This is a genomic window from Nonomuraea sp. NPDC049725, from assembly GCF_040674795.1.
GTDB lineage: Bacteria > Actinomycetota > Actinomycetes > Streptosporangiales > Streptosporangiaceae > Nonomuraea > Nonomuraea ceibae.
The window spans coordinates 1-57,671 of sequence record NZ_JBFANJ010000008.1 but is presented as its reverse complement, the minus strand read 5'-3'; the positions used below and the strand labels follow the sequence as shown (position 1 = coordinate 57,671).

General features: G+C 72.8%; 46 protein-coding genes (1 of these 46 running past the window's edge). 28 read left to right on the top strand and 18 right to left on the bottom strand.

What is annotated here, in order from left to right; translation table 11 throughout:
- The 5 genes from AB0J53_RS21680 to AB0J53_RS21660 all read left to right on the top strand — a co-directional run.
- On the top strand, positions 1–225 hold the end of the coding sequence (locus AB0J53_RS21680; protein WP_364174946.1) for an ABC transporter permease. The gene continues 429 nt to the left of window position 1, outside the view; 225 of the gene's 654 nt are visible here — the last part of the coding sequence; its start codon lies off the left edge, out of view; it ends in the stop codon at positions 223–225.
- The gene (locus AB0J53_RS21675) at positions 212–1,222 is read left to right on the top strand and encodes an ATP-binding cassette domain-containing protein (protein WP_364174943.1); all 1,011 of its coding nucleotides are present in this window, start codon (positions 212–214) and stop codon (positions 1,220–1,222) included. Before AB0J53_RS21680 ends, AB0J53_RS21675 begins: the two co-directional genes overlap by 14 nt.
- A complete protein-coding gene (locus AB0J53_RS21670) occupies positions 1,212–1,979 on the top strand; it encodes an ABC transporter permease (RefSeq protein ID WP_219508026.1) in 768 nt (255 codons plus the stop codon). Before AB0J53_RS21675 ends, AB0J53_RS21670 begins: the two co-directional genes overlap by 11 nt.
- Before the next feature lie 47 nt (positions 1,980–2,026).
- A complete protein-coding gene (locus tag AB0J53_RS21665) occupies positions 2,027–2,995 on the top strand; it encodes a glycine betaine ABC transporter substrate-binding protein (RefSeq protein ID WP_364174940.1) in 969 nt (322 codons plus the stop codon).
- A gap of 187 nt (positions 2,996–3,182) precedes the next feature.
- Positions 3,183–6,584: a M28 family peptidase gene (locus tag AB0J53_RS21660; protein ID WP_364174937.1), complete on the top strand. Its 3,402-nt coding sequence runs from the start codon at positions 3,183–3,185 to the stop codon at positions 6,582–6,584.
- Positions 6,585–6,645: 61 nt separating this feature from the next.
- On the opposite strand, the gene AB0J53_RS21655 is transcribed toward AB0J53_RS21660, so the two are convergent.
- From AB0J53_RS21655 to AB0J53_RS21635, 5 genes are all read right to left on the bottom strand, one after another.
- Positions 6,646–9,477: an AAA family ATPase gene (locus AB0J53_RS21655; RefSeq protein ID WP_364174934.1), complete on the bottom strand. Its 2,832-nt coding sequence runs from the start codon at positions 9,475–9,477 to the stop codon at positions 6,646–6,648.
- A 120-nt stretch (positions 9,478–9,597) separates the two neighbouring features.
- Positions 9,598–10,026 carry a hypothetical protein gene (locus AB0J53_RS21650; RefSeq protein ID WP_219508019.1) on the bottom strand — a complete coding sequence of 143 codons (429 nt, stop codon included), beginning with the start codon at positions 10,024–10,026 and terminating at the stop codon, positions 9,598–9,600.
- A gap of 17 nt (positions 10,027–10,043) precedes the next feature.
- Positions 10,044–10,847 (bottom strand): glycerophosphodiester phosphodiesterase family protein, encoded by an 804-nt coding sequence (locus tag AB0J53_RS21645; protein ID WP_364174932.1) that lies wholly within the window; start codon positions 10,845–10,847, stop codon positions 10,044–10,046.
- An 88-nt stretch (positions 10,848–10,935) separates the two neighbouring features.
- A complete protein-coding gene (locus AB0J53_RS21640; RefSeq protein WP_219508015.1) occupies positions 10,936–12,075 on the bottom strand; it encodes a phospholipase D-like domain-containing protein in 1,140 nt (379 codons plus the stop codon).
- Between the two features lie 132 nt (positions 12,076–12,207).
- A complete protein-coding gene (locus tag AB0J53_RS21635; RefSeq protein ID WP_364174929.1) occupies positions 12,208–13,224 on the bottom strand; it encodes a hydroxyacid dehydrogenase in 1,017 nt (338 codons plus the stop codon).
- Between the two features lie 125 nt (positions 13,225–13,349).
- Here AB0J53_RS21635 and AB0J53_RS21630 point away from each other — a divergent pair, with 125 nt between their 5' ends.
- Genes AB0J53_RS21630 through AB0J53_RS21620 form a run of 3 tightly spaced genes read left to right on the top strand, consistent with a single transcriptional unit; the run spans position 13,350 to position 15,312 of the window.
- Positions 13,350–14,063 (top strand): polysaccharide deacetylase family protein, encoded by a 714-nt coding sequence (locus tag AB0J53_RS21630; protein WP_364174926.1) that lies wholly within the window; start codon positions 13,350–13,352, stop codon positions 14,061–14,063.
- Between the two features lie 36 nt (positions 14,064–14,099).
- Entirely contained in the window at positions 14,100–14,930 is an 831-nt protein-coding gene (locus AB0J53_RS21625) for an NAD-dependent protein deacetylase (protein ID WP_364174923.1), read from the top strand.
- 4 nt (positions 14,931–14,934) lie between these two features.
- Positions 14,935–15,312 (top strand): YchJ family metal-binding protein, encoded by a 378-nt coding sequence (locus AB0J53_RS21620; RefSeq protein WP_357591985.1) that lies wholly within the window; start codon positions 14,935–14,937, stop codon positions 15,310–15,312.
- A gap of 4 nt (positions 15,313–15,316) precedes the next feature.
- Here AB0J53_RS21620 and AB0J53_RS21615 read toward each other — a convergent pair whose 3' ends face one another.
- Together AB0J53_RS21615 and AB0J53_RS21610 are read right to left on the bottom strand one after the other, a co-directional pair.
- Entirely contained in the window at positions 15,317–15,649 is a 333-nt protein-coding gene (locus tag AB0J53_RS21615) for a hypothetical protein (protein WP_364174919.1), read from the bottom strand.
- A gap of 9 nt (positions 15,650–15,658) precedes the next feature.
- Entirely contained in the window at positions 15,659–17,380 is a 1,722-nt protein-coding gene (locus AB0J53_RS21610) for a hypothetical protein (RefSeq protein WP_364174916.1), read from the bottom strand.
- A 316-nt stretch (positions 17,381–17,696) separates the two neighbouring features.
- On the opposite strand from AB0J53_RS21610, the gene AB0J53_RS21605 reads away from it, so the two are divergent.
- Positions 17,697–19,154, top strand: a complete 1,458-nt coding sequence (locus tag AB0J53_RS21605; RefSeq protein WP_364174913.1) for an RICIN domain-containing protein — start codon at positions 17,697–17,699, stop codon at positions 19,152–19,154.
- Between the two features lie 61 nt (positions 19,155–19,215).
- Here the strand turns inward: AB0J53_RS21605 and AB0J53_RS21600 are convergent, their stop codons facing one another.
- The 3 genes from AB0J53_RS21600 to AB0J53_RS21590 form a co-directional block, all read right to left on the bottom strand.
- The gene (locus AB0J53_RS21600; RefSeq protein ID WP_364174911.1) at positions 19,216–19,719 is read right to left on the bottom strand and encodes a hypothetical protein; all 504 of its coding nucleotides are present in this window, start codon (positions 19,717–19,719) and stop codon (positions 19,216–19,218) included.
- Positions 19,720–19,927: 208 nt separating this feature from the next.
- Entirely contained in the window at positions 19,928–21,010 is a 1,083-nt protein-coding gene (locus AB0J53_RS21595; RefSeq protein WP_364174909.1) for a cellulose binding domain-containing protein, read from the bottom strand.
- 667 nt (positions 21,011–21,677) lie between these two features.
- A complete protein-coding gene (locus AB0J53_RS21590; RefSeq protein ID WP_364174907.1) occupies positions 21,678–22,574 on the bottom strand; it encodes a helix-turn-helix domain-containing protein in 897 nt (298 codons plus the stop codon).
- Between the two features lie 197 nt (positions 22,575–22,771).
- On the opposite strand from AB0J53_RS21590, the gene AB0J53_RS21585 reads away from it, so the two are divergent.
- The gene (locus AB0J53_RS21585; RefSeq protein WP_219507999.1) at positions 22,772–22,996 is read left to right on the top strand and encodes an antitoxin; all 225 of its coding nucleotides are present in this window, start codon (positions 22,772–22,774) and stop codon (positions 22,994–22,996) included.
- On the opposite strand, the gene AB0J53_RS21580 is transcribed toward AB0J53_RS21585, so the two are convergent.
- Positions 22,993–23,895 (bottom strand): LLM class F420-dependent oxidoreductase, encoded by a 903-nt coding sequence (locus tag AB0J53_RS21580; protein ID WP_364174903.1) that lies wholly within the window; start codon positions 23,893–23,895, stop codon positions 22,993–22,995. The genes AB0J53_RS21585 and AB0J53_RS21580 overlap by 4 nt on opposite strands.
- 216 nt (positions 23,896–24,111) lie before the next feature.
- Here AB0J53_RS21580 and AB0J53_RS21575 point away from each other — a divergent pair, with 216 nt between their 5' ends.
- Positions 24,112–24,588 carry a hypothetical protein gene (locus AB0J53_RS21575; RefSeq protein ID WP_364174900.1) on the top strand — a complete coding sequence of 159 codons (477 nt, stop codon included), beginning with the start codon at positions 24,112–24,114 and terminating at the stop codon, positions 24,586–24,588.
- Here AB0J53_RS21575 and AB0J53_RS21570 read toward each other — a convergent pair.
- The 6 genes from AB0J53_RS21570 to AB0J53_RS21545 form a co-directional block, all read right to left on the bottom strand.
- Positions 24,534–25,118: a DUF2254 family protein gene (locus AB0J53_RS21570; protein WP_364174897.1), complete on the bottom strand. Its 585-nt coding sequence runs from the start codon at positions 25,116–25,118 to the stop codon at positions 24,534–24,536. The genes AB0J53_RS21575 and AB0J53_RS21570 overlap by 55 nt on opposite strands.
- 48 nt (positions 25,119–25,166) lie before the next feature.
- Positions 25,167–26,627, bottom strand: coding sequence for a serine/threonine-protein kinase (locus AB0J53_RS21565; RefSeq protein WP_364174894.1), 1,461 nt, complete (start codon positions 26,625–26,627; stop codon positions 25,167–25,169).
- Positions 26,628–26,792: 165 nt separating this feature from the next.
- Positions 26,793–28,238 carry an argininosuccinate synthase gene (argG, locus tag AB0J53_RS21560; protein ID WP_364174891.1) on the bottom strand — a complete coding sequence of 482 codons (1,446 nt, stop codon included), beginning with the start codon at positions 28,236–28,238 and terminating at the stop codon, positions 26,793–26,795.
- Between the two features lie 48 nt (positions 28,239–28,286).
- On the bottom strand, positions 28,287–28,805 hold the full coding sequence (locus AB0J53_RS21555; RefSeq protein ID WP_219507990.1) for a carboxymuconolactone decarboxylase family protein: 519 nt from the start codon (positions 28,803–28,805) through the stop codon (positions 28,287–28,289).
- Positions 28,806–28,896: 91 nt separating this feature from the next.
- The gene (locus tag AB0J53_RS21550) at positions 28,897–31,989 is read right to left on the bottom strand and encodes a BTAD domain-containing putative transcriptional regulator (RefSeq protein WP_364174887.1); all 3,093 of its coding nucleotides are present in this window, start codon (positions 31,987–31,989) and stop codon (positions 28,897–28,899) included.
- A 300-nt stretch (positions 31,990–32,289) separates the two neighbouring features.
- Positions 32,290–32,475: a hypothetical protein gene (locus tag AB0J53_RS21545; protein WP_364174884.1), complete on the bottom strand. Its 186-nt coding sequence runs from the start codon at positions 32,473–32,475 to the stop codon at positions 32,290–32,292.
- Between the two features lie 431 nt (positions 32,476–32,906).
- On the opposite strand from AB0J53_RS21545, the gene AB0J53_RS21540 reads away from it, so the two are divergent.
- From AB0J53_RS21540 to AB0J53_RS21485, 12 genes are all read left to right on the top strand, one after another.
- Positions 32,907–33,245 (top strand): hydroxyisourate hydrolase, encoded by a 339-nt coding sequence (locus AB0J53_RS21540; protein ID WP_219507983.1) that lies wholly within the window; start codon positions 32,907–32,909, stop codon positions 33,243–33,245.
- Positions 33,246–33,257: 12 nt separating this feature from the next.
- Positions 33,258–35,003: a 2-isopropylmalate synthase gene (locus AB0J53_RS21535; protein ID WP_219507981.1), complete on the top strand. Its 1,746-nt coding sequence runs from the start codon at positions 33,258–33,260 to the stop codon at positions 35,001–35,003.
- 190 nt (positions 35,004–35,193) lie between these two features.
- Positions 35,194–37,968 carry an AAA family ATPase gene (locus tag AB0J53_RS21530; RefSeq protein WP_364174880.1) on the top strand — a complete coding sequence of 925 codons (2,775 nt, stop codon included), beginning with the start codon at positions 35,194–35,196 and terminating at the stop codon, positions 37,966–37,968.
- A gap of 53 nt (positions 37,969–38,021) precedes the next feature.
- The gene (locus tag AB0J53_RS21525) at positions 38,022–38,231 is read left to right on the top strand and encodes an acyl-CoA carboxylase epsilon subunit (RefSeq protein ID WP_364174877.1); all 210 of its coding nucleotides are present in this window, start codon (positions 38,022–38,024) and stop codon (positions 38,229–38,231) included.
- Positions 38,232–38,374: 143 nt separating this feature from the next.
- Positions 38,375–39,376, top strand: a complete 1,002-nt coding sequence (locus tag AB0J53_RS21520) for a DUF1702 family protein (protein WP_364174874.1) — start codon at positions 38,375–38,377, stop codon at positions 39,374–39,376.
- 101 nt (positions 39,377–39,477) lie between these two features.
- Complete coding sequence (locus AB0J53_RS21515) at positions 39,478–40,455, top strand: DUF1702 family protein (protein ID WP_364174871.1); 978 nt, start codon at positions 39,478–39,480, stop codon at positions 40,453–40,455.
- Positions 40,452–42,386, top strand: coding sequence for a CRTAC1 family protein (locus tag AB0J53_RS21510; RefSeq protein ID WP_364174868.1), 1,935 nt, complete (start codon positions 40,452–40,454; stop codon positions 42,384–42,386). The genes AB0J53_RS21515 and AB0J53_RS21510 overlap by 4 nt, the downstream gene beginning before the upstream one ends.
- 4 nt (positions 42,387–42,390) lie before the next feature.
- The gene (locus tag AB0J53_RS21505; protein WP_364174865.1) at positions 42,391–43,395 is read left to right on the top strand and encodes an enediyne biosynthesis protein; all 1,005 of its coding nucleotides are present in this window, start codon (positions 42,391–42,393) and stop codon (positions 43,393–43,395) included.
- Complete coding sequence (locus AB0J53_RS21500; protein ID WP_364174862.1) at positions 43,392–49,139, top strand: type I polyketide synthase; 5,748 nt, start codon at positions 43,392–43,394, stop codon at positions 49,137–49,139. Before AB0J53_RS21505 ends, AB0J53_RS21500 begins: the two co-directional genes overlap by 4 nt.
- On the top strand, positions 49,136–49,564 hold the full coding sequence (locus AB0J53_RS21495; protein ID WP_049565857.1) for an acyl-CoA thioesterase: 429 nt from the start codon (positions 49,136–49,138) through the stop codon (positions 49,562–49,564). The genes AB0J53_RS21500 and AB0J53_RS21495 overlap by 4 nt, the downstream gene beginning before the upstream one ends.
- A gap of 22 nt (positions 49,565–49,586) precedes the next feature.
- A complete protein-coding gene (locus AB0J53_RS21490; RefSeq protein WP_219507965.1) occupies positions 49,587–50,120 on the top strand; it encodes a flavin reductase family protein in 534 nt (177 codons plus the stop codon).
- Positions 50,117–51,499 carry a cytochrome P450 gene (locus AB0J53_RS21485; protein WP_364174857.1) on the top strand — a complete coding sequence of 461 codons (1,383 nt, stop codon included), beginning with the start codon at positions 50,117–50,119 and terminating at the stop codon, positions 51,497–51,499. Before AB0J53_RS21490 ends, AB0J53_RS21485 begins: the two co-directional genes overlap by 4 nt.
- Positions 51,500–51,574: 75 nt before the next feature.
- Here the strand turns inward: AB0J53_RS21485 and AB0J53_RS21480 are convergent, their stop codons facing one another.
- On the bottom strand, positions 51,575–52,339 hold the full coding sequence (locus AB0J53_RS21480; protein WP_364174854.1) for an AraC family transcriptional regulator: 765 nt from the start codon (positions 52,337–52,339) through the stop codon (positions 51,575–51,577).
- Positions 52,340–52,899: 560 nt separating this feature from the next.
- Here AB0J53_RS21480 and AB0J53_RS21475 point away from each other — a divergent pair.
- Genes AB0J53_RS21475 through AB0J53_RS21455 form a run of 5 tightly spaced genes read left to right on the top strand, consistent with a single transcriptional unit; the run spans position 52,900 to position 57,514 of the window.
- The gene (locus tag AB0J53_RS21475) at positions 52,900–53,421 is read left to right on the top strand and encodes a SigE family RNA polymerase sigma factor (RefSeq protein ID WP_364174851.1); all 522 of its coding nucleotides are present in this window, start codon (positions 52,900–52,902) and stop codon (positions 53,419–53,421) included.
- A gap of 13 nt (positions 53,422–53,434) precedes the next feature.
- Positions 53,435–54,004 carry a DUF5987 family protein gene (locus AB0J53_RS21470; RefSeq protein WP_364174848.1) on the top strand — a complete coding sequence of 190 codons (570 nt, stop codon included), beginning with the start codon at positions 53,435–53,437 and terminating at the stop codon, positions 54,002–54,004.
- On the top strand, positions 54,001–55,647 hold the full coding sequence (locus AB0J53_RS21465; RefSeq protein ID WP_219507956.1) for a GMC family oxidoreductase: 1,647 nt from the start codon (positions 54,001–54,003) through the stop codon (positions 55,645–55,647). Before AB0J53_RS21470 ends, AB0J53_RS21465 begins: the two co-directional genes overlap by 4 nt.
- A gap of 2 nt (positions 55,648–55,649) precedes the next feature.
- Positions 55,650–56,714, top strand: a complete 1,065-nt coding sequence (locus AB0J53_RS21460) for a carboxymuconolactone decarboxylase family protein (protein WP_364174844.1) — start codon at positions 55,650–55,652, stop codon at positions 56,712–56,714.
- Entirely contained in the window at positions 56,711–57,514 is an 804-nt protein-coding gene (locus AB0J53_RS21455; RefSeq protein ID WP_364174841.1) for a TIGR03084 family metal-binding protein, read from the top strand. Before AB0J53_RS21460 ends, AB0J53_RS21455 begins: the two co-directional genes overlap by 4 nt.
- Positions 57,515–57,671: the final 157 nt, after the last annotated feature.

The following is a 57,671-nucleotide window of genomic DNA, read 5'->3' as shown; positions in this document are numbered from 1 at the left end:
TCCACGCAGATGCTCATCGGCATCGCCGCCATCGCGGCCTACGTCGACGGCCCCGGACTGGGCAACCAGATCTTCGAAGGGCTGGCACGGCTGGGATCGGTCAACTCGCTCAACGCGACGCTCGCGGGCACGCTCGGCATCGTGGTGATCGCGGTGCTGTTCGACGCCGGCTTCTCCGCCGTCCGCCTTCTGACCACCCCGAGGGGGCTTCGTGTTCGACCGTGATCCCGCAGGCGTCCGCATCGAGCTACGGGAGCTGACCAAGCACTACCCGGGGCAGCCCGCCCCAGCGGTCGACAACGTCAGCCTCGACATCCCGGCGGGCGAGCTCGTCGTCTTCGTCGGCCCGTCGGGCTGCGGCAAGACCACCACCATGAAGATGATCAACCGGCTGGTCGAGCCCACGTCCGGCCAGATCCGCATCGGCGGCCAGGACGTCCTCGGCCTGCACCCCGACGAGCTGCGCCGGCACATCGGCTACGCGATCCAGCAGGTCGGCCTGTTCCCGCACCTGACCGTCGGGCAGAACGTGGCGATGGTGCCCAAGCTGCTCGGCTGGCCGGCCGCCAAGGTGGCCGCCCGCGTCGAGGAGCTGCTGGAGCTGGTGAGCCTGGACCCCGGCACGTTCCGCGACCGCTACCCGCGCCAGCTCTCCGGCGGCCAGCAGCAGCGCGTCGGCGTCGCCCGCGCGCTGGCCGCGGACCCGCCGGTCATGCTCATGGACGAGCCGTTCGGCGCGACCGACCCGATCACCCGCGAGCACCTGCAGAACGAGTTCGCCAAGCTTCAGAAGCAGCTCCGCAAGACGATCATCTTCGTCACGCACGACTTCGAGGAGGCGATCCGGCTGGGCGACCGCATCGCGGTGCTGCGCGAGCGCTCGCACATCGCCCAGTACGACACGCCGGCCAACATCCTGGCGGCCCCGGCCGACGACTACGTGGCGGGGTTCATCGGCCAGGACGCCACGCTCAAGCGCCTGGCGCTGCTCAGGGTCGAGGACGTGCCGTACGAGAGCCCGCTGCCGGACCCGGCGCTGCCCGCGGTGGCGGCCGGCGCGACGCTGCGCGAGGCGCTGGACACGATGGTCGCGCACGCGGCGGACCGGTGCTCCACGCCGTCCGGCGTGATCACGTACGCCGCGCTGTGCGGCGCGGTGGGCACGGCCCCGGAGCGGGCGATGAGCGCGACCCCGGAGGAAGTGACGGCCGGTGACCGCTGAGACCCTCGCCGTCGGCACGGCCCGCACCCCCGCCCGCCCCTCCGGCCTGCGCCACCTGATCGCGCCCGCCGCCATCGCGGCGGCCCTGGTCACCCTGTACGCGTGGGTGAGCACGCTGGAGCTGGACTCGATCGAGCGGCGCAGCCTCAACCAGGCGGTGCTCGTCGACAAGACCGTCGAGCACCTGCAGATGACGGTCGCCGCCACCGCCCTGGTCGTGGTGATCGCGATCCCGCTCGGCATCGTCGCCTCGCGCTCCAGGAACCGGTTCGTGACCCCGCTCATCCTCACCGCGGGCAACCTCGGCCAGGCGGTGCCGTGCATCGGGCTGCTGGTGCTGGCCACGTTCGTGCTGGGCGTCGGCTTCCAGACCGCGCTGGTCGGGCTCGTCGTCTACGCGGTGCTGCCGGTGCTGCGCAACACCATGGTCGGGGTGCAGCAGATCGACCCGGCCCTCATCGAGGCGGCCCGCGGCATGGGCATGACCAAGGGGCAGATCCTGCGCCGGGTCGAGCTCAAGCTGGCCGTCCCCGCCATCCTCGCCGGGCTGCGCACCGCCCTGGTGCTCACGGTCGGCGTCGCCACGCTGGGCGCCTTCGTGGCCGCCGGCGGCCTGGGCGAGCTGATCATCAACGGGCTCAAGCTGAACCGCATGCCCGTGACCATCGTCGGCGCCGTGCTCACCGCGTGCATCGCGTTCTTCATCGACTGGCTCGGCGGGCTCGCCGAGAACCTGCTCAAGCCACGCGGCATCTGACCTGTCCGCCGATTTCGCCTGATTCACCAAGCAAGAGGTGTCTTTGCATGCTTTCCCGTCCCCTTCGCCAGACGTTCGCCCTGCTCGCCGCCGCAGCCCTGACCGTGACCGCCGCGGGCTGCGGCTCCACTGACGCCGTCGAGGCGTCCAGCGCGGGCGACGAACTGGAGGGCGCGACGTTCGTCGTCGGGTCCAAGGACTTCACCGAGAACATCATGCTCGGCAACATCGCCGTGCAACTGCTGAAGGCGCACGGCGCCGAGGTCGTCGACAAGGTCAACCTGGGCGGCACCGTCACCAACCGCAAGGCCCTCATGGCCGGCGAGATCGACCTGTACTGGGAGTACTCCGGCACCGGCTGGATCGAGCACCTGAAGAACACCACCCCGATCCAGGACCCGGCCGAGCAGTTCAAGGCCACCGCCGGCGCCGACCTGGAGAAGAACGGCGTCCGCTGGATCGGGCCCACCCCGCTGAACAACACCTACGCCCTGGCCATCCGCACCGAGAAGGCCCAGGAGCTCGGCGTCAAGACCGTCTCGGACGTGGCCGAGCTGGCCAGGACCAAGCCGGAGGAGGTCACGATCTGCATCGAGACCGAGTTCTCCACCCGCGACGACGGCCTGCCCGGCCTGTCCAAGGCGTACGACATGAAGATCCCCAAGGACCGGATCGCGCTGCTCGACACCGGCGTCGTCTACACCGAGACGGACAAGGGCGAGACCTGCAACTTCGGCGAGGTCTTCACCACCGACGGGCGCATCGCCGCGCTCGGCCTGACGGTGCTGGAGGACGACAAGAAGTTCTTCCCCGTCTACAACGCCGCCGTCACGATCAAGGACGACCTCTACAAGAAGCACCCGGCGCTGGAGAAGGTGCTGCAGCCGGTGATCGCCAAGCTGGACGACGCCACGATGCAGAAGCTCAACGCCCGCGTGGACGTCGACGGCGAGCAGCCGAAGAAGGTCTCGGCCGACTGGCTGGAGCAGAACGGCTTCCTCGGCGCGACCTCCTGACCAGCGCTGATCGAAACATCGGTATACGTACGGAGGCACATACGTATTTCCCCGCCTCCGGGTAACGCCTAGCGTCACACGACAAGGCGACACGCTCGCTTTCACCCCCCACTTCCCGGCAGGGCGACCGCATGTGCCCACAAGGCGCGGCTCTGCCATGGGAAGAATCCGAAAGGAGCCTCCCATCGTGAGACGCAAAGCTTTAGTGGCGGCGGCCGTGGGCATCACCACGGCCGCCTCGCTGACTTTGTCGGCATTGCCGGCCGAGGCCAAGCCGCCCGGCGCCCAGAAGGGCCTGGCGGCGGCGGCCGTGGCCGACCCCGAGTCCCGCGCCGCCGCCGTCGCGGACCAGGCCGTGCAGAGCGGGCTGGACAACCTGGTCAAGGGCCCCGACGAGGCATACCGCCGGGTGGGCGTCACCGCCGGCGCCAACGAGATGTTCTACGTCGCCTACGAGCGCACGTACAAGGGCCTGCCGATGGTCGGCGGCGACGCCGTCGTCGTCACCGACGGGGCGGGCCGCGTCCGCGACACGGTCGCCGCGTCCGGTCCCACCGGCGCCGACGTGCCGACCAAGGCGACCGTCAGCGCGGCCGAGGCGCTCAAGACCGCCAGGACCAAGCTCTCCCGCGTCGACGACACCCGGGCCCCGCGCCTGGTCGTCCTCGCCTGGGGCGACAAGCCCAGGCTGACCTGGGAAGCCGTCGTCTCCGGCATCGCCGGCGGCAAGCCGAGCATCCAGCACGTGTTCGTCGACGCCGTCACCGGCGAGGTCGCCGACTCCTACGACGTGGTCCGCGCCGGCACCGGCAACGGCTACTACTACGGCCAGGTCACGATCGCCACCAGCGGCTCCGGCAGCTCGTACTCGATGACCGACACGAGCAGGCCCGGCATCCGGTGCGGCGGCCAGAACGGCTCCGCCTACACCGGCACCGACGACAGCTGGGGCAACGGCTCCGGCACCAACCTGGAGACCGCCTGCGTCGACGCCCTGTACGGGGTGCAGCGCCAGTGGGACATGCTGCGCGACTGGCTCGGCCGCAACGGCATCAACGGCAACGGCGGCGGCTTCCCCGCCCGCGTCGGGCTCAACGACGTCAACGCCTACTGGAACGGCAGCTACACCAACTTCGGCCACAACCAGGCCAACACCCGGCAGGCCACGCCGATCGACGTGGTGGCGCACGAGTTCGGCCACGCCATCTTCCAGACCACGCCCGGCGGCGCCGGGTCCGGCAACGAGAACGGCGGCCTGAACGAGGCGACGGGCGACATCTTCGGCGCGCTCACCGAGCACTACGCCAACAACCCGAACGACCCGCCGGACTACCTGGTCGGCGAGGAGGTCGACCTGGTCGGCCAGGGCCCGATCCGCAACATGTACAACCCCGGCCTGCTCAACGACCCGAACTGCTACAGCAGCCAGATCCCGAACACCGAGGTGCACGCGGCGGCCGGCCCGCTGAACCACTGGTTCTACCTGCTGGCCGAGGGCAGCAACCCGGGCGGCGGCAAGCCGTCCAGCCCGATCTGCTCCGGCGGCCCCTCGTCGGTGACCGGCATCGGCATCCAGGACGCCGGCAAGATCTTCATGAGCGCGCTGGGCCGCAAGACCTCCTCCTGGCGGTACGTGAACGTCCGCTCGGCGTCGGTCGCGGCGGCCGTCGAGCTGTTCGGCGCCAACAGCGCCGCCTGCAACACCACCAAGGCGGCGTGGAACGCGGTGAGCGTGCCGGCGCAGTCCGGCGAGCCCGCCTGCGGCACCCCGGGCAACGACTTCTCGATCGCGCTCAACCCCGCCAGCGGCAGCGCCGAGCCCGGTCAGCAGGCCACGACCGTGGTCAGCACGCAGACCACCTCGGGCAGCTCCCAGACGGTCAACCTGTCGGCCACCGGCCTGCCCAGCGGCACCACGGCCAGCTTCAACCCGGCGTCGGTGACCTCGGGCAACTCCTCCACCCTGACCCTGTCGGTCGGCTCCTCGACGGCGGAGGGCACGTACCCGATCACCGTGACCGGGAGCGGGTCGGCGACGCACACGGCGACGTTCACGCTGACGGTCGGCCCGGGCGGGCCCGTCGAGGTGCCGGACGTGAGCCTGGCCAACGTCAAGGCGCACATCACGCAGTTCCAGTCGATCGCGACCTCCAACGGCGGGAACCGCAGGTCGACCGGGCCCGGCTACACGGCGTCGGTGTCCTACGTCGAGGGCAAGCTGCGCGAGGCCGGCTACACCGTGGTCCGGCAGGCGTGCACCTCCGGCTGCACCAGCGGCTCCGGCCCCAACCTGATCGCCGACTGGCCGGGCGGTGACGACAACCAGGTCATCATGTCCGGCGCGCACCTCGACGGCGTGAGCGCGGGACCCGGCATCAACGACAACGCCTCGGGCTCCAGCGCCCTGCTGGAGGTCGCGCTGACGCTGGCCAGGGAGAACCCGCAGCTGGCCAAGCACGTCAGGTTCGGCTGGTGGACCGACGAGGAGCAGGGCCTGAACGGCTCGGAGTTCTACGTCTCGCGGCTCAGCGCGGCCGACCGGGCCAAGATCCAGGTCTACTACAACTACGACATGGTCGGCTCGCCCAACGGCGGCTACTTCATCAACAACATCACCACCGCCGGCGCGGCCCCGCTCAAGGAGTTCTACGACGGCCTGAACCTGCGGCCGGAGGAGAACGTCGAGGGCGCCAACCGCTCCGACGACGCCTCCTTCCGCAACGCCGGCATCGCCAGCTCCGGGGTCGCGGCGGGCGCCAGCGCCACCAAGACGGCGACGCAGGCCTCGAAGTGGGGCGGCCAGTCGGGACGCGCGTACGACTCCTGCTACCACGCCGCCTGCGACACCAGCGCCAACATCAACGACACGATCCTCGACCGGGCCTCCGACGCCGCCATGTACGCCGTCTGGAAGCAGGCGGTCGGCGGCGAGACCCCTGACCGGGACTTCTCGGTCTCGGCCAGCCCCGCCTCCGGCACCGTCCAGGCGGGCTCGGCGGCCACCACCACCATCGGCACGACGACCACGGCCGGCACCCCGCAGACCGTGAACCTGTCCGCCTCCGGCCTGCCGCAGGGCGCCACGGCCGGCTTCAACCCGGCCTCGGTGACCTCCGGCGGCTCCTCCACCCTGACGATCACCACCTCGGCCACCACGCCGGCCGGCGACTACAGCATCACCGTCACCGGCACCGGCGAGACGGCCACCCGGACGGTCCGCTACGCGCTGACCGTCGAGGGCGGCTCGGGCGGCCGGACCTTCACCAACGGCACCGACTACCGCATCTACGACTACAGCTACGTGCAGAGTCCCGTCTCGTCCACGGCGAGCGGCACCGCCGCCTCGCCGGTCAGGCTCTCCATCACGATCGACCACACGTGTGCCGAGGACCTGGACATCTACCTGCGCGGGCCCAACGGCACCTGGTACGCGGTCGACAGGTACGGCGGCACCTCCTGCACGCCGTACGGCACCCGGACGTTCTCCGTCCCGGTGAGTCAGCAGGCCGCGGGCACCTGGGTGCTCTGGGTCGAGGACGTCTATGCCGGTGACACCGGCTTCCTCGACTCCTGGAGCATCACCGTCTAGCGGTTCCGCCTTCGGGCCCCGGCCGGCACCCCCTCCCCGGCCGGGGCCTTCCCCTGTGCGCTCACGGGGGCGGGTCCACCTCGTTGCGGGTGCGCACGCCGAGCTTGTGCAGCACGCTGGCCACGTGCGTGTCGACGGTCCGGCGCGACAGGAACAGCACCTCGGCGATCTCCCGGTTGGTGCGGCCCGACGCGACCAGCCTGGCCACCTCCGCCTCCCGGGGCGACAGCACGCCGCCGCGCCCCCTGCGGCCCCGGCGCGGCGCGCTCGCGCCGATCTCCCGCAGCGCGTGCCGGCAGCGCGCCGCGTCGTGGGAGGCGCCGAGCACCGCGTAGCGCTCGGCCGCGTCGGCGATGATCTGCGCCGCCGCCTCCCGCGCCCCCAGCGCCAGCCGCGCCTCCGCCTCGGCCTCCGCCGCCCGCGCCGCCGCGTACGGGCGCGGCATCGTCTCGTACGCGGCCCGCGCCCCGGCGTGCAGCCTGGCCGCCTCCTCGAACAGGCCGCGCTCACCGGCCAGCCGGGCCCGCGCCGAGCCGAGCGCCGCCTGCGCCGACGGCGCGTCGCGGCCCGCCACCCCGTCGGCGAACTCGGCCACCAGCGCCTCGGCGTCCGCCCGGCGGCCCGACCTGAGCAGAGCGGCCACCGCCGCCGGGACGAGCTGGTCGCCCCACACCCACACCCCCTTGCGGCGCAGCCGGGCCACCGCCCGGTCCGCCTCGCGCACCGCGCCCTCCAGCGCGTCGCGGGCCAGGTGCAGCTCCACCAGCCCTCCCGAGGCCGCCGCCGCCACCGGCAGGAACGCCGAGTCCACGTCCTGCAGCCCGGCCGCGCCCAGGTGGCAGGCGGCCTCCTCCCACTCGCCGGTCGCCATCGCCAGCATGCCGAGGGCCAGCCGGGCGTCGGCCGCCAGCATCGGCACCTCCGACGTCATCTCCACCACGGCCGCCGCCCGCTCGCGCAGCCCCTCCCAGCGGCCGGTCAGCCAGTCGAGCCGGATCGACGACACGTCCACCAGCCACACCGGGTAGAGGGCGCCGCTCTCCTCGGCGACCCGCCTGCTCTCGCGGGCGAACCTGGCCGCCTCGCCGTAGTGGCCGAGCGCCACCGCGGCGTCGCACAGGTTCGCGTAGCCGCGCGCCACCTGCCGCCGCGCCGCCGCCGACCGGGCGCCCTCCGGCAGCGTCTCCGCCAGCTCGAACGCGTCCGGCGCGCCGACCAGCATCGCCATCGACACCTTGTTGGCGTGCACCGCCGTGCGCAGCTCCGGGTCGTCGGCCGAGCACAGCAGGCTCTCGGCCTGCGCCATCCACTTCTCGTGGCAGGCCAGCGGCTCGCCGCCCCACGACGGCATCGCCAGCAGCGCCAGCCCGCGCGCCGCCACGCCCGGCCGGTCCTCCAGGTCGGCGAGCGCCGCCAGCACCTCCCTGCGGCCCTCCGCCACCGCGCCCGCCTGGTTCGACAGCAGCACGCCCAGGTTCAGCCTGGCCTCGCCGCGTACGTGCCGGGGCAGGAAGTCGTCCGACAGCAGGTGCCGCAGCAGCCGCACCGACCTGCGGTACGACAGGCCGATCGCGGCCACCCGGCTGAGCTGCAACGCCAGCGGGCCCCGCGCGTCGGGCGGCAGCGCCGGGTCGGCCAGCATGCCCTCCAGCACCTCGATGGCCAGCGGCACGTCGCCGACCGCCGCCGCGTGCTCCGAGGCGGCCCCGCCGTGCCGTCGCCAGGCCGCCAGCTCGCCCGCCCGCCGCGCGTGGTAGGCGAGCTGCACCAGCGGCGGCGGGTCCAGCCCGGCCAGCGCGGCCATCGCCCGGCCGTGGATCAGCCGCCGGTCCGGGCCCGGGATCGCGTCGTAGACCGCCTGCTGGGCCAGCGCGTGGCGGAACCCGTACAGCGCGTCGGGCCGCTCCAGCAGCACCCCGGCCCGCAGCGCCTCGCGCAGCCCGTGGGCGGCGGCGCCGGAGCCCGACACGGCGGCGATCAGCGACTCGTCGGCGGGCAGCCGCAGCACGGCGGCGGCCTGCACCGCGTGCAGGGCGGCGGGGGACAGGCCGGCCAGCCGCTCGGCCATCGCCTCCCGCAGCAGCACCGGCACCGCGATCCGGTCCAGCGCCTCCTCGTCTCCGGGCTCCTGGAGCGACCGCACGACCTCCTCGATCACGAACGGCACCCCGGCCGTCCGCTCGTGCAGCCGCGCCGCGAACCCGGCCGTCACGGGGGCGCCGCCCAGCAGCTCGCCGGCGAGCGCCCGTACGCCCGCCACGTCGAGCGACGTCAGCGAGATCACCTCGCTCGTCACGTCCGGCGGGTGCCGGTAGGCGTGCCCGAACGGCAGCCCCGGCACCGGCAGATCCTCCCGCCGGAACGTCACCACCAGCGCCAGCCCCTCGGGCGGCCGGCCGATGAGGAAGCGCAGCAGGTCACGGGTGCCGTCGTCGGCCCAGTGCAGGTCCTCCACGACCAGCACCACGGGCGCGGCCACGGCCAGCAGCGCGTGCACGCCGCGGAACAGCCGGTGCCGCTCGGCGCGCGGGTCGTCCAGCGGTGGCGGCGTCGGAGCCGGCGGCAGGTGCCCGGCCAGCTCGGGAAGGTAGCCGCCCACGGCCCCCGTCACCGGGTTGAGCCGGTCCCGGCCAGGCAGCGCGCCGCCGATCTGCCGCAGCGCGTCGAAGACCGGCCCGTACGGGAACGGCTCGCGGATCTGGTGACAGTGCCCGAGCAGCACGGTGTGGCGGTCCGGATCCAGCCGGTCGACGGCCGTCCGGACCAGCCGGGTCTTCCCGATGCCCGCCTCGCCCTGGACGAGGGCCACGGCGGGCGGACGGGTGATCGCGCCGATGAGCGCTCGCAGGTGCGCGTCGCGGCCCACCAGCGCGGGAGATGCCTCGCTCGTCATCGGCGTCTCCGAGCCAGTGCGGTTTTACTGCCTCTGCCGACACCTGTTATCCACCACTTGTTACCGAGTGGTCAACACTTGGTTGGGTTTCGGGGGTTATCGGTTACCTGCGGGAAGCCTTTACGGTGCCGCCTCGTGACCGGGCAGACCCGGCGTGCGCCTGCGCTGCTTCATCTCCGCCTCGTGGACGTGGCGGCGGCCCCCGGCCAGCCGATCGCGCACGTGCGCCTCCATCTCCTGGAAGGCCGCGTAGTACAGCGCGTCGTACTCCTCGACCACCTGGAACGTCCACCGGCCGTCGATCACGTTCAACCCGATGAGCTCCCGCTCGACGCGGTCGGCCAGCTCCTGGTGCCCGGTCCGGCGCAGCAGCTCGACGGCCCGGTCGAGGCGGGCGTCGGCGCTGCCGGTGAGCTGGTGCCACGCGTACAGGTGGCCCCGCGCCCGGTGCGTCGTCTCCAGCGCCTCGCTCAGCGCGCCCAGTGCCTCGACCGTCTCGTCCGACATGCCCTCCGGGCGGAGGTGATCGGGATCCTGCTCTGTCGCCATGCCGTCCCGGCTACCCGTCAAAGGGCGTCGAGAACGTCGGGCCGGTTGGTGATGATGCCGTCCACGCCGTAGCCGACCAGCCGGCGCATGGCGGCCGCGTCGTCCACCGTCCAGGCGAACACCCGCATCCCGTGCCGCTGCACGAGCCGCACGTAGTCGCGGGTCAGACCGCCGTACGGCGGGTTGACCTGGTCGGCGAACTCCGACAGCCCGTCCAGCTCGGCGGCCGGCGGGGCGCCGAGCAGCCCGATCGCGGCCTCCGGCATGACGTCGTGGAAGCGGCGCATCGAGCCGTGGTCGAACGACTGCACCACCAGCGGGCCGCGCCACGAGCGGCGCAGCTCCCCGGCCACCCGCGCCTCGATCCCCCGGTACAGGCGCGGCTCCTTGACCTCCACCAGCACGCCGAGCCCGCTGCCGCTCATCTCGCGCAGCGCCTCCCGCAGCGTGGGCACCGGCTCCCCGGCGAAGCGGCGCCCGGCCCACGACCCGGCCTCCAGCTCGCGGATCTCCTCCAGGGTGAAGTCGCCCACCCGCCACGGCGCCCGGCCGGGGAAGACCCGCTCGGCGTCGGTGGTGCGGGCCAGCGTGGCGTCGTGCATGAGGACGGGCTGGCCGTCGCGGGTCAGCCGCACGTCCAGCTCGAACGCGTCGGCGCCCAGCTCGGCGGCCAGCCGGAAGGCCGCCAGCGTGTTCTCCGGCGCGTAGGCGGACGCGCCGCGATGGGCGACGTTGGCCACCGGGGCCGCCGAGGCCGCCGTCGCGGGGGTGAGGAACAGGGCCAGTACGGTCATGACGATCAAGCCGGCGAGTCGGAACATGGATCTCCTCGTACTCGGGAGCGGCCGATGTGCCGAATCTGACTGACCGTCATGACCAACTGTTGAGAGCCACGTGACTCCCAGGTGGCTAGGACGCGGCGGCGGCGCGCATCCTGTCGAAGTTCGCCACGAACTGGGCGTGAATCGCCTTGTTGTTGAGCCGCAGCAGGGTGTCGTCGTTGCGGCGCAGCGACGTCTGGTTGTAGTTGTGGCTGCCCGTGTAGACCCAGCCGTCGACCAGCAGGTACTTGGAGTGGATGCGGCCGGGCAGCGCGCTGCCGGAGCTCAGCGTGCGCAGCTCGATCCGCGGCTCGGCGCGCAGCGCCGCCTCCACCTCCGCGTCCAGCACGCCCGCGACGACCTGCACCGTGCACCCCTCGCGGGCCAGTTCGGCCAGCCGCTCGGCGATCGCGACCCGGTAGCCGTCCCACTCCGACATGCCGACGCGGATCGGGGCGCCGTCGCGGCAGGAGACCCCGTCCAGCGCCTCCACGATCGGGTCGCCCTCGGCGCTGGGGAAGAAGTGCGCCCGCACCGAGCCGCCCGCCGCGCCCGTCCGCACGACCCGGTCGTAGTCGAGGCTCTTCCGCTCGGCGGCCAGGTCGGCGAAGTAGGAGGCGTACGCCTCGTGCAGCCGGCGGTTGCCCGCCAGCACGACGGCGTTGTTCCAGTACGTGGTCGAGTTCAGGTTCGTCAGGTTGGCCGACGACTGCACGACCACGTCGGACGCGCCTCCCGTACGGGAGAACAGGTAGAACTTGTTGTGCTGCCCCTTGTCCCCGACGCAGGCGGCGGTGCCGCCCGACATCGGCCCGGAGCACACGTGCGCGAACGAGGCGGCCGAGGTGTCCGTGCCCAGGACGGCGGCGAGCCGCTCGGCGACCGCCTTGCCGCGCGCGTCGCCGTCCAGCACCACCTGCACCCGCACGCCGCGCTCGTGCGCCTTGAGCAGCTCGGCGGCGAACTCGCTGCCGGCCGTGCCCGACATGACGAAGTGCGCGATCCTGATGCCGGCCCCGGCGGGGGTCTGGCGGACCAGGTCGCAGAGCCTGCTCACGATGGCGACCGGGTCGCCGCCCACCGGCTCGCTGAACACCGCCCCGGAGGTCACCGGCGTGCGCGGCGCGCCGGCGCACGACGACGACGTGCCGGCTGCGGCGGGGGCGGCGACGGCTCCGGAGCCCAGCAGAGCCCCGATCGCCAGGGTGGACAGGATCGCGCTACGCATGGTGCCACTACTTCCTTCGACGAACTGCTGCGCGGCGATCCTGGCCGGTCGCGGCGACGGCAGCCTGAAGGCGAGGTCAACGCCCGGCGAACGTCAAGGGGGCGACGGCGCCGCGCGAGCCGGTCCCGGGGGTCAGGCGCTCACCGCGATGTCGTCGGCGGTGACGGCCGCGCGCGGCGGCCGCCCGGACAGGTAGCGTTCGAGCTCGTCGAGCGCGCTCTCGCTCATCCGCCGGGTCTCGGACCCGAGGGACCCGGCGACGTGCGGGGTGATCATGACGTTGGGCAGGTCGTACAGGGGTGAATCGGCCGGCAGCGGCTCCGGCTCGGTGACGTCGAGGATCGCGTGGAGCCGTCCGGAGCCGCACTCGCGCTCCAGGGCGGCGGTGTCGAGGACGGAGCCGCGGGCGGTGTTGATGACCGTCGCGCCGTCCCGGAGCAGGGCCAGCTCCGCCGCGCCGATCAGGTGGCGGGTGGCCGGCAGCGCGGGGACGTGCAGGGTGAGCACGTCGCCGGCGCGCAGCAGCTCGGGCAGCGGGACCAGCCGGCCGCCCGCGGCCGCCACCTCGCCGGCGTCCGCGTACGGGTCGGCCACCAGCACGTCGACCTCCAGGCCGCACAGCCGCTCGGCGACCCGGCGGCCGGTGCGCGAGAAGCCGACGATGCCGACCGTGCGCTCGCGGTTGGACAGCTCGCCGCGCCGCTCCAGATAGGACCAGTCGTCGCGGTGCCTGCGCGCGTCCTGGGCGAGGAACGGGGCCTTCTTGCCCGCGAAGATGACCGCCGCGAGCGTGAACTCGGCGACCGCGATCGCGTTCACGTCGGCGGCGTTGGTGACGAGGATGCCGCGCCGCCACACCTCGTCGGTGACGAACGAGCGCACCGTGCCGGCGCAGTGGAAGACCGCGCGCAGCTCGGGGGCGTCGGCCAGCACCTCGGCGGTCAGCGGCGGGCAGCCCCACGAGGTGATCAGCACCTCCGTCCGGCGCAGCAGGCCGCGCACCCGCTCGTCGCCGAAACCGGTGACCGGGAGCGGCTCGGCGACCTCGGCGAGGGCGCGCAACCGGCGTAACTGCGGCTCCTGGAACTGCACACGGAAGTGCGCGGGGTCCATGACCAGCAGGGCCCGTGGCCGTCGTCCTTCTGTCACTCGAGTCCCTTCGGCATCCGAGGGCAAGCGCTTACCGGGGTGGTGTCCGATCATGTCCATCGGGAAGCCCACTCTTCCACATAACCGATCAAAGCGGTCAGCCCCCTGATTACACTGCTCCACTCATGAACGCATCCCGGACCCGCAAGGCGCTGGCGGTCGCCGTAGCGCTGCTGGTGCTCGTCGCCGTGAGCGGCTACCTGGTCATGAACGCGCGGACGTTCCAGCTGGCCGGACGCCTGGTGGACCGGGTCGAGACGGGCGAGAAGGTCGTGGCGCTGACGTTCGACGACGGGCCCGACGAGCACACCCAGGAGATCATCGACGTGCTCGCCGCCGAGAAGGCACGCGCCACGTTCTTCGTCGTCGGGTCGCAGCTGCGCGCGTGGCCGCAGCACGGGAAGGCGCTCGTCGCGGCCGGGTACCAGCTCGGCAACCACACGTTCACGCACCGGCGGATGGTCTTCGTGCCGCCCTCCACGGTCGAGGCGGAGATCGAGCCGACCGACGCGCTCATCCGGCAGGCGGGGGAGCGGGGCGACATCCCGTTCCGGCCGCCGACCGGCAAGAAGCTGCTCACGCTGCCGCTCTACCTGGCCGGGCACGACCGCGTCACCGTCATGTGGGACGTGGAGCCCGACTCCGGCGCCACCCCCGCCGCCGCCGAGATCGTCGCCCTGGTCCGCGAGCAGGTCAGGCCGGGCTCGATCATCCTGCTCCACCCCTGGTACGGGAGCGGGCGCGAGACCCGCGCGGCCATCGCCGGCGTGGTGAGAGGGCTGCGCGCCGACGGCTACCGGTTCGTCACGGTCGCCGAACTGCTCGCCGATCCCCGGTGACGCGGCCGGTTTGACGCTTTCGGGCACCATGGAAGGGTGAGCGAGAGCGCGAGAAGGTCGCTGGCGGAGCTGGTCGGCGACGGCGGGGTGGTGGTGCTCAGCGGGGCGGGCCTGTCCACCGAGTCCGGCATCCCCGACTACCGGGGCCCGACGGGCCGCGCCCGCAAGGCCGACCCGATGACCTACCAGCAGTTCGTCGGCAGCGAGGCGGCCCGCCGCCGCTACTGGGCGCGCAGCCACGTCGGCTGGCGGCAGATCGAGGCCGCCCGCCCCAACGACGGCCACCGGGCGGTCGCCGAGCTCGAACGGCGCGGCCTGGTCGCGGGCGTCGTCACCCAGAACGTCGACGGCCTGCACCAGGCCGCCGGCGCCCGCCGGGTGATCGAGCTGCACGGCGGCCTGGACCGGGTGGTCTGCCTGTCGTGCCGCGAACGCACCCCGCGTCTCGACCTCGACGCCCGCCTGCGCGCGGCCAACCCCGGCTGGGACGCCGAGGGCCGCATCAACCCCGACGGCGACGCCGAGCTGACCGCCGAGCAGGAGCAGAGCTTCCGCCTGGTGCCCTGCCTGGCCTGCGGCGGCGTCCTCAAGCCCGACGTGATCTTCTTCGGCGAGAACGTGCCCCGGGTCCGCGTGGACGAGTGCTCGGCCCTCGTGGCCGCCGCCCGCGCCCTGCTCGTGCTCGGCTCGTCCCTGAAGGTGCGCTCGGGCCTGCGCTTCGTCACCAAGGCCGCGGAGCTCGGCATCCCCATCGCCATCGTCAATCAGGGCCCGACCGGCGGCGACGCCGACGCCCTGCTCACCCTCGACGCCCCGCTCGGCCCCACGCTCACCGACCTGACCGGCAGGCTCGTCCCGGCACAATAGGGGGATGGGATGTCACTGCGGGCTGGCCGCCCCCTACCGCGACTGCTGCGGACGCCTCCACCGGGGGGAGGGCGCGGCGCCCACGGCGGAGTCGCTGATGCGGTCGCGGTTCAGCGCGTTCGCCGTGGGTGACGAGGGCTACCTGCTGCGCACCTGGCATCCGGCGACCCGGCCGGCCGGCGTGGGGCTCGACCGGCGGGTGCGGTGGACCGGGCTGGAGATCCTGGAGACCACCGGCGGGAGCGTCGTGCACACCGAGGGCACCGTGCGGTTCCGGGCCCACTACCGGGAGCGGGGCCGGGCGGGCGCGATGGAGGAGCACAGCAGGTTCGTCCGGGTGGACGGCCGGTGGGTGTACGAGGGCGCGCTCGACAGCCGGTGACCGATCAGGCGAACAGCGCCTGGATCTGCGCCACGACCTCGACGATGGCCGTCACCTCGGCGGCCCGCACCGAGAGCCGCCGCAGCGCGTCGAGGACACGGCCCCGGTCCGGCTCCGCCTCCGCCAGCTCCTGCCGGACGTCGGCGGCGTCACGGCGCGCCCGGGCGGGCTCGGCCAGCTCCGCCTCGTGCTCGGCCAGCAGCCGGTCGAGCCGGTCCAGCAGCAGGCTCGCCTCGCCCGAGCCGCCGTGGTTGACGGTGGCGCGGGCGTTCGGGCCCACCGCGATCGGGCCGTTGACCGTGCCCCCGTCGATGCGGATGCCGTACTGGTCTGCCATGACCGCCTCTCAGCCCTGGGTGTGGTGGTGGGACGACGCCGACGCCCGCGTGCCCATCGCGATCGGGCCGTTGACGACGCTGTCGCGCACCGACATGTTCATCATGACGTTGGCCGCCTGCATCCGGTACGTGCCGGTCTCGATCTCCTTGTCCTCCAGGTAGTCGAGCACGGCCTCGGTGAGCCGGTGCTCGATCAGCTTGACGTACTTGGCGGTGTCGAGCAGCTGGAGGTAGGTCTGCATCCCGTGGCTCGCGCCGAGCTCGCGCACGCTGAGCCGGGCCCCGTACGGGTAGACGACGTGCCGGGACGGATCGAGCGTGACGAACTGCTGGCGGACGGCCCGTACGGCGGTGCGCGTCAGCCGCACGGGCGCGGCCAGGACGTCGCGCAGCAGGAGCAGCTTCAGCGCCCGCACCGACTCCCACGCGATCCGCCATCCCGGCATGTCCGGCAGCCGGTCGACCACGTGGTACGCCTCCTTGGCCGGCGGCAGCGCGGTCACCACGAACTGGGTGTAGAGCATGCGACCCTCGACCGCCAGATAGATGAACGCCGAGGTGACGGCCTCCTGGTCCTCCGCCGGGGCGACCAGGCGGCCCGCCGTGTCGCGGATCTCCTGGCCCTCGTGCGCGATCGTGACGCGCTGGTAGTAGCGGACGCCGCCCTGCGGGTGGCGGCTGATGGCGGCGATCTCCTCGGGCGTGGCGTGGTGGCGGGGCCGCCCGTCCTGGCCGATCAGCGGGTGGGCGCCCGGCCAGTCGGTGACCCTGTAGATGCCGCGGGCCACCACGTGGTCGCCGATGTCGAGCCGCCGGATGCCCTCGTTGGGGCGCAGCACCTGGTCGCGCATCTCGGTGAGCCGGGCGCGGACGAAGGCGTGCAGCTCGGCCGGGTCGATGTCGACGGGCCGCTCGCGGCGCTCGGTGCCCCGGCCGGTCTCGCCGACGGTGCGCACCCGGTCCAGCTCGACGGCGATGGACCAGCTCCGTTCGATGCCGCCGGCGCCCATGAACGCGTCCTCGTTGGCGTACATGGTGACGTTGCCCGTCTGGGCGCGGGCGACGTAGGCGAGGCGGTCGGCGGTCCCGGGCTGGTCCGGGCCGGGCTCGGGCGGGGGAGCGCCGGGCTTGAGCGTGCCGGCGAGCGTCGTGTAGACGATGATCCGGTAGAGGACCGCGACGCCGAGCGTGGCCAGCGGCACCAGGAGCTGGCCGGCGTTCTGGAGGAACGCGTACACGAGCACCGAGCCGGCCGTCACGAAGGTGCCGAAGCCCGTGGCGGCCAGCAGCAGCGCGTAGACGAAGAACAGGATCACGTAGCCGCCGAAGGCCCAGAACCACAGCAGCCCGCGCACCAGCATCGGCCCGCGCCGCACCCGTTCCAGCGTGAGCAGCACGAGCGGCAACAGGAACGACAGCCAGCTGATGACGCTCGTCGGCGTCACCACGAGCCCGAGGAGCAGGATGGCGGTGATCAGCCCGTCGCGGACGACGAGCAGGGAGCGGGAGCGGCGCGCGTGATGGATGATCGGCAGCAGGTCGCATCCCCCATAGGACGGCGGAACCGCCCTGAAAGGGTCGTCAAGCAATTCGTTCAGCACTTTGTCCCGGAAATCGCTGTCCAGGTACGCGCCGCCGCACAGGTAGCGGGTGGTGTTGCTCATCCGGGGGGCGCTCATCGCCGTGGGGGGTGTGAGCTGGGGTTCCGCCGGGGCGTGGCTCAGGTCCATGGGGCTCTCCCTGTGAATGTACGAGCGCGAGGACCATATAGGTGGACAGCCCTTTCCCGGATGGGTTGTTATCGAATAGTCGCGCACCGAAACACCGAATCCCGCTTTATGGCGATAAATCCCCCTTAAGGGGTTAAGTTGCGTCACACGCTTATTCCAGGGTGAAACTTTCACGGCCGGTTGACGCTAGGAAAGCGCTTACCTACATTGAGGCTGTCGCGCATACGTATGCCATTCAGATATGTGAACGAGTACTCGCTGGGGGACAGGAGGGCGGGCCGGACCTGGCCCGCCCGAGGCCGGCAAGGAGCTCAGCATGCGACAGATCAGCAACGGCAGGACGAGCGCCGCCACGGCGGCGGCACTGGCGGCGGCGCTGGCGGTGGCCGGGACGGCGGTGGTGGCCATCGCCGCCACCTCGGCGGCGGCAGCGGCGCCCGCGCCCGGCGCGTACACCGTCGTCAACAACGGCAGCGGCCTGTGCCTGACCGTGCCCGGCGGCAGCTCGTCCGACGGCGTCCAGCTCACGCAGACCGGCTGCGGCGGCGCGGCCCAGACCTGGAACCTCGTCGCCGACGGCGGCGGCTTCCAGCTCAAATCCGCCCACAGCGGCAGGTGCGCCGGCGTCGAGGACGCCAGTACCTCCGCGGGCAAGGCCGTCCAGCAGGAGAGCTGCACGGGCGCGGCCTCCCAGCGGTGGAACGTCACCGAGGCCGGCACCGCCTACCGGATCGTCAACGCCAACGGCGGCAAGTGCCTCAACATCAGGGACAACTCGACCGCCTCCGGCGCGCTCGTGCAGACCAACTCGTGCGACTCGGTGGCGACCAAGCAGTGGCGGCTCGTCCCCGCAGGCTCCACCCCGACGGACCCGCCGACGGACCCGCCGACCGACCCGCCCACCGATCCGCCGGGCAACGCGGACGGGCTGGTCGGCTGGGCCACCCAGGGCGGCGGCACCACGGGCGGCGGCGGCGCCTCGCCCGTCACCGTCTCCAGCGCCTCCGCGCTGGCCAGTGCCCTGTCGGGGACGAACGCGGCGGTGGTCCGGGTGTCCGGCACCATCTCCTGCTCCGGCATGATCCGCGTCGGCTCCAACAAGTCGCTGCTGGGCAACTCCGGCGCGACGATCAGCGGCTGCGGGCTCAACGTCTCCGAGGCGTCCAACGTCGTCATCCGCAACCTGAACTTCCGCGGCTGGGGCGACGACGCGATCAACGTCCAGTACTCGACCCGGGTGTGGATCGACCACAACTCCTTCAGCGACGGCTACGACGGCGCCGTGGACGTCAAACGGGCCAGCGACTACGTCACGATCTCCTGGAACCGCGTCTTCGACCACGACAAGTCGATGCTGCTCGGCCACAGCGACGGCAACGGCTCCGAGGACAGCGGGCGCCTGCGGGTGACGTACCACCACAACTGGTTCGACGGCAGCAACCAGCGGCACCCGCGCGTGCGCTTCGGCAACCCGGTGCACGTCTACAACAACCTGTACTCGAACGTCGGCGGCTACGGCGTGGCCTCCACCGAGGGCGCCGGAGTGCTGGTCGAGGGCAACTACTTCGAGAACACCGAGGACCCGTTCCACCTCGGTGAGGGCAGCTCCGGCCCGGGCAGCCTGGTCGCCAGGAACAATCACTTCGTCAACTCCGGCACGGGCCAGACCGGCGGCAGCGTCCGTTCCGTCCCGTACGCGTACACGCTCGACCCGGCCTCCAGCGTCAAGTCCATCGTGAGCGCGGGCGCCGGGGCGGGCAGGATCTCCGTCTGACCGGATCTTCCGCACCGGACACGTAGCGCGGCGCCCGCCACGGGCGCCGCGCTGCGGCTGTTCACGGGCCGCACGGCGCGGGGGCCAGCCCGATGCCGAACGTCAGCACGAGCCGGCCGGGCGGCGCGTGCCCGCCGGGAAGTGCGAACAGCACGAGCACCATCCCCTCCGGCAGCCGCCCGCCGAGCCCGTCGCACAGCTCCCGGAGCTCGCGGATCGCCCCGCCCAGCATCGGACGGCCGCCGTCGGCGTCGAGGACGAGCCATCCCAGCGGGAGGACAGGCCACGCGGGCCTGGCCCCGGAGCAGGACGAGCCCTGGGCGGCCTCCAGGGTGTGGCCGCCCAGGCCGGGGAAGTAGCCGAGCCCCGCCGCGTCACCCCGGCACGGCCGGGGCGCCGGCGGCTCGGCGCGCTGCCGCAGCACGCCGAGCGTGGTGAGGACGAGCGAGAACCCGCCGATGATCCCGGCCGCCTCGGCGGTGGCGGCCAGGCCGCGCAGGGTGATCGTGGCGGTCAGGTAGACGAGCGCGCCGGCGGCCAGGAGCGTGGTGACGATCTTCCTCACGCGGGTGCTTCTCCCGTTGTCCGGCATGGGACGGTGCCTCGGCTTCTCTTGGTCGGGCCGCTCGTCAGAGCTCGTTGTTCTCCGTTCTGACGAACGTGTGCCGGAGTCCGCCGAGGCCGTCCAGTCACGATTGGGCAACGTTGAAAATTGAACGACCGGTATTTCCGCTATTTCGTTATTTATTGGCGGCAGGAATTCACCGTCCGCGTCAACCGGCCGCGCACGTCACGGACGGCGGCGTGTTCGCGCCCGTCCACGAGGCGACGAAACCGAACGTCGCCGACCCGCCGCGCGGGATCGCGCCGTTCCAGGACGCGTTCCGCACCGTCACGGCCGCGCCGTCGGCGCTCGGCTCGCCGTTCCAGAGCTGGCTGATGCGCTGCCCGTCGGCGAACGTCCAGCGCACCGTCCACCCGTTCAGCGCCGTGACGCCCGTGTTCGAGACGGTGACCTCGCCCTGGAAGCCGCCCTGCCACTGGCCCGCGTTCCGGAACACGGCCGAGCAGCCCGCGGGCGGGAACGTGGACGTCACCGTCGGGGTCGCGGTCGGGCTCACGGTGGGGGTCGCGGTCGGGCTCACGGTCGGGGTCGCGGTGGGGCTCGCTGTCGGCGTGCCCGACAGCGCCTCCACCAGCGCCGGATACCACCGGTCGGCGATCTTCCGGTCGCCCGCCGCGTTCGGGTGCACCCCGTCGTAGGTGTCACCGGCGGTCCCGAAGCCCGTCCACTGGTCCACGACCACCACCGGCGACTGCGCCGTACTGGTCGCCGCCGCCCACGCCGGGATCGCGTCGTTGAGCGCCACCGCCCGCGCGCCGCACTCCGCGCAGGTCGCCGGCGCCATCGGGATGATCTGCGCGACGAGGATCCGCATGGCCGGATTGCTCGCCCGCATCTGCCCCACCAGCTTGGTGTAGGCGGCCAGGATCGTCGCCGTGGGCACGTTGCTCCACACGTCGTTGGTGCCGAAGTGCATGAGCACCACGTCCGGGGAGCTCGCGGCCAGCCAGCCCACGAGCTGGTTCTGGTTCGCCACCGTGGTCACCAGCGCGCCGCCGTGCCCCTCGTTGTCACCGTCGTACGGGACCCCGCACCCCTGGGCGGGTAGCGTGCCGACGAAGTCCACGTTCGTGTGCCCGGCCTCCTGCAACCTGTTCCACAGCAGCGCCCGCCAGCAGCCCGGCGACCCCGTGATCGAGTCGCCCAGCGGCATGACCCGCACGGGCGCCGCGCTCGCCGGCGTGGCCATCGCGAACACCGCCCCCGCGGTCAGCACCAGCATCGCCGCCATGCTCGCCAGCCAAGCCCGGGTCCCCGCCATCCGACCGCTCCCGTCCGTCGCCTGCGCAGATCGTAAGAAACCCCCCGCCCGTCCGGAACCCACCCCACCCCGGTCCCACCCCCGACCTGCACCGCCGCCCCCGAACACCCTGCAACTTTCACCAGCCCCCCGAAGCCAGCCCCCCGAAGCGAAGCCAGCCCGCCGAAGCCCGCCCCCGAAGCCCGCCCCCGAAACCCGCCCCCGAAGCCCGCCCCCGAAGCCCGCCCCCGAAGCCCGCCCGCTCCGGGAGGGGCCACCCTGGGCGAGGGACCGTCCGCCGGGGAAGTCGGTGACCCCTCCGGAAGGGGGGCCCTGGCGTCTCGGGTGGGGCAGCTCCCTCCGGAGGGGCAGCCCTGCGGGGTCAGCCCCCCAATGGGACAGCCCCCAATGGGACAGCCCCGCCTGGGGCCAGCCGCAGGGAGGGGCCTCCCGTTGCGGGGGTCCCGTGGTGGGAGGTCGTTGGCGGCCACTGAAGGGGCCAGCCCCTGAGGGCATCAGCCCCCTGAGAGCGGCGGGCCGTTGAGGGGCGGGCCTGTCAGGGTGGGGTGGTTCCTCTGGAGGGGTCAGTGCCGCCAGGTGCTGGGGGTGTTGAACGCCTCGCCGGGGACCGGAAGCCGTACGAGGACGGGGTGGAGGCTCAGGTCGTGAGCGGCGCCCCGTGGCGGAAGTCGCGAGGGGAGGCGCCGTACGCGCGCCGGAAGGCGCGGCTGAAGTCGGCGGCGTGCGAGAACCCCCACCGGGCGGCGATGCCGTGGATGGGGACGTGGCGCAGCGCCGGGTCGGCCAGGTCGCGGCGGGCGCGTTCGAGGCGCTGGGACCTGATCCAGGCGACGACCGTGGTGCCCTGCTCCTGGAAGAGGCGGTGCAGGTAGCTGACGGAGATGTGGTGGGCGGCGGCCAGCGCGCCGGGGGACAGGCCGGGCTCGCCGAGGCGCCGCAGGACGGACGCCTGGATGCGCAGGGTGAGCGCATGGCGGTGTGCGTGCGGGGCGGGCCCGCCGTCGCCTTCGAGCGTGGAGGCGAGCAGCGCCGACACGAGGTCGAGCAGCGCCATCCCGATGCGCGGCCGGTCGGCGGGCGTGCAGGAGGCGGCGGTGTCGGCGACGTTCGTGACGAAGTCGGCCAGGAGGGCGCCGAGCCCGTCGCGGGCCGGGATGCGGCGGCCGAGCACGCGGTCGACGTGCTCGTCCGGCAGCGGGATGAGCGCTTTGGGGATGGTGACGGCGGCGGTCTGGAAGGTGCCGGTCCCGGGAGCGGCCTCGAAGCGGGCCGTGGTGATGCGGGTGACGTCGTGCACGAGCAGGTCGCCGACGCCGGTGGTGAGCCGCCGGTCGTCCCAGGCGGCGTGCATCGTGCCGCGTAACGGGAGCAGGAGCTGGTAGGCGCCGTGGGCGGAGGAGTCGGCGACCCGCGTCAGCCGCAGGGGCGTGAACGCCTTCTTCTCCACCCGCAGCGCGCCCAGCTCGACCTCGCTGCCCACGGCCTCGAAGCCGGGGTCGCCGTCGGGCCTCCTGGTCAGCATTCCGTCGAGCACGTCGCCCCCCGATCAGGTCGCCTGCCGCTGTACTCCGTACGGTAGCCAATCGATCTTGATGTCGCGTTCGCCGCCGTCCCCCGGGTAGGAGGGGCGGGGTCGCGTTCCCCGCCGCCCCTCCGGGTAGGGGAGCGGGGTCGCGTTCGCCGCCGCCCGCGCCGGGTAGGGGAGCGGGCGAGACGAAGGGGGAGGCTTTCATGAGCGGCATCGGAGACTGGGTCAGGAAGGCCGAGAACCTGGCCAGGAAGCACTCCAAGCACGTCGACAAGGCGGTCGACAAGGCCGAGGAGATGGCCAAGAAGCGCACCGGGCACAAGTACGACGAGCAGATCGGCAGGGGCGTGGACGAGGTCCAGCGCCGCTACGGCGGGGGCGGGACGGCCGAGCCGCAGCGGCCGGCCAGGCCGGAGGACCGGCCCTAGACCTGCCCGGGGGCGTTCGCGGGGCGGCCCGGCGTGGTGACGGTCGCCGGCCCGATGCCGGCGACCTGCCGCGCCACCTCGCCCAGCAGCGCCAGCCCGGCCTCGTCGGCGGCGTCCGGCAGGGCGGCGATCACGTGCTCGATGCCCTGCTCGGCCAGCTCGCCGCACTGCTGCACGGTCTCGTCCACGCTCGCGTCGCCGGGCACGCGCAGGTGGAGGGTCTTCTCGATCTCCTCGTACGGCCTGCCCGCGCGTTCGCAGTGGGCGCGCAGCACGGCCAGCTTGTGCGGCACGTCCGCGCCGTACAGGAAGTTGCAGGCATCGGCGTACTCGGCGACGAGCCGCAGCGTCTTGCGCTCGCCGCTGCCCCCGATGAGGATGCGCGGCCGCGCCGCGGGTGCGTTGACCGGCCGCTCCAGCCGGTAGTGGCGTCCCTCGAACGGCTCCTGGTCACCGGCGAACATCCGGCGCGCGATCCGCAGCGTCTCCTCCAGCCGCTCGAACCGCTCGGCCACCGGCGGGAACGGCAGCCCGAGCCCGCGCGCCTCCTCTTCGAACCAGCCCGCGCCGATGCCGAGCACCGCCCGCCCGCCGGACAGCGCGTCCAGCGTGCTGACCTGCTTCACCAGGAATCCCGGCGCCCGGTACGGCGCCCCGGTGACGAGCGCGCCCAGCGTGACGCGGCGGGTCAGCGCGGCGGCGTAGGAGAGCGCGCCGTACGCCTCCAGCATCGGCTCGCCGACGCCGCCGAAGTTGGGGATCTGGAACAGGTGGTCCATCACCCACAGGCTGTGCAGTCCCGCCTCGTCCGCGCCGCGCGCCACGTCGGCGAACCGGCCGGCGATCGCGGAGTCACCGCCGGGCCAGGTGAAACGAGGGCAAGTCAGACCGAGTCTCATCGCGGGGTTCCTCCGATTCCGGGCATGAAAAAACCCTCCCACCTGGGTCCTGGACCCGAGGCCGAGAGGGCGTCGTCCTCCTATTCTCTCACGCCCCGCGTCGCACCTGGCCGGAGCCCGAATCCACGGTCGCGGGATACACATCGCACATGGTTCAATGTGTCGCACCAATGGACATATGCCGCATAGCGGTCGTCCCATCACTTGAGGAACACCTTGCACAAGATCGTCCCTGCCCTGGTCAGCCTCGTGCTGATCTCCGGGGCCGGCGCCTGCGGCGCCGCCGGACCGGCCCCGGCCGCCGCCCCCGAGAACACTCCCCCCGCGGTCAGCGCCACGCCGATCGTGATCGACGAGATGCCCGACGAGGAGCCCATCGCCACGGCGACCCCGGCCCGCGCCGGCAACCCCGTCACGGTGAAGGGCAAGGGCAACAAGAACACCAGGAAGTTCGAGCTGTACGGCGACTACGAGGTCAAGGTCACCTACTCCGGCAACTCCTCGCAGTACGGCCCGACGAACTTCATCATGTCCGTCGAGGCCGTCGGCGGCGCGCAGCCGGTGGACGGCTCGATCGCCAACGTCATCAAGAGCAAGGGCCGGATCGACACGAACATCTACGGCTTCGCCGGGGAGTACTACCTCGACGTCGACGCCGAGGGCGTGTGGCAGGCCGAGTTCACTCCCCAGTAGCGGCTCCCGCCCAGCCCGCGCCGCACCGCCTCCCGGGGCCGAGCACGTCGCCCGCCGACACGTAGGTGCCGACCGGGCCCTGGAGGACGATCTCCACCTCGCCGCCGAGCTCGCGCAGCACCGGCTCCAGCTCGGCCATCCTGATGTCGGCGACGAAGCCGAACGCGTCGGCGCACCTCGGTGGCGGGCTCGGCGGGCAGCGTCGGCGCGGCCCGGGTCCTGGCGACGAGGGCGCGGCGCTGGTAGCGGGCGTGCGGGGCGGCGTCGCGGATGTAGGGCAGCACGCTGGTGGGCCGCATCTGGTCGATGGTGCCGTAGATCAGCGTCACCAGCATGACGAGCGCGACCATGGTGAACACCGGCAGGAACACCGCCCCGAACGCCAGCGGGTTGTCCGGCCGGGCCGCGGCCGGCAGCAGGAACGTGTACAGCGACAGCCCGAGGAAGAAGCCGAACGTGACCTGGTTGCCGCGCCGCCGCAGGAACTGGTCGAAGACGATCGGCGTGTAGACGGAGGCGTTTCGGGCCACCTGGGTGAGCAGCTCGACCGCCGCGTCCGTCGGGATGGCGGTGCCGGTTCAGCGCCGCTTCTCGACGGCCGCCACGACGTAGGCGGCGGCCCGGTCGAGGTCGGCGAAGCCGGGCCGGGCGCCGGTGAGCTTGATGCCGACGGCGACGTTCGTCATGCGGAAGGAGACCTCCGAGGTGTACTGCTTGCGCATGAAGGAGAACGGGCTGCGCTGGGTGAAGCTGAACGCCTCGTCGCCGATGTCCGGGCCGGCGCGGACCTTGGTGCCGGGGGTGCGCCTTGGCTCCTGCTTCATGTTCTTGACCTGGAGGTCGTGGAAGTTCTCCGCGCCCCAGACGCTCGGCGTCAGGTACGCCATCACGACCATGGTGGCGTTGTCCGGGCCGGTCCAGCGGCAGTGATACTCGCTGAAGAACTGCTCCTTGGCCGGTCCGCCGAACACCTTGCGCGCCTGGGCGGCGGTCAGCAGGTCGCACGCCTCGAAGGCGTTCGTGAACAGCTTCGCCGTGCCGGAGGCGGACGGCAGCGCCGTCACGGGCGAGAACGGCCTGATCACGGGGGCGGTGTACGGGAACACCTTCGGCAGCACGACGGCCACCGCCGCGGCCGTCAGCCCGACGGCAAGCAGCGCGCCCAGCACGATCGGCGCACGGCGGCGGCGCAGCCGGCCGGGCGCGGTGCGGTCGTCGTCCAGGACGCCGGCCTCGCGGGCGACCCCTTCCATCGCGGCCGCCGCCTGGGCGGGGGAGCAGCGGCGGGCCGGGTCCTTGTCCAGGAGGGCGGCGAGCACGGGCGCCATCGGGCCGGCCCGCCGGACCGGGGCGGGCTCCTGCGTCAGCGCCGCCGCGATCGCGGCCGCCGGGCTGGCGCGGGCGAACGGGGCGACGCCCTCCACGGCGGTGAACAGCGTCGCGCCCAGCGACCACAGGTCGGAGTGCGGGCCGTCGGGCTCGCCGCGCAGCCGCTCGGGCGCGATGTAGCCGGGCGAGCCGGACAGCATGCCGCCCTGGGTGATCGCCTCGTTCCCGGCGACGGTGGCGATGCCGAAGTCGGTCAGCAGCACCCGGCCGTCGTCGGTGAGCAGCACGTTGGCGGGCTTGACGTCGCGGTGCAGCACGCCCGAGGCGTGCGCGGCGCCGAGCGCGTCGAGCATCCGCAGGCCGATCGCGGCGACGCGGCCGGGCGGCAGCGGCCCGCGCTCGCGGACCACCTGTTCCAGGGAGCGGCCCCGGACGAACTCCATGACGATCCACGGCAGCCCGCCGTCGAGGACGACGTCGTGGACGGTGACGATCGACGGGTGGGAGCGCAGCCGGGCGGCGGCCCGCGCCTCGCGCAGCGTGCGCTCGGTCAGCTCGGCCCGCTCGCTCTCGCCGAGGCCGGGCGGCAGCCGGATCTCCTTGACGGCGACCTCCTGCTGGAGGAGCTCGTCCTCGGCCCGCCAGACGGTGCCCATGCCGCCCTGCCCGATCGGGGCCAGCAGCCGATAGCGGCCGGCGAGCGGCGTCACCACGGCCGACGCGGCCGGCCCCGGACTCCTGCGCTCGCGCTCGCCCCTGCCATCCGTGCCTCCAGCCGATCTCTGGCTCCTGCGGACAGGCACGATATTAGGGGCGAGCGGGACAGATGCGCGGGCTTTCGATCAATCGGACCCGACACCGGGTCAAACAGGGTGTCAGTCGGTGCCGAACTCCATCGCGGCGTTGTCGAGCAGCTCGTCGTCGGGCACCTCGCCCCGGGAGGCGATCACTTCGGCGCCGCCCTCGGGCATCTCGCCGATCAGCTCGGTCGGGGCCGGCTGCGCGGCGCCGATCAGCGCCTGCTGCGGGCTGCCGACCATGCCGAGCCCGGCGTACTGCTCCAGCTTGGCGCGGGAGTCGGCGATGTCGAGGTTGCGCATGGTGAGCTGGCCGATGCGGTCGGACGGGCCGAACGCGGAGTCCTCGGTGCGCTCCATCGACAGCTTGTCGGGGTGGTAGCTGAACGCCGGGCCGGACGTGTCGAGGATCGAGTAGTCCTCGCCGCGCCGCAGCCGCAGCGTCACCTCGCCGGTGACGGCCGTGCCGACCCACCGCTGCAGCGACTCGCGCAGCATCAGCGCCTGCGGGTCGAGCCAGCGGCCCTCGTACAGGAGCCTGCCCAGGCGGCGGCCCTCGTTGTGGTAGCTGGCGAGGGTGTCCTCGTTGTGGATGGCGTTGACCAGGCGCTCGTAGCAGATGTGCAGCAGCGCCATGCCCGGCGCCTCGTAGACGCCGCGGCTCTTGGCCTCGATGATCCGGTTCTCGATCTGGTCGGACATGCCGATGCCGTGGCGGCCGCCGATGGCGTTGGCCTCCAGCACCAGGTCGACGGCGGTGGGGAACTCCTTGCCGTTGATCGTCACCGGGCGGCCGCGGTCGAAGCCGATCGTGACGTCCTCGGTGGCGATCTCGACGTCCGGGTCCCAGAAGCGCACGCCCATGATCGGGTCGACCAGCTCGATGCCGGCGTCGAGGTGCTCCAGCGCCTTGGCCTCGTGTGTGGCGCCCCAGATGTTGGCGTCGGTGGAGTAGGCCTTCTCGGAGCTGTCACGGTAGGGCAGGCCGTGCGCGAGCAGCCACTCCGACATCTCCTTGCGGCCGCCGAGCTCGCTGACGAAGTCGGCGTCGAGCCACGGCTTGTAGATGCGCAGGGCCGGGTTGGCGAGTAGGCCGTAGCGGTAGAACCGCTCGATGTCGTTGCCCTTGAAGGTGGAGCCGTCTCCCCAGATCTGCACGCCGTCCTCCAGCATGGCGCGCACCAGCAGGGTGCCGGTGACGGCCCGCCCGAGCGGGGTGGTGTTGAAGTAGGCGCGCCCGCCGGAGCGGATGTGGAACGCGCCGCAGGTCAGCGCGGCGAGCCCCTCTTCCACGAGGGCGGCGCGGCAGTCGACGAGCCGGGTGACCTCCGCGCCGTAGGCCGTCGCGCGGCCGGGCACCGAGGCGATGTCGGGCTCGTCGTACTGGCCGATGTCGGCGGTGTAGGTGCAGGGGACGGCGCCCTTCTCGCGCATCCACGCGACCGCTACGGACGTGTCGAGGCCGCCGGAGAAGGCGATCCCGACACGTTCACCGACAGGCAGGGAGGTGAGTACCTTGGACACGAGGTGAAGTATATACATACTTCTGCATGACCATGCAATGCGCCTCCCCTATGTGGCCGGCTCCAGCCCCGTGAGCAGGTTGAACGTGCCCGTGAGCTGGTTGAGCGCGACCAGGGCCGGCAGCTCGGCGATGATCCGGTCGCTCCAGCCGTGCGCCCGCAGCCCGGCCACGTCGGCGTCGGTGATCGACGAGGGCTCGGCCAGCAGGCGGACCGCGAGCTCGATCAGCGCCGTCTCGCGGGCGTCGGTGGAGGCGCCCTGACGGGCCAGCGCGATGTCGCTCTCGCTCAGCCCGGCCGCCCGCGCCGCCTCCGCGTGCGCCTGGAGGCAGTACGCGCAGCCGATCCACTCCTGGACGGCCAGCGAGACCTTCTCGCTGAGCGCGCGGGGCAGCTTCACGCGCTTCATGGCCCGCGAGAAGTCCAGGTAGCCCTGGAGTGCGGCGGGGGAGTGGGCCATGGTGGCGACCATGTCGCCCACGCCGCCTCTCCTGCTGACGATGTCCTCGAGCAGTTCCCGTGACTTGCCGGGGGCCTCGGCGGGCTCCAGGGGGGTCAGGCGTCGCATGCGTCCTCCTCGATCTCGATACCGTACCCCCCTAAGGTATATGACGGGCCGGAAAATTCCCGCCGGGCGGGCCCGGCGGGAAAAGGGCCGGTCAGGGCAGCGGCTCGCTCATCGGGTCGGTGTAGGGCGAGCGGGGCTCGAAGGCCGCCGACGCCAGCGGGTCGCGCAGCGACTCGCCCGCCCGGTCACCGACCTGATCCATCAGCTCGCGCACCCGCGCCTGCGCGGTCGCCGCCGCGTCCGCGTCGACGACCTTGCTCAGCATGAGCAGCGTCCGCGCCTCCAGCAGCGGCGTGCGCATCTGGCGGAACAGCGCCGCCGCCCGTTGCAGGCAGCCGGCCGCGTCGGCCTGGTCGCCCGCCGCCAGCGCCAGCTCGCCGAGGCCGCCCAGCGCGTGCGCCTCCGCGAGGCGGTGGCGGGAGCTGCTGGCCACCGTGAGCGCCTTGCGCAGCAGCGGCTCGGCCTCCTGCAGCTTGCCCTGCCGCAGCCGGGCCACGCCCAGCCCGTGCAGGGCGAACGCCTCCCCGATGGTGTCGCCGATCTCCTGCACGACGGCCAGCGACTCCTCGAACGCCCCCGCCGCGATGGCCACCTCGCGCGCCCGCAGGTGCACGTGGCCCATCCGGTGCAGCACCTGGGCGGTCACCCGCCGGTTGCCGCCGCCCTTGCTGCGCACCAGGGCCTCGGCCAGCAGCATCTTGGCCCCGTCGATGTCGTCGCAGTCGGCCTTGATCTGCGCCAGGTTGTGCAGCGTGTGCGCGGCGCCGATCTGGTCGCCGATGGCCGAGAAGATCCGCAGGGCGTGCTGGAGGTGGCCCATCGCCGCCTCCATGCGGCCGTTCATCCGCTCCAGCACGGCGATGTTGCGGGTCGTCTTGGCGATCTGCAGCTCCGCCCCGACCTCCTCGAACAGCGCCAGCGCCGCCTCGAAGTCGCGGGCGGCGTCGTCGAAGCGCTGCTCGGTCAGCGACAGCGAGCCCCTGGCGTACAGCATCTCGGCCTGGCCGCGCCGGTCGCCTCCCGCACGGGCCGCCTCCAGGGCGATCTCGTGCGTCTCGCGCCAGTCGTCCAGGTAGACGCGCAGTTCGAAGAAGGTCTCGGCGTTCATCGCCAGCCGCCAGCACAGCTCCACCAGCCCGGCCTGGGCCGCCTGCCTGATGCCGGCGAGCAGCACGTGACGTTCGCGCTCGAACCAGGCGATCGGCTTGGCGACCAGCCGTTCGATCAGCTCCTCCGGCAGCGGCGAGGGGATCTCGTGCGCCGGGTGCGGGCCGGGCGAGGGGCCGTACTCGCGGCGGCGGGCCGCCTGCGTCAGGTGGAGCAGCGCGCTGAGCACCCGGGCCAGCGCCTCCGAGCGCATGTCCGGCGTCTCCTCGGCGGCCAGCCGCTCGCGCGCGTAGACGCGGATGAGGTCGTGGAAGCGGTACTGCACGCCGACGTGCCGCCCGGTGCCCAGCACCTCGACGAGCTGGGCGTCGGCCAGGTCGTCGAGCAGGTCCTGCACGTCGGCGAGCGGCTGGTCGAGCAGCGCGGCCCCGGTCCAGGCGGAGAAGACGTGCGCGTCGAGGATCGCCAGCCGCCGGAACAGGCGGCGCGCCTGCTCGCTGATGCCCTCGTAGGTCAGCGACAGGCTGGCCCGGATGCCCATGTCGCCGTGCATGAGCTCGTCCAGCCTGCGGGCCTCGTCCCGCAGCCGTTCCACCAGCTGCTCGACACCCCAGTACGGGCGCGCGGCCATGCGGGCGCCGGCGATGCGCAGCGCGAGCGGCAGGTAGCCGCACAGCTCGGCCAGCGCGGCGGCGGCCTCGGGCTCGGCCCACACCCGGTCGGCCCCGGCGATCCTGGACAGCATGTCGACCGACTGGGCGGCGTCGAACAGGCTGACGTCCACCTGGGTCGCCCCGGCCAGCGCGCCGAGCCGGCTGCGGCTGGTGACGATGACGGCCGAGGCGGGGTTGCCCGGCAGCAGCGGCAGCACCTGGCTCTCGGAGGCGGCGTCGTCGAGCACGATGAGCATGCGCCGGTCGGCCAGGAGCATGCGGTACATCTCGGCCCGCTCCTCCAGCGTCTCCGGCAGCGCGGTGCCCGACACGCCGAGCGCGCGCAGGAAGCGTTCGAGCACCTGCATCGGGCTGACCGGACGGGAGACGCCGCCGTGCAGGTCGGCGTAGAGCTGGCCGTCGGGGAAGTGCTCGGCCACGCTGTGCGCGGTGTGCACCGCGACCGTGGTCTTGCCGATCCCGGCCCGGCCGGCGATGGCGACGATGGGCACGGCGAAGCGGGCCGCGCCGTCGGGCGGCTCCGTCAGCCTCTTCTTGATCTCGTCGAGCTGGCTCTGGCGCCCGATGAAGTCCGCGATGCCGGCGGGCAGCATGCCCGGCACGGAGGAGGGGCCGGGACGCGGCTCGACGGTGACGAGCGTGGGCGGCGCGGGCGCTTCGAGGCTCTCGTCGGCTGTGAGGATGGCCGATTCGAGCTGTTGTAATCGCTCGTTGGGCTCGATCCCCAGCTCTTCGATCATCATGCGGCGGGCGTCGCGGTAGACCTGGAGCGACTCGGCCTGCCGGCCCGACCGGTAGAGGGCGGTCATGAGCTGGGCGATGAAGCGCTCGCGCAGCGGGTGGACGCTGACCAGGCCGGTGAGCTCGCCGACCAGCTCGTGGTGGCGGCCGAGCTCCAGCTCCAGCTGGATGCAGTCCTCGTTGGCGGTGATGCGCTGCTCGGTGAGCTGACCGGCGATGGCCTGGAGCAGGCGGCTCTCGATGCCGTCGAGCGCGGGGCCGCGCCACAGCCCGAGCGCCTCGCGGTAGTGGCGGATGGCCTCTTCGGGGTTGCGGTCGTCGCGGAGCTTGCGCGCCCTGGCCACCAGGGTCTCGAAGACGCGGGCGTCGATCTCGCCGGGCTCGGCCAGGAGCGCGTATCCCTGCGGCTTGGTCACGATCATGTCGGGCCGGCCGTGCGCGGCGAACACGCGGCGCAGGGCCGAGATGCAGATTTGCACCTGGGCGCGGGAGGTCGCGGGCGGTTCGTCGTCGTAGATGGCTTCCATCAGCCGGGTCATGGCGACAGGCCGATCTGCGTTCAGAAGCAGCGCGGCCAGGATGATTTGCTGGCGCGTGCCGCCCAGTTCGAGATTTCTCCCGTCGGCGGTGGCTTCGAGTGCCCCCAGTAGTCGAAACTCCACGCACATCTCCTTGATGAAGCCGCCGCCCTCTTCGGCAACCGTCCAGGCCCCCCGGCCGGACAAGGTGCAGGGCGGAATTTGGCTGACACCATATTCGAGATTATGGCCCCAAGGTTGCCTGGTGGGGTGCTGGCTATATTACAAGATCGGCGGGCATTTATCGCGATGGTCACATCTGTGAAGTTCGGCCGATTTGTGCGTTAGACTACAGTGCTGGGCCACTTGTGGCCACAGGGTAATCCCCATTAAACCGCGAAACGGCCGAGACCCTGAGGTCGTCGGCCGCTCGCTCCGGGATGCTCAGCCCCAGGGGTCGCCGGGGCCGTTGGGCGCGCTGCCCCAGGGGTCGCCGGGGCCGGCCGGGGCGCTGCCCCACGGGTCGCCGGGGCCCTGCTCGGTGGCGGACGCGGCCGCCGCGTATGCCGGCACGGTCGAACCCAGGGCCAGGAAAGCGGCTGCGGCCGCCGCGAGAACGATGATCGACATGCGGATCCTGGCGGCGCTTGTGGCGATGGTCCGGCCCATGGTGCGTACCTCCGTCTGGATGTCGCGGCGCTCTCCCCGCCGCTCGGCCCAAACGCTCGCACCGGCCACCATCGACCCCATATCGGCGCGCTTCCGGCGCGCCATTCGAGCAGGTCGACGGCCATTCCCCGGCACGCTTCCCGGGAAAACCCCGCAATCGGCGATAAGGCGTCCGCCGGCCCGCCGCGGGCCCCGATAAGTGCCCGATAGCGCGGCGGGAATCCGGCGATAGCGCGACGAAGGCGCGGCGATAGCGGCCGCCGCAACCCTTGTCGCGAGCCCGGGTGGCGCGAGCACGCGGCGGGTCACTCGGGTGGCCAACAGGCCCGGGGGGCGACCACCTGGGCGCGGACGAACCGCGGCAGACGGAACTCCTGAACAGGTGGCGTTTGATGGGGATTGACGTGCAGGCGCTGGACAGCGTCTACGGGCGGCCGGCCGCCAGCGTGGACGTGCGTCTGGACCGCGCCGACAACGGTCACTGGGTGATCGACGCCCAGTCGGTGACCGATCACGAAGGGCGCGTCAAGGAGTGGCGGGAGCACCGGCTCGACCGCGGCCTGTACAGAATCGTCTTCGGAAGTGATCGCTACTTCGTGAGCCTCGGGCTCACCGCCGCTTATCCGGAGATCGTCGTCGTGTTCCGCATGACGGACGAGGCGTGCACCTATCAAATTAACGTTCTGCTCTCGCCGCACTCTTATTCCGCCTATTTCGGCTCGTTCAACTGAGTAGGGCGCGCGATGAACACCAATCGGTATGACGCATTTCCGCTGATCCCGCTCCACGACCGGACGTGGCCCACGGCCGCGATCACCGCCGCGCCGCGCTGGCTGTCGACAGACCTGCGCGACGGCAACCAGGCGCTCGCCAGGCCGATGGGCCCCGAGCGCAAGCTGGCCATGTTCGAGCTCCTGGTGAGCATGGGCTACCGGGAGATCGAGGTCGGCTTCCCGTCGGCCAGCCAGGACGACCACGACTTCGTCCGCCTCCTCGTCGAGGAGGACCGCATCCCCGACGACGTGCGCATCACCGCGTTCGTGCCCGCCCGCGAGGACCTGGTGGAGCGGACCGTGGAGAGCCTGCGCGGGGCCGCCAGGGCGACCCTGCACCTCTACAACGCCACCTCGCCGGCCATCCGGAACCTGGTGTTCGGCATGGACCGCGAGCAGTGCCGCGAGCTGGCCGTGCACGGCACCCGCCTGGTCATGGCCTACGCCGACAAGCTCATCCCCGGCTGCGACCTGGCCTTCCAGTACTCGCCCGAGCACTTCAACGACACCGAGCCGGACTTCTCCCTGGAGGTCTGCGAGGCGGTCATGGACGTGTGGGAGCCCGGCCCGGACCGGCCCATCATCCTCAACTTCCCCACGACCGTCGAGCGCTCGACCCCGAACGTCTTCGCCGACCAGATCGAGTGGATGCACCGCAACCTGTCCAGGCGCGAGCACATCTGCCTGTCGGTGCACACCCACAACGACCGCGGCACCGGCGTGGCTGCGGCCGAGCTGGCCCTGATGGCCGGGGCCGAGCGGATCGAGGGCTGCCTGTTCGGCAACGGCGAGCGGGCCGGCAACGTGTGCCTGGTGACGCTCGGCATGAACCTCTACACCCAGGGCATCGACCCCGGCATCGACTTCTCCGACCTGGACCGGGTCCGCCGGGTCGTGGAGAGCTGCACCGGCATCCCGGTGCCCGCGCGGCACCCGTACGGCGGTGACCTGGTCTACACGGCGTTCTCCGGCGCCCACCAGGACGCGATCAAGAAGGGGTTCGACGCGCTGGAACGGGAGTCGGCGCGGACCGGGCTCGCGCCGTCGGAGCTGCCGTGGAGCATGCCGTACCTGCCGGTCGACCCCAGGGACGTGGGCCGGACGTACGAGGCCGTCGTGCGCATCAACAGCCAGTCGGGCAAGGGCGGGCTGGCCTACGTGATGAGCGCCAGGCACGGACTCACGCTGCCCAGGCCGCTGCAGATCGACTTCGCGCAGGTCGTGCAGGCGCTGGCGGAGGCCGAGGGCGGCGAGATCCCGCCGGAGCGCGTCCGGGAGGTCTTCGAGGCCACGTACGCGGTCGCGCAGGCGCCTCCGGCGGTGGAGGGCGCCACGGTCGAGCTCTACCTCGACGGCCCCGCGTACGGCGGGGCGGCCTGGGCCGGGACGCTCCGCACGCTGCGCGCGGCCCTGGCCGACAAGGGCTTCGACGTGCGCGCCGTCCACCACATGGGCGGCCCGGCGGGCGAGCGCGAGGAGGTGGCCGTCTACGCGCGGTTCGGCGACGGCGACCGGGCGGTGTGGGGCGCCGGCATCCGCGGCGACGTCGAGGCGGCCGTGCTCGCCGCCGTCGGGTCGGCCGTGGCGCGGTCCTGGCCCGCCGTGCCCGCGCCGGCCGTGCCCGCGCCGCCCGCCCCGCGCCCCCCGGCGGACCCCGAATGCCGACGTCAGCGGCCCGTTCCGGCCCGGGCACGGCGGTTGATAGCCGGACGATAAGGAAGCGATGGGCCCCCGGCATAGCGTTCGGACCAGGCAGCGAATCCGAGGTGAGGATCATGAGGCGCACCCAGGTGCGGAAGCGCAGGCCGCGCACCCGTGACGGCGGCCACCGCTACTGGCTCGACCTGCGGACACCGTCAGGACGGGTCCTGCCGATCTGACCGCGGCGATTCGAGGGGAGACGGCCATGGGACTGATCGAACGACACGAGGAGCTGGCTGCTCTGGAGTCGCTCCTCGCCAACGCGGTGCTGAGCCGGGGCCGGATCGCCCTGGTCAGCGGCCCCGTCGCGACGGGCAAGAGCACGCTGCTGCGCTCCCTGGCCGAGCAGGCCATCGAGCTCGGCGCGCTGGCCGTCTCGGCGACCGGCTCGCTCATGGAGCGCGACCTGCCGCTCGGCGTGCTGCGCCAGCTCATCCAGGACGCGCCCCTCCCCGAGGCCGACCACGCCCGCGCGATGGCCCTCATCGAGGAGGGCAGCCGGGCCGCGACCATGGCCGGGCCCGAGGCCGACCAGCTCGTCGACGCCCAGGTGGTGCACGCGCTCTGCACGGTCCTGCTGGACCTGTCGGAGCGGTGCCCGCTGGTGATCGCCGTCGACGACGTGCACCACGCCGACCGCACCTCGCTGCTCTGCCTGGCCTACCTCGCCAGGCGGGCCAGGAGCGCCAGGATCGTGGCCGTGTTCGCGCACTCGGACCGGATGCGCTGCGCCGACGCGTACTTCGAGACCGACCTGCTGCGCCAGCCGCACTGCCGCAGGCTCCAGCTCTCGCCGCTGTCGCGCGAGGGCGTCGAGGAGCTGATGGCGGCCGAGCTCGGCACGGAGGCGACCGAGCGCTTCGCCAAGGAGTGGTACACGCTCAGCGGCGGCAACCCGCTGCTGGCCGGCGCGCTGGCCGAGGACTACCGCGAGTACCTGCGCTCGGTCGGCGAGCCGCCTCCGGAGCCGGTCGTCGGCGACCAGTTCGGCCAGGCGGTGCTGTCGTGCCTGCAGCGCGGGCACCCGCAGACGATGCGGGTGGCGCGCGGGCTCGCCGTGCTGGGCGAGACCGACGGGCTCGACCGGCTGCTCGGCATCGCGCCGATCGACATCAGCAGGGAGCTGCTCTCACTCGGCGCGGCCGGGCTGGTCTCCGGCCGCGACTTCCGCCACCAGTCGGTCTGCCGCGCCGTCCTGGCGGGCATCGACCAGCAGGAGCGCATGGACCTGCACCGCCGGGCCGCCGAGGTGGCGCACGACGCGGGCATGACGCCCTGCGTGGTCGCCGACCACCTGCTGCAGGCGGCCCGGGTGGAGGCGCCCTGGGTGCTGCCCACGCTGGAGGAGGCCGCCAGGAACGCGCTGCGCGCCGGCCAGGTCGAGTCGGCCGTCGCCTACCTGCGGCTGGCCTGGCGCGAGTGCGACGACGAGCAGCGCCGGTTGAAGATCATGACGATGCTGGTGCGGGCCGAGTGGCGGATCAACCCTGCCGCGCCCGCCGGTCACCTGGCCGAGCTGGCCGAGGCGGTGAACCGGGGCAGCCTGCGCGGCGGCGACGTGGTCGTGCTGGCCCGCGCGCTGCTGTGGCACGGCCGCTTCGACGACGCCCGCGACGTGCTGGAACAGCTCGGCGAGGAGGGCGAGGCCGCCGACCACGAGACGATGGCCGAGATGGTCGTCGCCCAGCTCTGGCTGCGCGTCACCCACCCGCCGCTGCTGACCGGCCTGCCGCGCCCGGCGGGCCGCCGCGCGCTGGCGGGCCTGGTGTCGGTGGCCGTCAACCGGCGGGTGGAGGCCACGCTGGCGCTCGCCGAGGTGCTCACGCGGGGCCCCCGCGAGGAGAGCATGAACGCGGTGGAGCGCATCCTGGAGGACTCCCACCTCGACGAGATGTCGATGGACACCGTGGAGAACGCGCTGCTCGCCCTCACCTACGCGGGCCGCTGCGACCGCGCGGTGCCGTGGTGCGAGCGGTTCAGCGCCGAGGCGATGTCCAGGCAGGCGCCCAGCCGGCAGGCCAGGCTCGCGGCGATCCGCGCCGAGATCGCGATCCGGCAGGGCGACATGCCCGCCGCCGCGCACCACGCCCGCATCGCGCTCGACACCATCCCGATGAGCAGCTGGGGCGTCGCGATCGGCGGGCCGCTGAGCAGCCTGATCATCGCGCTGACGGCGATGGGCAGGTACGACGCGGTCCGCGAGTACCTGGACCGGCCGGTGCCCGAGACGATGTTCCAGACCCGCTACGGCCTGCACTACCTGTACGCGCGCGGGCGCTACAGCCTGGCCAACGAGTACTTCGCGCTGGCGCTGCGCGACTTCCAGCGCTGCGGCGAGCTCATGGTCACCTGGAACCTGGACACGCCCGGCCTGATCCCGTGGCGTGCCGACGCGGGGGAGGCGTGCCTGCGGATGGGGCACGTCGAGGAGGCCAGGGAGCTCATCGAGACCCAGCTGAGCATGTGCGGCGCCGAGCTGCGCCGGGGCCGGGGGATCGCGCTGCGGTTGCAGGCGGCCGTCTCCGAGCCGGCCCGCCGTCCGGCCCTGCTGCGGCAGGCGACCGAGTACCTGCAGATGGCCGGCGACCGCTACGAGCTGACCCGGGCGCTGTTCGACCTGGTGGAGGCGTACGACTCGCTGGGCGAGTACCGGCGCGCCCGGACGATCGCGGGCCGGGCGCAGGCGGCGGCGCGCGAGTGCCGGGCCGAGCCGATGATCGACGCGCTGAGCCGCGCCGACGACCCGAGCGTGGTGCCGGCGCCGCTGCCGAGCGAGCTGATCGGCGTGCTGAGCGACGCCGAGCGGCGGGTGGCCGCGCTGGCCGCGGCCGGCTACGCCAACCGGGAGATCGCGGCGCGCCTCTACATCACGCTCAGCACGGTCGAGCAGCACCTCACCCGCACCTACCGCAAGCTGAACATCAGGAGGAGGGTGGACCTTCCGCTGGTCGTCGAGTTCGACAGCCAGGTGGAGCACTGACGGAGTTGCGCGCTCCCGCCGCCCGGCCACACGGTCGGAGGCGGAGGTGCGTGATGGAGCCGATCGCCGAACCGACCACGGAACTGATCACCGTCCGGGGGAACGCGACCCCGGAGGAGCTGGAGGCCGTCGTCCTGGCCGTCACCCGGCTGGTGGCGCGGGCCAGGGCCAGGTCCGAGGAGGAGCGGGCCTGGTCGGACCCGGCCGCGCTGGTGCGCCGGCCGGTCGCGGGGAGCTGGCGGCTCAGCGGCTGGGCCGGCTGACCTCCCATCCGCATTCGTGCTATTCGTGGCGATTTGGGCTACCACCGCAATCTGCGAAAAGCCCCCTCCCGCCGCCGAACGCATCCTGTTGAGGTGCCCGGCCCTACGGCCGGTCGAGTCGGTAGGCGAGGAGAGGTCCCACGATGTCGACACTTTTCGGTTCGCTCCGCAGGCTCGTGCTCGCCCCGTCCCTGGCCGAGGTGACGTTCGCCGGACGCGGCTTCCCCGGCCCGCCCACCGCCGACACCGAGCGGCTGGAGGCGATCCCGCAGGCCGTCGTCTGCGGCTTCGAATGGGGCATCGACGCGCGTGACCAGTGGGAGGTGCAGCGCAGGCTCGACCTGGTCGCCGCCGACCACCGCGGCTTCGCCTACGAGGGCGCGACCATGGCCTTCACCGTGCTCGACGCCATGGGCGGCGGGCGGCGGCAGCGCACCCGGGACCTGCTGCTCGGCCCGGGGCAGCCGCACATCTTCCTCGCCTACATCGGCATCGGCTTCGCCATGGCCCGGCTGCCCAGGCCGCTGTGGAAGAAGGTGCTGCCCGACCTTTCCGGCTCGCCCTACCACCCGGTGATGAGCTGGCTCGCGGTCGACGGCTACGGCTTCGACCTGGCCTACTTCCACACCCGGCGATACGTCGACGAGCAGCGGGTGCCCGCCCCGTACCCGTGGCGCGGCGAGCCCGGCTACTTCCCCCGGGCGGCCGACCAGGGCGTGGGCCGCGCCCTGTGGTTCATCCACGGCGGGCGGGCGCCCGACGTCGCCGCCGCCGTGCGGCGCTTCGCCACCGCCCGGCAGGCCGACCTGTGGAGCGGCGTCGGCCTGGCCGCCACGTTCGCGGGCGGCAGTGCGGGCGGCAGTGCGGGCGGCGCGCTGGCCGCGCTGCGCGAGGAGGCCGGCGAGCACCGCGACGAGCTCGCCCAGGGCTCGGTGTTCGCGCTCAAGGCCCGCCACTACTCCGGCCACGTCCCCGCGCACAGCGAGGCCGCCGGGAACGTGCTCACCGGCCTGTCCGTCGACGACGCCGTCGCGCTCGCCGACGACACCGCGGTCGGGCCCGGCCGTCCCGGCGGCGTCCCGGATTACGAGCAGTGGCGCCGCAACGTACGCGCGCATTTCGCGGTCGAAAACGCCGCACGATGATCCCGCAATAACGCGGTAAGCACGACCGGAGTTGCCCGAAGATTCCACGTCATGTGTCAATGAGAAGACAGTACCTGCTGGTTGAGCGGTGAAGGGTTGTTATGGCCGGCCTGCTTCGATCGCTGAGAAAGCGAATACTTACCCCCAGTGTCACGGAGACCAAGCTCGCCGTCCGCGGTTTCCATGTAAAAAACGAGGCGGCCCGCGAATTATTGGAGAAAGTTGGCGAGATATTCCTCACCGGCTTCGCTTACGCAGCCGAGTCGCGCACTCCCGCTGAGGCGGAGGACCGGCTGGAGCAGATCCCCGACCGGTTCCGCGGCTTCGCCTACGAGGGCGCCGGGATGGGGCTCGCTGTGCTGGACTGCGCCTCCCTCGCCAACCTGCGCAGGGTGAAGGGCACGCTCGCCGGGCGCGGCGACCGCCACAACTACATGATCTACGTCGGGATCGGCTGGGCCATGGCCCGGCTGCCCCGCTTCCTGTGGCCGGACCCCGCCCAGCTCGACCCGCTGCTGCTGTGGCTCGTGCACGACGGCTACGGCTTCCACCAGGCGTACTTCCACACCGACAAGTACGTGCGCCGGCAGGTGCGCGAGACACGCTTCCCCTGGCCCGCCGGGCACGAGGCGTACGCGGCCCGCGCCGTCGACCAGGGCATCGGCCGCGCCCTGTGGTTCGTCGGCGGCACCGACGTCGAGCAGGTGACGTCGCTCATCGAGAGCTTCCCCGAGGAGCGCCGCCCCGACCTGTACGCGGGCACCGGCCTGGCCGCCACCTACGCGGGCGGCGCCACCGGCGACGAGCTGTGGGAGCTGCGCGACCGGGCCGGCCCCTACCGAGGCCAGCTCGCCCAGGGCAGCGCCTTCGCCGCCGAGGCCAGGATCCGGGCCGGGCTCCTCGGCCCGCACACCCGCCAGGCCACCGCCATCCTGTGCGGCACCACGGCCGAGCAGGCCGCCGAGATCTGCATCCAGTCCATGCCCGCACCGTCCCTGCCGGGGGAGCTGCCCGCCTTCGAGATCTGGCGGCAGCGGATAGCCGGCGAACTCGTCTCCCTTGGAGGTGTCACCCCGTGACCACGGTAGCCACCTGGCTGCGCCGGCAACAGGCCGGAGTCGTCGCCCTCGTGGTGATGGCCGCCCTGTTCGTCATCGGCAGCCCGTCCTTCGCCTCCGACGAGGAGAAGGCGGAGCTGGCCGGCGCGTACGCGTTCAAGCCGCTGAGCATCGCCCTGCCGTCGGACCTGCCGCAGCAGACCATCCGCGCGGTGAACCAGCGCTACACGCACATCGACGCCTGGATCTCCTCCGTCGGGGCCGGGATCGCCATGAACGACCTCGACATGGACGGCCTGTCGAACGACCTGTGCGTCACCGACCCCCGCATCGACCGGGTCGTGGTGACCCCCACGCCGGGCGCGCGCTCGGACCGCTACAAGCCGTTCGCGCTGTCCACCGGCACGCTGCCGATGAACGACGCGATCGCCCCCATGGGCTGCATCGCCGGTGACTTCAACGAGGACGGCAGCACCGACGTCCTGACGTACTACTGGGGCCGCACCCCGATCGTCCACCTGGCCAAGGCCGGGGCCACGACGCTGTCCGCGGACGCGTTCACGGCCACCGAGCTGGTGCCCGGCGCCGGCGGCGCCACCTACACCGGGCCGCAGTGGAACAGCAACACCGCCACCACCGCCGACTTCGACGGTGACGGCCACCTCGACATCTTCATCGGCAACTACTTCCCCCACGGCCCCGTGCTCGACGACACGGTCAACGGCGGCGTCGAGATGAACGACTCGATGTCCGGCGCGGTCAACGGCGGCGAGAACTACTTCTTCCGCTGGACCGGCGTCACCGCGGGCGCCCCGTCCTTCGACCGGCTCGACAACGTGCTGGACAAGGACGTCTCCAAGGGCTGGGAGCTCGGCGCCAGCACCGCCGACCTGGACGGCGACCTGCTTCCCGAGCTGTTCCTCAACAACGACTTCGGCCCCGACCGGCTGCTGTACAACCGGTCCACGCCCGGCAAGATCTCCTTCTCGCTGGCCGAGGGCTCCCGCACGCCGTGGGTGCCCAAGTCCAAGTCGCTCGGCCACGACTCCTTCAAGGGCATGGGCTCCGACTTCGGCGACCTCGACGGCGACGGCCTCTACGACACCTTCGTCAGCAACATCACCACCTCGTTCGGCATCCAGGAGAGCAACTACGCCTTCTACAACACGGCGAAGAACCGGGCCGACGTACGCGCCCAGCTCGCCGACGGCGTGGCGCCCTTCGAGGACCGCAGCGCCCAGGACCGCACCGCGTGGACCGGCTGGGGCTGGGACGTCAAGATCGACGACTTCAACAACGGCGGCGACCCCGCCATCGTCCAGGCGACCGGCTTCGTCAAGGGCTGGGTGAACCGGTGGGCGCAGCTCCAGGAGCTCGCCACCGCGAACGACGCCGTCGTGCGCAACCCGCACTCCTGGCCCGTGGTCAGGGAGGGCGCCGACATCGCCGGCAGCCAGACGCTCGCCTTCTTCGCCAAGAAGGACGACGGCACGTACGCCGACATCTCCCGCCAGCTCGGCCTGGCGGTGCCGGTGCCGACGCGCGGCATCGCGACCGGCGACGCCGACGGCGACGGGCTGCTCGACCTGGCGGTCGCCCGCCAGTGGGACGCGCCGATCTTCTACCACAACCAGAGCGCGCCGGCCGGATCGGCCATCACGCTCCAGCTCACCCACGAGAACGCCACCGGCGCGCAGGGCTCCCCGGCCATCGGCGCCGAGGCCACGGCGACGGTCGGCGACCGCACCGTGATCGGGCGCGTCGACGGCGGCAGCGGCCACTCCGGCCGGCGCAGCCACGAGGTGCACCTGGGGCTCGGCGAGCACGTGACCGGGCCGGTGAAGGTCCACCTGCGCTGGCGCGACCGCACGGGACAGGTGCGCGAGCAGGATCTTCAGCTCAGCCCGGGCAGGCACGCCATCCAGCTCGGCTCGCAAGCGAAGGAGAAGTGACGTCATGGCCGCTGACAAGACCGCGCCGGCGGCGCAGCCCGAGAAGAAGGCCGGCGGCCCGCCGCGCCACGACCCGAAGGTCATCACCGCGCTGCGCAGGTTCGCCCTCTCGATCACGATCTTCAACATCCTCGGCTACACCGTCCTGGGCTTCGAGCAGCCGTGGACGTGGCCGCTGATCGCCATGGCGACCGGCTACACCATCGAGATCGCCCTGGAGTGGATCGGCGCCCGCGCCGAGGGCCGCCCGGCCCGCTTCCGCGGCAACGGCTTCCGCGGCCTGGTGGAGTTCCTCTACCCGGCCCACATCACCAGCATCGCGCTCAACATGCTGATCTACGTCAACGACCAGGTGCTGGTCATGATGTTCGGCATCGCGGTCGCGGTCGGCGCCAAGTGGGTGCTCAGGGCGCCGGTGCGCGGACGGCTGCGCCACTTCATGAACCCGTCCAACTTCGGCATCGCCGTGATCCTGGTGCTCCTGCCCTGGGCGAGCATCGCGCCGCCGTACCACTTCACCGAGCACGTGACCAACCCGATCGACTGGATCGTGCCCCTGATCATCATCGCCGCCGGCACGATGCTGAACGCCAAGCTCACCAACCGCATGTGGCTGATCGGCGCCTGGGTGAGCGTGTTCGCCCTTCAGGCGATCGTGCGCGGGCTCATCGTGGACGACGTCTCCATCCTCGGCGGCCTGTCGATGATGACCGGCGTCGCGTTCGTGCTGTTCACCAACTACATGATCACCGACCCGGGGACGAGCCCGTCCAAGCCGCTCTCCCAGGTCGCCTTCGGCGGCGGCGTGGCCCTCACCTACGGCCTGCTCACCGGCATGAACATCCCGTACGGGATCTTCTTCGCCACCGCGATCGTGTGCGTCGTCCGCGGCGGCTTCCTGTGGTCGCTGCGCGCGGTCGAGCTCGCCCGCGAGCGGGACGCCGCCCGGGTCACCGCGGCGGCGGCCGCGGCCATCGCCTCCGCCGAGAAAGAGGTCGCGCGGGCATGAGCAGGATCGCGATCGTCGGTCTCGCCTGCCGATACCCCGACGCGGACTCCCCCCGCGCCCTGTGGGAGAACGCCATCGCCGGCCGCAGAGCCTTCAGGCGGCTGCCTGACGAGCGGATGCGGCACGACGACTACTGGGATCCCGATCCCGCCACGCCCGACCGCTTCTACGCCAAGACCGCCGCCGTCATCGAGGGCTACGCCTTCGACCGGGTCGCTCACCGGATCGCCGGCAGCACCTACCGCTCGGCCGACCTCACCCACTGGCTCGCCCTCGACATGGCGGGCCGGGCCCTGGCCGACGCCGGGTTCCCCGGCGCCGAGGGGCTGCCGAAGGAGCGCACCGGCGTCGTCGTGGGCAACACGCTCACCGGCGAGTTCAGCCGCGCCAACGCGCTGCGGCTGCGCTGGCCGTACGTGCGGCGCACGCTCGCGGCGGCGCTGCGCGAGCAGGGCTGGGACGACGACAAGCTGGCCGGCTTCCTCGGCGCCTACGAGGCGGCCTTCAAGAGCCCGTTCCCGCCGGTGGACGAGGACACGCTCGCGGGCGCCCTGGCCAACACCATCGCGGGGCGGATCTGCAACCACTTCGACCTCAACGGCGGCGGCTACATCGTCGACGGGGCCTGCTCCTCGTCGCTGCTGTCGGTGGTGACCGCGAGCAAGGCGCTGGCCGACCGCGACCTCGACGTGGCGATCGCCGGCGGCGTGGACCTGTCCATCGACCCGTTCGAGGTGATCGGCTTCGCCAAGACGGGGGCGCTGGCCAAGAGCGACTTCCGGCTGTACGACCGGCACTCCAACGGCTTCTGGCCGGGGGAGGGCTGCGGCATCGTCGTGCTGATGCGCGAGGAGGACGCGGTCGCCGCCGGGCACCGCGTCTACGCCACGATCGCCGGCTGGGGCATCTCCTCCGACGGCCGGGGCAGCATGACCCGGCCCGAGGTCAGCGGCTACCAGCTCGCGCTGCGGCGGGCGTACGAGAAGGCCGGGTTCGGCATCGACACGGTGCCGCTGTTCGAGGGCCACGGGACCGGCACGGCGGTCGGCGACGCGACGGAGCTGACCGCGCTGTCGCGGGCCAGGGCCGAGGCCGGGGCGAGCGGCGGGCCCGCCGCCGTCGGCTCGATCAAGGGCATGATCGGCCACGCCAAGGCGGCGGCCGGGGTGGCCGGGCTGATCAAGGCCGTCATGGCGGTGCACGAGCAGGTGCTGCCGCCCACGCTCGGCTGCGTCGACCCGCACGAGGTGCTGACCGGCGAAGAGGCGCAACTGCGGGCGCTGCGCGTGGCCGAGCCGTGGCCCGCCGACGCCCCGCTGCGGGCCGGCGTCAGCGCCATGGGCTTCGGCGGCATCAACTCGCACGTGGTGATCGAGAACCCGGCCCCCAAGCGGAGGCTGGGCCGCCGCACCAAGCTGCTGGCCTCCTCGCTGCAGGACGCCGAGCTGCTGCTGTTCGACGGCGGCACCCCCGAGCAGCTGCGCGAGCGGGTGGCGCGGATGCACGACTACGTGCCCGCCGTGTCCTACGCCGAGCTCACCGACCTGGCCGCGACGCTCGAAGGCGAGCTGCGCGGCCTGCCCTACCGGGCCGCCGTGGTCGCCGCCACCCCCGACGAGGCCGAACGGCAGCTCGCGCGGGTGCTGGAGGCGATCGACTCCGGCGAGCGCAGGCTGCTCACCCCCGACGGCAAGGCCTTCTACGGCCACGCCGCCGGGACCGCCAGGGTCGGCTACCTCTTCCCCGGCCAGGGGTCGGGGCGCGGCACCGGCGGCGGCGCGCTGCGCAGGCGGTTCGCCGACGTGGACGAGCTGTACGCCGAGGCCGGGCTGCCGACCGGCGGCGACGTGGTCGCCACGGCCGTGGCCCAGCCGCGCATCGTCACCGGTTCGATGGCCGGGCTGCGGGCGCTGTCCCTGCTCGGCGTCGAGGCGGAGGTCGCCGTCGGCCACAGCCTGGGCGAGCTGTCGGCCCTGCACTGGGCCGGCGCGATGGACGAGCAGGCGCTGCTGCGGCTGGCCACCGGCCGGGGCCGGGCCATGACCGAGAACAGCGAGTCGGGCACCATGGCCGGCGTACGCGCCGACCCGGCGACCGTGACCGCCCTGATCGGCGACCTGCCGGTGGTCATCGCGGGCTACAACGGCCCGAACCAGACCGTCGTCGCGGGCCCCGTCGAGGCGATCGAGGAGGTCGGCCGGGCCGCCGTGACCGCCGGGGTGAGCTGGACCAGGCTGAAGGTCTCGCACGCCTTCCACTCGCCGCTGGTCGCGCCCGCCGCCGAGGCCCTGACGCCCTACCTGGAGCGGGAGCGGTTCGGCAGGATCGGCCGCCGGGTCGTCTCCACCGTCACCGGGACCGCGCTCGCGCCGGACGGCGACATCCCCGCGCTGCTGCGGGAGCAGATCACCGCCCCGGTGCGCTTCACCCAGGCGCTCGAACAGGCCGCCGACGGCCTCGACCTGCTGATCGAGGTCGGCCCCGGCCGCGTGCTCAGCGGGCTGGCCGCCGCCGTGACCGACGTGCCGGCCATCGCGCTCGACACCGACGACGAGTCGCTGACCGGGCTGCTGCGGGTGCTCGGCGCCGCGTACGTGACGGGCGTGCCCGTCGCGCACGAGGAGCTGTTCCACGGGCGGCTCACCCGGCCGATGGAGGTCGGCCGCGAGCTGTCGTTCCTCATGAGCCCGACCGAGCAGGCGCCGAAGATCACGGTCGCGCAGGCGAGCGGGCAGCCGGCAGAACGCCCGGCGGAGCCGGTCGCCGCGTCCGCCGCGCCCGCCGGCCAGGGCGAGCCCGGCGAGTCCACCACGGACCTGCTGCGCCGCCTGGCCGCCGCCCGCGCCGAGCTGCCCCTGGAGATGGTCACCGAGGACAGCAAACCGCTCGACGAGCTGCACCTCAGCTCCGTCACCGTCATGCACATCATCGACCAGGCCACCCAGCAGCTCGGCCTGCCCGCCGGGCAGACCCCGGCCAACCTCGCCACCGCCAGCCTGCGCGAGCTGGGCGAGGAGCTGGACAAGCTGGCGGCCGAGCCGGGCAGGCGGACGGTGACCGGGGTGACGGGCGCCGCCCCGTGGGTCCGGCCGTTCGCCGTCGATCTCGACGAGCTGCCGCTGCCCGCCAGGGCCGCCGCCGAGGCCGGCGGCTCCTGGCAGGTGTACGGAGGCACGGGCCCGGGCGCCTCGCCCGTCGCCCAGCCGCTGCGCGAGGCGCTCGAACGCGGGAAGGTCGGATCCGGTGTACTGGTGTGCCTACCTCCGCAGTGCTCGCCCGACGACGTCGAACAGGCGTTGCTCGGCGCGCAGGCGGCCCTCGCGGGCGGACCCGGCACCCGGTTCGTGCTCGTCCAGCACGGACGGGGCGCGGCGGGCCTGGCCAAGACGCTCCACCTGGAGTCCACCGGGCTCCGCACCACCATCGTGCACGTACCGGCGATCCCCGAAGCGGCAGCCTGGGTAGCCGCCGAGGTGGCCGCCACCGACGTCTACGCCGAGGCGTACTACGACGACGACGGCGCGCGCCGGGTGCCGACCATGCGCGCGCTGCCCGTACGCCCCGCCCGCACCGAGCACCCGCTGGACGCCTCCGACGTCCTGCTGGTCACCGGCGGCGGCAAGGGCATCACGGCGGAGTGCGCGCTGGCGGTGGCAGGAGACGCCGGGGCCGCGCTGGCCGTGCTGGGCCGCTCCGACCCGGCGGCCGACGAGGAGCTGGCCGCCAACCTGCGGCGGATGGCCGACGCCGGGCTGAACGTCCACTACGCCAGGGCCGACGTCACCGACGCCGCCCAGGTGCGCGACGCGGTCGCCGAGGTCGAGCGGGCGCTCGGCCCGGTGACGGCGGTGCTGCACGGCGCCGGCCGCAACGAGCCCGAGTCGCTGGCCACGCTCGGCATGGACGCCGTGCGCCGCACCTTCGCCCCGAAGGTCGACGGCCTGCGCCACGTGCTCGACGCGGTCGACGGCGACCGGCTGCGGCTGCTGGTCGCCTTCGGCAGCATCATCGGCCGGGCCGGGCTGCCCGGCGAGGCGCACTACGCGACGGCCAACGAGTGGCTGGCCGAGCTGACGCGCGAGTTCGCCGAGCGGCACCCGGGCTGCCGGACCCTGTGCATGGAGTGGTCGGTCTGGTCCGACGTCGGCATGGGCGAGCGGCTGTCGGTCGTCGACCGGCTGACCCGGCAGGGCGTCACCCCGATCCCGGCCGCCGACGGCGTGGAGATCATGCGGCGGCTCGTCGCCGACCCGGACGCCCCCCGCGTCGTGGTCGTCAGCGGGCGCACCGAGGGCATCCACACCGTCCGCTACGACCGGCCGGAGCTGCCCCTGCTGCGGTTCGTCGGCAAGCCGCTGATCCGCTACCACGGCGTGGAGCTCGTCACCGAGCTGGAGCTCACCGACGGCACCGACCTCTACCTGGCCGACCACCACCTGGACGGCAACCTGCTGTTCCCGGCGGTGTTCGGGATGGAGGCCATGGCCCAGGCCGCGCTGGCCACCACCGGGCGGGACGTCACGCCGGTCATCGAGCGGGCGGAGTTCCTGCGCCCGATCGTGGTGCCGCCCGGCGGCAGCACCACGCTGCGCGTCGCCGCCGCCGTCACCGGCGACGACGACACGCTGGCCGTGAGCATCCGCAGCGGCGACACCGGCTACGAGGTCGACCACTTCCGGGCGGTGCTCACACTGACCGGTGACGCCGCCCCCGCCGGGCCGCCCGAGCAGGCCGGCGACGGCCTCGCGGCGGTCGCGCTGGACCCCGCCGCCGAGATGTACGGCGACGTGCTGTTCCAGGGCAAGCGGTTCCAGCGGCTGGCCCGCTACCACCGGGCCGAGGCGCGCGCCGTCGAGGCCGACGTGGCGGTGGTGGACGACGGCGACTGGTTCGCCGCCTACCTGCCGGGCGAGCTGCTGCTGGGCGACCCCGGCATGCGCGACGCCCTCATGCACGGCAACCAGGTGTGCGTCCCCGACGCCACCCTGCTGCCGACCGGCGTCGACCGGATCCACCCGGGCGGCCCGGCGCTGGCCGCGCACGACCGGCTGCGCTACTGCGCGACCGAGCGCGGCAGGGACGGCGACGCCTACGTCTACGACATCGCCGTACGCGCGCCGGACGGGCAGGTCGTGGAGCGGTGGGAGGGCCTGCGGCTGCAGGCCGTGCGCAAGAAGGACGGCCGGGGGCCGTGGGTGGCGCCGCTGCTCGGGCCCTACCTGGAGCGGACCCTGGAGGACCTGACCGGCGTCCGGCTGGCCGCCTGCGTCGAACCGGGCGGGCAGGACGCGGACGAGCGCGGCGCGCTGGCCGGGTCCCGCATCGCCGGCCGCGGCGCCGGCGACCCCGTCACGGCCCACATGGACGGCCTCACGCTGTCCGTGGCGGGCCCCGGGACCGTCGCCTGCGCGATCGCGCCCGTACAGCAGACCGGCGGGCAGGCCAGTGGGCAGGCCAGTGGGCAGGCCGGTGGGCAGGCCGGCGGGGCGGCGCTGGCCGAGCGCGTGGCGGCGGAGACCGGGGAGCGGCCCGACACGGCGGCGGCCCGGGTCGCGGCCGCCGAACGCTGCCTGCGGGCCGCCGGGCTCGGCGGCGCCGAGCTCACCATCACCCCGGCGGAACGTGACGCGTGGGTGGTCTTCGCCACGGCGGAGCTGCGCGTCGCCACACTCGTGACGGCCGTGCGGGACCTGCCCGACCCCGTCGTCGTCGCGGTACTCACCGAAGGGCGGACCCAGCCATGAGCAAGTACTTCGAGTACGTCCACACGGTCGGCTTCGAGGAGACCAACCTCGTGGGCAACGTCTACTACGTCAACTACCTGCGCTGGCAGGGCCGGTGCCGGGAGATGTTCCTGAAGGAGCGGGCGCCCGACGTGCTCGCCGACCTCCAGGACGATCTCAAGCTCTTCACGCTCAAGGTCGACTGCGAGTTCTTCGCGGAGATCACCGCCTTCGACGAGCTGTCCATCCGCATGCGGCTCACCGAGCTCACCCAGACCCAGGTGGAGTTCGGCTTCGACTACATGCGGTTGAACCAGGACGGGAGCGAGACGCTCATCGCCCGCGGCAGGCAGCGGGTGGCCTGCATGCGCGGGCCCAACACCAGGACGGCACCCGCCAGGGTCCCCGAGGCACTGGTGAGAGCCCTCGAACCGTACGCGTCCTAGGACGGATTCCAGGAGGTCTGGCGTGCAACTCCACCCATCAACCACACCGCTGACGGACACCAAGGCGCTGCGACGCGCGTTCGGCACCTTCGCCACAGGCGTCACCGTGGTGACGACCGGGGGAGACGTGCCGCACGCCATGACGGCCAACTCCTTCACCTCGGTATCGCTCGACCCGCCGCTCGTCCTGGTCTGCATCGACAAGAACGCGGTGATGCACCAGTGCCTCACCATGACCGGGACGTTCGGCGTGTCGGTGCTGGCCGCGCACCAGGAGGACGCGGCGCGGCACTTCTCCAACCGCTACCGGGCCCTCGGCGCCGCCCAGTTCGAGGAGGTCGAGGTCGTCAAGGGCATGTTCACCGGGGTGCCGCTCGTCGAGGGCGCCATCGCCCGCTTCGAGTGCGAGCTGTGGAGCCGGCACGACGCCGGCGACCACACCATCTTCGTGGGCAAGGTCCTGGCCATGTGCCAGGACTCCGGCAGCGAGGGCCTGCTGGTCTACCGGGGCCAGTTCAGGGAGATCACCTCCGAGCTGCGCGAGGTGACGGCGTGACCGCCGTACGCACCCGCGGGCCGGCCACGGCGGTCCAGGCGGTCCCGGCGACGCCGCCGGGGCCGCCCCGCCTGGCCGCCCCGGCCCTGTTCAAGCGGCTCGTCACCGACCGGCTCGGGCTGCTGTCCACGGCCGCGGAGCGGTACGGCGACGCCGTCCGGATGACGATCGGGCCCAAGTCCATCTACCTGTTCAACCATCCCGACCACGCCAAGCACGTGCTGGCCGACAACAGCGGCAACTACCACAAGGGCATCGGCCTGTCGGAGGCCCGCCGCGTCATCGGCGACGGGCTGCTGACCAGCGAGGGCGAGCGGTGGAAGCGGCAGCGCCGCACCATCCAGCCGATGTTCCAGAACAAGCGCCTGGCCCAGCAGGACGCGGTCATCGGCGAGGAGGCCGGGCGGCTGGTCGCCCGGCTGCGGGCCCGGGCGGGCGGCGGGCCGGTCGACGTGGCCAGGGAGATGACCGGGCTCGCGCTCGGCGTGCTCGGCCGCACGCTGCTCGACGCCGACCTCGGCGCGCACGCCTCGATCGGCCACTCCTTCGAGGGCGTCCAGGACCAGGCCATGTTCGAGATGGTGACGCTGTCGATGGTGCCGCTGTGGCTGCCGCTGCCGCTGCACCTGCGCTTCCGGCGCTCCCGCCGCGACCTGTACCGGGCCGTCGACCTGCTGGTGGCCGAGCGGATCAACCGGCCGACCGACGGCGGAGACCTGCTGTCGCGGCTGATCGCCTCCGCCCGGGAGGAGGGCGATCCGCGCACGGTCCGCCGCCGGCTGCGCGAGGAGATCGTCACCGTGCTGCTGGCCGGGCACGAGACGACCGCGAGCACGCTGTCGTGGGCCTTCCACCTGATCGACCGGCATCCCGAGGTGCGCGAGCGGCTGCGCGAGGAGGCGGTCTCCGTGCTCGGCGACCGGCCGCCGACGTACGAGGACCTGCACCGGCTGCGCTACACCGCGATGGTGCTGGAGGAGGTCATGCGCCTGTACCCGCCGGTGTGGGCGCTGACCCGGGTCGCCCAGCGCGACGACGTGGTGGGCGGCTACCGGGTGCCCGCCGGGGCGGACGTGCTGATCAGCCCGTACACGCTGCACCGGCACCCGGCCTACTGGGACGAGCCCGCGCGCTTCGACCCCGGCAGGTTCGACCCGGCGGCGCCGTCGTCGCGGCCCCGCTACGCCTACATCCCGTTCGGCGCCGGGCCGAGGTTCTGCGTCGGCAACCACCTGGGCATGATGGAGGCCACGTTCGTGCTCGCCATGGTGGCCCGCGAGCTCAGGCTGACCGGGGTGCCGGGGTTCCGCGCGGTGCCGGAGGCGATGCTGTCGCTGCGGGTGCGCGGCGGGCTGCCGATGACGGTGAGCCTCGCCTGACCGACCGGAACGATCCGCGGGCCGGTGAGCTCCTCACCGCTCGCGGATCGTCTGTGTCGGCCGTCCGTACGCGGATCAGCCGGTGGCGCCGTCGGCCGAGGTCACCAGGTCGCGCAGGGCGAGCAGGACCGGCGGGTCGAGCGGGCGCATCGGCTGGAGCCGGACGTCGGCGCGCCTCGGCCCGCTGCCGGCGGCCACCGTGATCGGCCCGGAGCGCGCGATGCACAGCGTGCCGTCGCCGGCGGGCGGCAGGTGGATGGCGTCCTCGCGGCCCGCGGCCACGGACTGCGCGATCAGGTGCCAGCGGCCCTCGGGCACGTTCTCCAGCACGTAGGGGCCGGGGCCGTCGGTCACGGTGAAGCTGACCGGGCGGCCTTCGAGGATCTGGTCGGGGAACAGGCCGGTGAACACCGGCTGGCCGGCCAGCGGCGAGGTGACGACGCCGGTCAGCGTCGTCGTCGCGCCGGGCGGCGGGCTCTCCCCGCCGCCGGCCAGCGTCCGGGCGGTGATGCCCAGGTGCTGGCGGTACTTGCTGGGCGGCAGGCCCACGCTGTGCGTGAAGCGCGAGCTGAAGGTGCCCACGCTCGAATAGCCCACCTGGTGGCTGATGTTGGTGATGCTCAGCGAGGTCGTCGCGAGAAGCCGTTTGGCCTCGCGTAACCGCACCGCCGACAGGAACCTGCCGGGCGAGAGCCCCGTGACCCGCTGGAAGACGCGGGAGAAGTGGAACTTGCTGAACATCGCCGTGCGGGCCATGTCGTCGATCGTGAGCTGCTCCCCGAGGTTCTCCTGCATGCTCTCGATCACCCGCATGACCGCTCGTTCGATCACGTCGTCCATTTGTCCTCCCGGGTTGAGGAGGGGTTCGGGCAATCCCGGATGAAATCGCCCCCGAATGGCGGCCGAATTCTTCTCCCGGATTGCGGCGATTCCTCGATCACCCTGGTCGGTGCGCATTCTCGGCATTAGAGACCGAATGGATTTCGGCTGCCTACTGCTACACGCGGCGACGCGCGGGGAAAGCTGCATCGGACGGCGATTCATTCGAAAGAAATTTTGGGTGACCGGCCGGTCGCACTGGGTGTCGGCGGCGCCGGGGCGGTGGTCAGCGGTCTGCTCATTGCGCGAGCATACGTTCGGGCCGGTCGGCGTAGGGGCCGTGCGCAGGGGAAATAGGGGTGCCGGCGCCGCGAATAGGGGTGCCGCCCATTTATCGCCGGCTGCTTCCGGCCGGCGGTGTGACTCAAATCTAAATCAGGGGTTGCCGCACGGCAAATAGGGATGGCCCGCGGATAAGGGCATACCGGCCGCCGGTAGGGGTTGTGACGTTCCTATGGGCAGGACAAATTCGGGGCAAAGAGTTCGAATGCGACAACGCCGATGTGGGATGAGTGTGAACAATGGCCGCAGCGCGAGAGGACGGGGATTTCGCGCGATTCGTCCGACGGAGCCGACCGGCTCTCCGGCGCACCGCCTACCAGCTCTCCAAGGACTGGTACGAGGCCGACGACCTGGTCCAGCGCACGCTGATCGCGCTGCACAAGCACTGGGACACGCTCGACGGCCACGACAGGATCGGCGCCTACGCGCGGCGCATCATGCGACGGCTGTTCCTCAGCGACCGCAGGACCATGCGCTGGACACGCGAGGTCCTCATCGGCGCGGTGCCCGACACCCCCACCACCTCCGACCCGTACCTCCTGGTGAGCGAGCGCCTGGCGCTGATGGACGCCCTCGCCGGGCTCGGCCCGCGCCAGCGGGCCACCCTCCTGCTGCGCTTCTGGGAGGACCGCAGCGTCGAGGACACCGCCCGCGTCCTGGGCAACGAGTCCTCCACCGTGCGCAGCCAGACCACCCGCGCGCTGAACGCCCTGCGAGTGGCGCTCGACGGCGCCTCTGATCAAGACCCGAACCGCCTCTAGACAGGGAACGCCCATGGCCTCACGGAAACCGGACGACCACCAGGACAGGACGACGACGCTGGAGGCGTTCGCCGACACGATCATCCCGGGCGAGAAGCGGTACGACGGCGACCTGGCCGTCGCGGGCGTCAGCCGGGGAGGCGGCGCCGTCCAGGCCGGCGCCATCGAACTGCTCGAATGGGACGCCACCGGCCTGACTGGCGGGCTCGACGACTTCGCCGCCGCGCTCAACCGCCACGCCGCCGCCTACGCCGCCGAGCACGGCCTGCCCGCCGAGGACGGCGTCCCGCCGTTCGTGTCGCTCCCGTACGACGACCGCGCCGCCGTCGTGCGCTGGCTCACCGCGCCCGGCCACCCCGAGAAGGCCCTGTGGGTCAGCCTCGCCCTCTTCTGCAACATGGCCTACGACTCGGCCGCGCACCTGAACACCGCCGAAGCCCTGGCCGCCGGGCACCCCGGGCTCACCGCCATGGGCATCACCCGGCCCGACGCCGACGGCCTGTGGAGGTTCCGCGCCTGGTCCTACGGCAGGCCGCTGGCCGACGTCCACCCCGCAACCACGCCCTCCGGGAGCCCCGCATGAACAGCGTCGAACGCACCGACGTGCTCGTCGTCGGAACCGGGTTCGGCGGCGCCATCGCCGCCTACCACCTCGCCGCGGGCGGCGCCAAGGTCGTCATGCTCGAACGCGGCCCCTGGCTGACCAGCGGCGACTTCGAGCACGACTACAAGCTCGGCTCCTCCTACACGCGCATCTTCGACTTCGTCGTCGGCGACGGCATGAGCGTGCTCGGCGGCAACTGCGTCGGCGGCGGCAGCGTCGTCTACTTCGCCGCCATGCCCCGCGCCCCCCGCTTCGTCTTCGAACGCCGCGGCAGCATCCGCCGCCGCATGTGGCCGCGCGCCATCGACCGCGACAGCCTCGACCCCTGGTACGACCGCGTCGAGGAGTCCATCCCGATCACCCAGCAGGGCTGGGACGACGTCTCGTACGCGGGCGGGCTGTGGGCCGCCGCCTGCCGCCACTCCGGCCGCACCGCCAACCCGGTGCCCGCCGCCGTCGACACCTCCACCTGCGTCAACTGCAACTGGATGATGGCCGGCTGCCGCTTCGACGCCAAACAGTCGCTGCTGCTCAACTACCTGCCCGCCGCCCTCGCCCACGGCGCCGAGATCCGGCCGCTGCACGAGGTGCAGAGCATCTCCAGGACCGACGACGGCGGCTACCGCGTCCACTACGCGCACGTCCACGACGAGGACTACCGCCTGACCGAAGGCGCCGGGACCATCGACGCCAAGATCGTCATCCTCGCCGCCGGAGCCGCCGCCACCCCCGTCATCCTCCAGCGCAGCGAACCCGCGCTCGGCCCCATGCCGCACGGCGTCGGCCGCTACTTCTCCGGCAACGGCGAACGCCTGAACACCGCCGTGCTCAACGAGGACCGCGTCCGCGACGTCCTCGGCCTGGAGCGCGGCGACGGCCTCGGCTACGCCGCCAACCAGATCGGCAAGGGCCCCACCGTCGCCAACTGGGACCGGCTCGACGCCTCGCTGCCCGAATACTCCCGGTACTCGCTGGAGCAGCTCTACTTCCCGCCCGGCCTCGGCACCATCCTCGCCCTGGCCGAGGACGGCTCCTGGTTCGGCCCGCGCAAGAAGGAGATGCTCGAACGCTGGCAGTCCTGGCTGATCATCTTCCAGATGATCGAGGACGACAACGAAGGCGTCTTCGGGCCGCCGCCCCAGCGCGGCAACTCCGACCGGCTCTCCCAGCAGATGCTCGGCGTCGGCCGCCTCACCTACAAGCCGACCGCCAACACGGTCGCCGCCTGGGCCATGGCCGACGCCGAATGCAAGGAGATCCTCGAACGCGACGGCCTCGCCACCGTCACCCCGTGGACCAACGACCTCGTCGGCGCCTACACCGTGCACCCCCTCGCCTCCTGCCGCATCGGCGACGACCCGCACACCTCCGCGCTCGACGACCGCCACGAGGTACGCGGCCACCCCGGCATCTTCGTCACCGACGGCTCCGCCGTGCCCGGCGCCCTCACCGTCAACCCCGCCATGACCATCTCCGCCCTCGCCGAGCGGGCGATCCCCGGCATCGTCGCCGCCGCCCGCGAACGCGGCGTCGACGTCACCTACGGCGCCCCCGCCCCCGACGGCTCCACCAGCGGCCGGCGCGGCGCCGCCCACCTGGTCCCCGACCTGATGCGGAGATAGCCGTGGGCGCACTCCTCAGCAGGATGACCGCGCCTGGCACCCTCGCCCAGGTCCGCCACGTCACCCCGGTACGGCCCGGCGCCGCCCGCGGCCTCGTCGCCGGGGTGTACGCCCAGGTCGAACGCGACTTCGGCATGCTCGCCCCGCCCGTGATCCTGCACTCGCCCGCGCCGGAGACGATGGCGGCCTGCTGGCTGCTCCTGCGCGAATCGCTGCTCGCCTCCGGCACGGTCAGCCGCGTGCTCAAGGAAGTGGTCGCCACCGAGGTGTCGGCCGCCAACACCTGCCCGTACTGCGTGGACGTGCACCGCGCCACCCTGCGCGCCATCTCACGCCACGAGGACCCCGGCACCCGGCGCACCGCCTCCTGGGCCCGCGCCTGCGGACTCAAACAGACCGCGGAACGGCACGAACCGCCGCTCCTCGTCGGCCACAGCCGCGAACTCCTCGCCGTCGCCGTCACCTTCCACTACCTCAACCGCATGGTCAACGTCTTCCTCGGCGACTCACCCCTGCCCCCCGAGCTGCCCCGAGGCGCCCGAGGAACCGCGCTGCGCCTGTTCGGCGCCGTCATGCGGCCCGCCGCCCGCCGCTCCCGCCGCAAGGGCGACTCCCTCACCCTCCTCCCCGCCGCCCCCGTGCCCGCCGACCTCGCCTGGACCAGAGGCACCCGGCACATCGAAGGCGCCTTCGCCCGAGCCGCCGCCGCCGTCGAGACGGCCGGCGCCCGGCGGCTCCCCGAACCCGTACGCGACCTCGTCACCACCCACGTCACCACCTGGGAAGGCCACCCGCCCGGCCTCGGCCGGAGCTGGGCCGACGAGGCCGCCGCCACCCTCCCCCCGGCGCAGCGGCCCGCCGCCCGCCTCGCCCTCCTCACCGCCCTCGCCTCCTACCAGGTGGACGCCGGCGTCGTCGCCGCCTACCGCGCCGGCGACCCCGACCCGCAGGCGCTCGTCGAGACCACCGCCTGGGCCGCGCTCACCGCCGCCCGCCGCGTCGCCGCCTGGCAGCCCCTCCAGCGAGACCCGATCAACACCGCAACCGACGAGAGGACACTTCCATGACCGAGCTCGAGGTCGTGCTCGACGACCTGACCGCGGACGGCGAACAACTCGACCGCCTGGTGTCCGGCCTCGACCCGGACCAGTGGAACCTGCCCACCCCCGCGCCCGGCTGGACCATCCACAACCAGATCGCCCACCTGACCTTCATCTTCCGCCTGGCCACCGCCGCCGCCACCGACGCCGCCCGGTTCGAGGCCATGACCGCCGGGGCGCAGCAGAACTTCGACGGCGCCGTCAACGCCGCGCTCAAGGACTACGACGACGACACCCCCGACACCCTCCTCGCCCGCTGGCGGGCCGAACGCGCCGCCGTCGTCAAGGGCCTGGCCGCCGTACCGCCCGGCAACACCGTGCCCTGGCTCGTCAACCCGCTCCCGCCCATCGTCCTGGCCTGCGCCGGCATCATGGAGCAGTTCGCGCACGGGCAGGACATCGCCGACGCCCTCGGCGTCACCCTCGAACGCACCGACCGGCTCCGGCACCTCGTCGTCTTCGCCGTCCTCACCCAGGACTTCGGCTACCTCTCCCGCGGCCTCACCCCGCCCGGCGTCCAGTTCCGCTTCGAGATCACCGGGCCGTCGGGCGAGCTGTGGGCCTACGGGCCCGAGGACGCCGAGAACCGCATCGCGGGGCCGGCCACGGACTTCTGCCTCCTCGTCACCCGCCGCCGCCACCGCGACGACGTCGCCGTCACGGCCACGGGCGCCGAGGCGGACCGCTGGCTCGACATCGCCCAGTGCTACCGCGGCCCCGCCGGCGCCGGCCGCCAACCGGGCCAGTTCCTCCCGGTATCCCACTAACCCTCCCCCCAGGCCCCCGCCCACCCGATCCGGACGGGGCACCCGCCCCCGGGACTCCACCCACCCCGGGGGCTCCACCCCGCCCGGGGCCTCCACCCACCCCGGGGGGGGGTGGGGGGGCCGGGGGCCGCCCCCCCCCCCCGCCCCCCCCCCCCCC

What these genes read in the sequence shown, in the direction of transcription:
- AB0J53_RS21585 (WP_219507999.1), top strand. Translation starts at nt 22,772, where the DNA reads ATGAGCGGCATCGGAGACTGGGTCAGGAAGGCCGAGAACCTGGCCAGG.
- AB0J53_RS21455 (WP_364174841.1), top strand. Translation starts at nt 56,711, where the DNA reads ATGACCGAGCTCGAGGTCGTGCTCGACGACCTGACCGCGGACGGCGAA.
- AB0J53_RS21525 (WP_364174877.1), top strand. Translation starts at nt 38,022, where the DNA reads ATGGAGCCGATCGCCGAACCGACCACGGAACTGATCACCGTCCGGGGG.
- AB0J53_RS21480 (WP_364174854.1), bottom strand. Translation starts at nt 52,339, where the DNA reads ATGGACGACGTGATCGAACGAGCGGTCATGCGGGTGATCGAGAGCATG.
- AB0J53_RS21555 (WP_219507990.1), bottom strand. Translation starts at nt 28,805, where the DNA reads ATGCGACGCCTGACCCCCCTGGAGCCCGCCGAGGCCCCCGGCAAGTCA.
- AB0J53_RS21650 (WP_219508019.1), bottom strand. Translation starts at nt 10,026, where the DNA reads ATGGCGACAGAGCAGGATCCCGATCACCTCCGCCCGGAGGGCATGTCG.
- AB0J53_RS21495 (WP_049565857.1), top strand. Translation starts at nt 49,136, where the DNA reads ATGAGCAAGTACTTCGAGTACGTCCACACGGTCGGCTTCGAGGAGACC.
- AB0J53_RS21530 (WP_364174880.1), top strand. Translation starts at nt 35,194, where the DNA reads ATGGGACTGATCGAACGACACGAGGAGCTGGCTGCTCTGGAGTCGCTC.
- AB0J53_RS21500 (WP_364174862.1), top strand. Translation starts at nt 43,392, where the DNA reads ATGAGCAGGATCGCGATCGTCGGTCTCGCCTGCCGATACCCCGACGCG.
- AB0J53_RS21475 (WP_364174851.1), top strand. Translation starts at nt 52,900, where the DNA reads ATGGCCGCAGCGCGAGAGGACGGGGATTTCGCGCGATTCGTCCGACGG.
- AB0J53_RS21520 (WP_364174874.1), top strand. Translation starts at nt 38,375, where the DNA reads ATGTCGACACTTTTCGGTTCGCTCCGCAGGCTCGTGCTCGCCCCGTCC.
- AB0J53_RS21515 (WP_364174871.1), top strand. Translation starts at nt 39,478, where the DNA reads ATGGCCGGCCTGCTTCGATCGCTGAGAAAGCGAATACTTACCCCCAGT.
- AB0J53_RS21665 (WP_364174940.1), top strand. Translation starts at nt 2,027, where the DNA reads ATGCTTTCCCGTCCCCTTCGCCAGACGTTCGCCCTGCTCGCCGCCGCA.
- AB0J53_RS21535 (WP_219507981.1), top strand. Translation starts at nt 33,258, where the DNA reads ATGAACACCAATCGGTATGACGCATTTCCGCTGATCCCGCTCCACGAC.
- AB0J53_RS21615 (WP_364174919.1), bottom strand. Translation starts at nt 15,649, where the DNA reads ATGGCAGACCAGTACGGCATCCGCATCGACGGGGGCACGGTCAACGGC.
- AB0J53_RS21605 (WP_364174913.1), top strand. Translation starts at nt 17,697, where the DNA reads ATGCGACAGATCAGCAACGGCAGGACGAGCGCCGCCACGGCGGCGGCA.
- AB0J53_RS21595 (WP_364174909.1), bottom strand. Translation starts at nt 21,010, where the DNA reads ATGGCGGCGATGCTGGTGCTGACCGCGGGGGCGGTGTTCGCGATGGCC.
- AB0J53_RS21545 (WP_364174884.1), bottom strand. Translation starts at nt 32,475, where the DNA reads ATGTCGATCATCGTTCTCGCGGCGGCCGCAGCCGCTTTCCTGGCCCTG.
- AB0J53_RS21580 (WP_364174903.1), bottom strand. Translation starts at nt 23,895, where the DNA reads ATGAGACTCGGTCTGACTTGCCCTCGTTTCACCTGGCCCGGCGGTGAC.
- AB0J53_RS21610 (WP_364174916.1), bottom strand. Translation starts at nt 17,380, where the DNA reads ATGGACCTGAGCCACGCCCCGGCGGAACCCCAGCTCACACCCCCCACG.
- AB0J53_RS21505 (WP_364174865.1), top strand. Translation starts at nt 42,391, where the DNA reads ATGGCCGCTGACAAGACCGCGCCGGCGGCGCAGCCCGAGAAGAAGGCC.
- AB0J53_RS21640 (WP_219508015.1), bottom strand. Translation starts at nt 12,075, where the DNA reads ATGCGTAGCGCGATCCTGTCCACCCTGGCGATCGGGGCTCTGCTGGGC.
- AB0J53_RS21540 (WP_219507983.1), top strand. Translation starts at nt 32,907, where the DNA reads ATGGGGATTGACGTGCAGGCGCTGGACAGCGTCTACGGGCGGCCGGCC.
- AB0J53_RS21465 (WP_219507956.1), top strand. Translation starts at nt 54,001, where the DNA reads ATGAACAGCGTCGAACGCACCGACGTGCTCGTCGTCGGAACCGGGTTC.
- AB0J53_RS21620 (WP_357591985.1), top strand. Translation starts at nt 14,935, where the DNA reads ATGGGATGTCACTGCGGGCTGGCCGCCCCCTACCGCGACTGCTGCGGA.
- AB0J53_RS21470 (WP_364174848.1), top strand. Translation starts at nt 53,435, where the DNA reads ATGGCCTCACGGAAACCGGACGACCACCAGGACAGGACGACGACGCTG.
- AB0J53_RS21655 (WP_364174934.1), bottom strand. Translation starts at nt 9,477, where the DNA reads ATGACGAGCGAGGCATCTCCCGCGCTGGTGGGCCGCGACGCGCACCTG.
- AB0J53_RS21630 (WP_364174926.1), top strand. Translation starts at nt 13,350, where the DNA reads ATGAACGCATCCCGGACCCGCAAGGCGCTGGCGGTCGCCGTAGCGCTG.
- AB0J53_RS21645 (WP_364174932.1), bottom strand. Translation starts at nt 10,847, where the DNA reads ATGTTCCGACTCGCCGGCTTGATCGTCATGACCGTACTGGCCCTGTTC.